47 protein-coding genes, 3 pseudogenes and 1 other annotated feature (1 of these 51 running past the window's edge) are annotated in these 57,671 nt (G+C 42.3%); of the genes and pseudogenes, 40 read left to right on the top strand and 10 right to left on the bottom strand.

Annotated elements, in window-relative coordinates:
• The 6 genes from CLHUN_RS06655 to ilvB all read left to right on the top strand — a co-directional run.
• On the top strand, positions 1-1,136 hold the 3' portion of the coding sequence (locus CLHUN_RS06655) for a DUF4340 domain-containing protein (protein WP_080063801.1). The gene continues 280 nt to the left of window position 1, outside the view; only the last 1,136 of its 1,416 coding nucleotides appear in the window; the start codon falls outside the window, past its left edge; it ends in the stop codon at positions 1,134-1,136.
• Between the two features lie 118 nt (positions 1,137-1,254).
• Positions 1,255-2,316, top strand: coding sequence for a YkvI family membrane protein (locus CLHUN_RS06650; protein WP_080063800.1), 1,062 nt, complete (start codon positions 1,255-1,257; stop codon positions 2,314-2,316).
• A 117-nt stretch (positions 2,317-2,433) separates the two neighbouring features.
• Positions 2,434-3,630: a DUF5711 family protein gene (locus CLHUN_RS06645; protein WP_242656457.1), complete on the top strand. Its 1,197-nt coding sequence runs from the start codon at positions 2,434-2,436 to the stop codon at positions 3,628-3,630.
• A 16-nt stretch (positions 3,631-3,646) separates the two neighbouring features.
• Positions 3,647-4,378, top strand: a complete 732-nt coding sequence (locus CLHUN_RS06640; protein ID WP_080063798.1) for a CvpA family protein — start codon at positions 3,647-3,649, stop codon at positions 4,376-4,378.
• 371 nt (positions 4,379-4,749) lie between these two features.
• Positions 4,750-6,408 (top strand): dihydroxy-acid dehydratase, encoded by a 1,659-nt coding sequence (ilvD, locus tag CLHUN_RS06635; protein WP_080063797.1) that lies wholly within the window; start codon positions 4,750-4,752, stop codon positions 6,406-6,408.
• Positions 6,409-6,433: 25 nt separating this feature from the next.
• Positions 6,434-8,113: a biosynthetic-type acetolactate synthase large subunit gene (gene ilvB / locus CLHUN_RS06630; RefSeq protein ID WP_080063796.1), complete on the top strand. Its 1,680-nt coding sequence runs from the start codon at positions 6,434-6,436 to the stop codon at positions 8,111-8,113.
• A 259-nt stretch (positions 8,114-8,372) separates the two neighbouring features.
• Here ilvB and CLHUN_RS06625 read toward each other — a convergent pair whose 3' ends face one another.
• Positions 8,373-10,595: a WG repeat-containing protein gene (locus CLHUN_RS06625; RefSeq protein WP_080063795.1), complete on the bottom strand. Its 2,223-nt coding sequence runs from the start codon at positions 10,593-10,595 to the stop codon at positions 8,373-8,375.
• Between the two features lie 341 nt (positions 10,596-10,936).
• On the opposite strand from CLHUN_RS06625, the gene rpmG reads away from it, so the two are divergent.
• From rpmG to proB, 21 genes are all read left to right on the top strand, one after another.
• Positions 10,937-11,086 (top strand): 50S ribosomal protein L33, encoded by a 150-nt coding sequence (gene rpmG / locus CLHUN_RS06620; RefSeq protein WP_004623026.1) that lies wholly within the window; start codon positions 10,937-10,939, stop codon positions 11,084-11,086.
• A 290-nt stretch (positions 11,087-11,376) separates the two neighbouring features.
• Entirely contained in the window at positions 11,377-11,607 is a 231-nt protein-coding gene (gene secE / locus CLHUN_RS06615; RefSeq protein WP_080063794.1) for a preprotein translocase subunit SecE, read from the top strand.
• A 126-nt stretch (positions 11,608-11,733) separates the two neighbouring features.
• Entirely contained in the window at positions 11,734-12,252 is a 519-nt protein-coding gene (gene nusG / locus CLHUN_RS06610) for a transcription termination/antitermination protein NusG (RefSeq protein ID WP_080063793.1), read from the top strand.
• Between the two features lie 117 nt (positions 12,253-12,369).
• Positions 12,370-12,795, top strand: coding sequence for a 50S ribosomal protein L11 (gene rplK, locus CLHUN_RS06605; protein WP_080063792.1), 426 nt, complete (start codon positions 12,370-12,372; stop codon positions 12,793-12,795).
• 95 nt (positions 12,796-12,890) lie between these two features.
• Positions 12,891-13,586 carry a 50S ribosomal protein L1 gene (gene rplA, locus CLHUN_RS06600; protein WP_080063791.1) on the top strand — a complete coding sequence of 232 codons (696 nt, stop codon included), beginning with the start codon at positions 12,891-12,893 and terminating at the stop codon, positions 13,584-13,586.
• A gap of 122 nt (positions 13,587-13,708) precedes the next feature.
• Positions 13,709-13,908, top strand: a sequence feature (ribosomal protein L10 leader region).
• Positions 13,909-14,001: 93 nt separating this feature from the next.
• Positions 14,002-14,535: a 50S ribosomal protein L10 gene (gene rplJ / locus CLHUN_RS06595; RefSeq protein ID WP_080063790.1), complete on the top strand. Its 534-nt coding sequence runs from the start codon at positions 14,002-14,004 to the stop codon at positions 14,533-14,535.
• 103 nt (positions 14,536-14,638) lie between these two features.
• Positions 14,639-15,022, top strand: coding sequence for a 50S ribosomal protein L7/L12 (gene rplL, locus CLHUN_RS06590; RefSeq protein WP_080063789.1), 384 nt, complete (start codon positions 14,639-14,641; stop codon positions 15,020-15,022).
• Between the two features lie 822 nt (positions 15,023-15,844).
• Positions 15,845-19,585, top strand: a complete 3,741-nt coding sequence (rpoB, locus tag CLHUN_RS06585) for a DNA-directed RNA polymerase subunit beta (RefSeq protein ID WP_080063788.1) — start codon at positions 15,845-15,847, stop codon at positions 19,583-19,585.
• A gap of 16 nt (positions 19,586-19,601) precedes the next feature.
• Entirely contained in the window at positions 19,602-23,099 is a 3,498-nt protein-coding gene (rpoC, locus tag CLHUN_RS06580) for a DNA-directed RNA polymerase subunit beta' (protein WP_080063787.1), read from the top strand.
• Between the two features lie 322 nt (positions 23,100-23,421).
• A complete protein-coding gene (locus CLHUN_RS06575) occupies positions 23,422-23,664 on the top strand; it encodes a ribosomal L7Ae/L30e/S12e/Gadd45 family protein (protein WP_080063900.1) in 243 nt (80 codons plus the stop codon).
• A gap of 269 nt (positions 23,665-23,933) precedes the next feature.
• Positions 23,934-24,362 carry a 30S ribosomal protein S12 gene (gene rpsL / locus CLHUN_RS06570; RefSeq protein WP_080063786.1) on the top strand — a complete coding sequence of 143 codons (429 nt, stop codon included), beginning with the start codon at positions 23,934-23,936 and terminating at the stop codon, positions 24,360-24,362.
• A gap of 357 nt (positions 24,363-24,719) precedes the next feature.
• On the top strand, positions 24,720-25,190 hold the full coding sequence (gene rpsG, locus CLHUN_RS06565; protein WP_080063785.1) for a 30S ribosomal protein S7: 471 nt from the start codon (positions 24,720-24,722) through the stop codon (positions 25,188-25,190).
• A gap of 261 nt (positions 25,191-25,451) precedes the next feature.
• Complete coding sequence (gene fusA / locus CLHUN_RS06560; protein ID WP_080063784.1) at positions 25,452-27,533, top strand: elongation factor G; 2,082 nt, start codon at positions 25,452-25,454, stop codon at positions 27,531-27,533.
• A 98-nt stretch (positions 27,534-27,631) separates the two neighbouring features.
• Positions 27,632-28,834, top strand: a complete 1,203-nt coding sequence (tuf, locus tag CLHUN_RS06555; RefSeq protein ID WP_080063783.1) for an elongation factor Tu — start codon at positions 27,632-27,634, stop codon at positions 28,832-28,834.
• 182 nt (positions 28,835-29,016) lie between these two features.
• Positions 29,017-30,213, top strand: a complete 1,197-nt coding sequence (locus CLHUN_RS06550; RefSeq protein ID WP_080063782.1) for an oxygen-binding di-iron domain-containing protein — start codon at positions 29,017-29,019, stop codon at positions 30,211-30,213.
• Between the two features lie 307 nt (positions 30,214-30,520).
• Positions 30,521-31,213 (top strand): iron-sulfur cluster assembly scaffold protein, encoded by a 693-nt coding sequence (locus CLHUN_RS06545; RefSeq protein WP_080063781.1) that lies wholly within the window; start codon positions 30,521-30,523, stop codon positions 31,211-31,213.
• Positions 31,214-31,234: 21 nt separating this feature from the next.
• Positions 31,235-32,233, top strand: a complete 999-nt coding sequence (locus CLHUN_RS06540) for a GGGtGRT protein (RefSeq protein WP_080063780.1) — start codon at positions 31,235-31,237, stop codon at positions 32,231-32,233.
• 256 nt (positions 32,234-32,489) lie between these two features.
• Positions 32,490-32,795 (top strand): type II toxin-antitoxin system RelB/DinJ family antitoxin, encoded by a 306-nt coding sequence (locus CLHUN_RS06535; protein WP_080063779.1) that lies wholly within the window; start codon positions 32,490-32,492, stop codon positions 32,793-32,795.
• 112 nt (positions 32,796-32,907) lie between these two features.
• Positions 32,908-33,117, top strand: coding sequence for a type II toxin-antitoxin system RelE/ParE family toxin (locus CLHUN_RS22775; protein WP_340148326.1), 210 nt, complete (start codon positions 32,908-32,910; stop codon positions 33,115-33,117).
• Positions 33,118-33,547: 430 nt separating this feature from the next.
• Entirely contained in the window at positions 33,548-34,234 is a 687-nt protein-coding gene (locus tag CLHUN_RS06525; protein ID WP_080063778.1) for a phosphatase PAP2 family protein, read from the top strand.
• 179 nt (positions 34,235-34,413) lie between these two features.
• Complete coding sequence (gene proB, locus CLHUN_RS06520; protein WP_080063777.1) at positions 34,414-35,232, top strand: glutamate 5-kinase; 819 nt, start codon at positions 34,414-34,416, stop codon at positions 35,230-35,232.
• 110 nt (positions 35,233-35,342) lie between these two features.
• Here proB and CLHUN_RS06515 read toward each other — a convergent pair whose 3' ends face one another.
• The 3 genes from CLHUN_RS06515 to CLHUN_RS22670 all read right to left on the bottom strand — a co-directional run bounded on the left by CLHUN_RS06515 (position 35,343) and on the right by CLHUN_RS22670 (position 39,572).
• Entirely contained in the window at positions 35,343-37,853 is a 2,511-nt protein-coding gene (locus CLHUN_RS06515) for a transglycosylase domain-containing protein (RefSeq protein WP_080063776.1), read from the bottom strand.
• 232 nt (positions 37,854-38,085) lie between these two features.
• On the bottom strand, positions 38,086-38,511 hold the full coding sequence (locus CLHUN_RS06510; protein WP_080063775.1) for a bactofilin family protein: 426 nt from the start codon (positions 38,509-38,511) through the stop codon (positions 38,086-38,088).
• 92 nt (positions 38,512-38,603) lie between these two features.
• Positions 38,604-39,572, bottom strand: coding sequence for a M23 family metallopeptidase (locus CLHUN_RS22670; RefSeq protein WP_278247525.1), 969 nt, complete (start codon positions 39,570-39,572; stop codon positions 38,604-38,606).
• Positions 39,573-40,058: 486 nt separating this feature from the next.
• On the opposite strand from CLHUN_RS22670, the gene CLHUN_RS06500 reads away from it, so the two are divergent.
• The gene (locus CLHUN_RS06500; RefSeq protein WP_080063774.1) at positions 40,059-42,371 is read left to right on the top strand and encodes a methyl-accepting chemotaxis protein; all 2,313 of its coding nucleotides are present in this window, start codon (positions 40,059-40,061) and stop codon (positions 42,369-42,371) included.
• Positions 42,372-42,684: 313 nt separating this feature from the next.
• On the opposite strand, the gene CLHUN_RS06490 is transcribed toward CLHUN_RS06500, so the two are convergent.
• The 3 genes from CLHUN_RS06490 to CLHUN_RS06480 all read right to left on the bottom strand — a co-directional run bounded on the left by CLHUN_RS06490 (position 42,685) and on the right by CLHUN_RS06480 (position 44,152).
• Positions 42,685-43,044 carry a phage holin family protein gene (locus tag CLHUN_RS06490; RefSeq protein ID WP_080063772.1) on the bottom strand — a complete coding sequence of 120 codons (360 nt, stop codon included), beginning with the start codon at positions 43,042-43,044 and terminating at the stop codon, positions 42,685-42,687.
• Between the two features lie 119 nt (positions 43,045-43,163).
• On the bottom strand, positions 43,164-43,634 hold the full coding sequence (locus CLHUN_RS06485; protein WP_080063771.1) for a GerW family sporulation protein: 471 nt from the start codon (positions 43,632-43,634) through the stop codon (positions 43,164-43,166).
• Positions 43,613-44,152, bottom strand: coding sequence for a hypothetical protein (locus tag CLHUN_RS06480; RefSeq protein ID WP_080063770.1), 540 nt, complete (start codon positions 44,150-44,152; stop codon positions 43,613-43,615). Before CLHUN_RS06480 ends, CLHUN_RS06485 begins: the two co-directional genes overlap by 22 nt.
• 235 nt (positions 44,153-44,387) lie before the next feature.
• On the opposite strand from CLHUN_RS06480, the gene CLHUN_RS06475 reads away from it, so the two are divergent.
• Both CLHUN_RS06475 and rlmD read left to right on the top strand, forming a co-directional pair.
• A complete protein-coding gene (locus CLHUN_RS06475) occupies positions 44,388-44,603 on the top strand; it encodes a ferritin family protein (protein ID WP_080063769.1) in 216 nt (71 codons plus the stop codon).
• A 341-nt stretch (positions 44,604-44,944) separates the two neighbouring features.
• Positions 44,945-46,336 (top strand): 23S rRNA (uracil(1939)-C(5))-methyltransferase RlmD, encoded by a 1,392-nt coding sequence (gene rlmD / locus CLHUN_RS06470; protein ID WP_080063898.1) that lies wholly within the window; start codon positions 44,945-44,947, stop codon positions 46,334-46,336.
• A 379-nt stretch (positions 46,337-46,715) separates the two neighbouring features.
• On the opposite strand, the gene CLHUN_RS06465 is transcribed toward rlmD, so the two are convergent.
• Positions 46,716-47,648, bottom strand: coding sequence for a ketopantoate reductase family protein (locus tag CLHUN_RS06465; RefSeq protein ID WP_080063768.1), 933 nt, complete (start codon positions 47,646-47,648; stop codon positions 46,716-46,718).
• 158 nt (positions 47,649-47,806) lie between these two features.
• Here CLHUN_RS06465 and CLHUN_RS06460 point away from each other — a divergent pair, with 158 nt between their 5' ends.
• From CLHUN_RS06460 to CLHUN_RS06445, 4 genes are all read left to right on the top strand, one after another.
• Complete coding sequence (locus CLHUN_RS06460) at positions 47,807-48,358, top strand: TetR/AcrR family transcriptional regulator (protein ID WP_242656456.1); 552 nt, start codon at positions 47,807-47,809, stop codon at positions 48,356-48,358.
• Between the two features lie 210 nt (positions 48,359-48,568).
• The gene (locus tag CLHUN_RS06455; protein ID WP_080063767.1) at positions 48,569-49,633 is read left to right on the top strand and encodes a Fic family protein; all 1,065 of its coding nucleotides are present in this window, start codon (positions 48,569-48,571) and stop codon (positions 49,631-49,633) included.
• A gap of 42 nt (positions 49,634-49,675) precedes the next feature.
• Complete coding sequence (locus tag CLHUN_RS06450; RefSeq protein WP_080063766.1) at positions 49,676-50,011, top strand: hypothetical protein; 336 nt, start codon at positions 49,676-49,678, stop codon at positions 50,009-50,011.
• A gap of 112 nt (positions 50,012-50,123) precedes the next feature.
• Positions 50,124-50,387, top strand: coding sequence for a hypothetical protein (locus CLHUN_RS06445; protein WP_479692024.1), 264 nt, complete (start codon positions 50,124-50,126; stop codon positions 50,385-50,387).
• A 348-nt stretch (positions 50,388-50,735) separates the two neighbouring features.
• On the opposite strand, the pseudogene CLHUN_RS22855 reads toward CLHUN_RS06445, so the two are convergent.
• Positions 50,736-50,780: pseudogene (locus CLHUN_RS22855) on the bottom strand (hypothetical protein); the annotation flags it as partial.
• Between the two features lie 197 nt (positions 50,781-50,977).
• On the opposite strand from CLHUN_RS22855, the gene CLHUN_RS06435 reads away from it, so the two are divergent.
• On the top strand, positions 50,978-51,361 hold the full coding sequence (locus CLHUN_RS06435) for a hypothetical protein (protein WP_133051095.1): 384 nt from the start codon (positions 50,978-50,980) through the stop codon (positions 51,359-51,361).
• A 274-nt stretch (positions 51,362-51,635) separates the two neighbouring features.
• On the opposite strand, the pseudogene CLHUN_RS06430 reads toward CLHUN_RS06435, so the two are convergent.
• A pseudogene (locus tag CLHUN_RS06430) lies at positions 51,636-51,886 on the bottom strand (transposase); the annotation flags it as partial.
• 368 nt (positions 51,887-52,254) lie between these two features.
• Here CLHUN_RS06430 and CLHUN_RS06425 point away from each other — a divergent pair.
• From CLHUN_RS06425 to CLHUN_RS06405, 5 genes and pseudogenes are all read left to right on the top strand, one after another.
• Positions 52,255-53,505, top strand: coding sequence for an MFS transporter (locus CLHUN_RS06425; protein WP_080063763.1), 1,251 nt, complete (start codon positions 52,255-52,257; stop codon positions 53,503-53,505).
• 6 nt (positions 53,506-53,511) lie between these two features.
• Positions 53,512-54,822 carry an alkaline phosphatase family protein gene (locus CLHUN_RS06420; protein WP_080063762.1) on the top strand — a complete coding sequence of 437 codons (1,311 nt, stop codon included), beginning with the start codon at positions 53,512-53,514 and terminating at the stop codon, positions 54,820-54,822.
• Positions 54,823-55,064: 242 nt separating this feature from the next.
• Positions 55,065-55,166: pseudogene (locus CLHUN_RS21765) on the top strand (DUF2200 family protein); the annotation flags it as partial.
• A gap of 14 nt (positions 55,167-55,180) precedes the next feature.
• Complete coding sequence (locus CLHUN_RS06410) at positions 55,181-56,149, top strand: alpha/beta fold hydrolase (protein WP_165755685.1); 969 nt, start codon at positions 55,181-55,183, stop codon at positions 56,147-56,149.
• A 580-nt stretch (positions 56,150-56,729) separates the two neighbouring features.
• The coding region (locus CLHUN_RS06405) for an eCIS core domain-containing protein (RefSeq protein WP_117387026.1) at positions 56,730-57,671 on the top strand (942 nt) is incomplete at its 3' end.

Raw genomic sequence — 57,671 nt, 5'->3', positions numbered from 1 at the left:
CCAGCGATTTTGCAGATGTCAATGCAAACAAGATTGTGGAAGAAAACGCGGCGGATATGGGGAAGTATGGCCTGGACAAGCCAACGGCTTCAGTAAAGGTTGGTTTCAGCGACGGGACCTTCAAGGAAGTTGAAGCTGGATCCCTGACACCCACAGACGATGGAGCATATGTGAGAGTCAAGGGCGAGAACAAGGTATATGTGGTAGGTCTGTACTATCAGACAAAGTTCAATTATACCAGAGGTTATTTCGCTGTTAAGGATATACTGCCCATTGAAGCTACTTCGGTAAGTGCCATTACATTTGAGAAAAACGGTGAAGTACAGTTTGCCCTGGATATACTTTCGGAAAACAAGGTAAATATTACTGCACCCATAAAAGATGTGGCAGAGCCTGCCGAGGTATCTCAGATATCAAGTGCTGTTGTGCAGCTGAAGATAAAGGACGTTGTGGACGAAACCCCTGATCTGGCCAAGTACGGCCTGGATAAGCCTGCATTTTCCATACAGTATGGCGACGGCAGAAGTTCAAAAACCATATTGTTCGGTAAGCAGCTTGAAAAAGGTGTGACGGCCTATGCCAGATATCCTGATGGAAAAAGTGTGTTTACTGTTGATATATCCGGGCTCAATTTCCTGGATAAAAAGTTCAGCAGTCTTGTAAACTCCTTTGTATTCCTTCCAAATATCAGTGAAGTCAACAAGGTTGAACTGAAAATCGACGGTAAAACCATTGTGTCGGATATAACTACCGATAAGGAGGATTCCGACAAGGACACCTTCAAGGTTGACGGGAAAGATGCAAATATTGAGGATGCAAATGGAAAGTCCCTGTTCAGAAACTTTTACTCGGCAATGATAGGCATCACCATGTACAAGTATGAGCCCGGACTCAATCCTTCGGGAACTCCCGAGGTAACCATCAAGTACTATATGAAGCCTGACTCCAAGCCTGTTACCATAGAGTATATCTCCAAGGATGAGAATTACTACTATGCAATGAAGGATGGGGCTTATACAAACAGAATAGTGCTGAAAACTGTTCTGGACGAGCCTGACGGAATAAGAGCCACTTATAAGGCTCTCACGGAAGCCATTGACAAGGGGACGGCGGACAAAGGTACGGACAAGAAGTAATGCGGTGGATTGATTAATAAAATGTAATGTACAAGGCAACTCCCTCATAGAATTATAAAGAGGATCAAACCCTCTGGAACCACCGGTTCCAAATATTCTACGTTGGGAGTTGCTTTTTTTGGTTAAAGGTGAAATCAGTAATATTTTTAAAGTGGCGTTCCTGTATATGGCAACCATTATTGGAGCCGGCTTTGCATCAGGACAGGAGATTATCCGGTTTTTCTCCATGTATTACGCAGGAGGCTTTTTTGGTATAATACTTGCGGGAATGCTGTTCTCCATTATAGGTTATATAGTTCTGAACAAGGTGTTTTCAGAGAGAATCAGCAGCTATGATGAATTTTTGTTTCCCATGACAGGCTATTTTCTTGGCAGACTGATGGAATTTATAGTCATGCTTTTCATGTCCTGTATAATGTGTGTAATGATAGCGGGACTGGGAAATGTGCTGGGGGAACTGACGGGACTGGATTACAAATATTGCATTGTCATAAGTGCGGCAGCAACACTTCTGGCGATTATGACAAATATTAAGGGTATTGTGGCAATAAGCTCGGTTGTTTCACCTGTGCTCATTGCAGGAATAATATTTGTGGGTTTTTACATACTTGCGTCAAAGGATACGTCTGTTTTCAGCATATCAGGCAAAGTAAAGCTGTTGACCGACAATTGGGTGTTCTCAGCCATACTTTATGTAAGCTATAATACTATAATTTCTACGGTGCTGATGTCAAGGATGCTCCCCTATCTGAAATCGGGCAAGGTCAGCAAATGGGGAGGGGTGCTTGGGGGAGGCATGCTGTGTGTTACGGCATTAATAATAAATTCGGCCCTGTATTCCTTTTACCCCCATTCCATAATATCGGAAATTCCTGTCCTTGGAATAATACAAAACAACAGTAAACTGCTTTCCCACATCTACAGCATCATACTTATACTGGCAATGTACACCTCGGCGGTCACTTCAGGCTATTGTCTGACAGAGAGAATAAGCTCCAAGATGAAAATCAACTATAAGCTGGTGGGTGCGGTACTTTGTGCGGTGGCCATGCCCATGTCCACACTTGGCTTTTCCAGCTTGATTACCACACTTTATCCGGTATTTGGCTATCTTGGACTATTTCTGATGTTCATAATACTGTTCCAGTTTGTAAGAGGATATATTACAAGGCCGCGGTGATGTGCTGCATTTTTTATTCCGGGAATATAGTGGATATATTATGCCTCATATGCTAAACTTTTACTATAGCAAGTATAAGCGCAACATGCGTGAGACAAAAGAAAAAATTGAGGTGAAGTGACATTGCCGGCCCAGTTGAACCATGAACCCGACTCAGGCAGTAAAAAAAAGCCAAACACACTTACAGGTGTAATAATGTTTTTGCTGCTGGCTGCTGCAATCATAATTATGGCATTTGCAGTTTATCTGAAGTCCATAGGCTATGACTTTAAAGACTTCAGCATCGAGAGAGCGCTGGATTATGCCCGGAGCAACAGCAGGACTTCAACAGGCCCAGATGCTGCCGACATATCTTTTTCCCAGGATGGAAGCGTTGACTTCAAGGTATACAGGGAAAATATAATCCTGCTGTCCCAAGACGGAGTCAAGTGGTATGATAAAAAAGGCAAGCTTTTGCAGGAAGTTTCGCTGACTATGACAAGGCCTGTTATACGCATTTCAAAAAAGTATATGGCTGTGGTTGATATTTCGGGAAGAGATATCTATATGTTCAAGGAAAAAACGCAGCTTTGGACAAGAAAGCTGGACAATCAGATAATCAATGCCGAGGTAAGCGAGGACGGTAATTGCACCGTTGTAACACAATCCAGGGAATTCAAATCGGCAGTGCTTGTAATCGATGCAAACGGAGCTGACAAATACACAAAGCTCTGTGCCGAGGATATGGTGCTGGGTACAAAAACTCTTAATGACGGCGAAAATATAATAATAAACAAGGTTAATACAAAAGGGATAAAGGCAGGAACACAGTTTGAATTTAATAATTTCTATGAAGAGAAGCCATATGCGGCTATAGATATAGCAGACAACGTCTTCCCGGTATTACAGTCTGTTGGCGGGAATACTGCTGCAATCGGGCAGAACATAATTCTCTTTATGGACAAGCAGGGAAAGGAATTGTGGCGCAAAAATGCCCAGTCGGTTTTCTGCACTGCTCCTGGCAGTAGTAAATACGTTATAGTGGCTGGAAAATTCAATGACACCTCCGGCGCCTCCAGTCAGAGGGTGCTGGTTCTGAATCAAAAGGGTGAAGAGGTTTACAGCTTTGAGCAGCCGGAAAATATCAGCGGCATGAGTGCATACGGGGACAGGCTTGCCCTGAGGACACAGAGGAGCATATACCTGTACACCATCAAAGGCCAGAAACTCGGGCACTATATTGCGAAAAACGAGATAAAGGATGCATATTTGACCGGAGCTAATGAAGCTGTTGTCATAACCGGCGGAAATATATCGCTGGTAGAAATAAAATGAGCTGGAGAGGTTTGGGATGAATTGGACAGATATTGCTGTACTGGTCATTATTGCCGTATTTACGGCCATAGGCCTGAAAAACGGTTTCTTGTACTCTGTTTTCAGGCTGCTCTCATATATACTGTCGGTGATATTTGCCATAAAGTTTTATCCGGTTTTATCGGCAATGCTGCAAAAAACAATTATTTATACAAATATCAAGGAATCGGTTATTAACGGAATAATGCGGCAGCAGTCTGCGGATGGTGTATCCCTGCAGGAGCGGACAGCTCAAACAATAGTGGACGGCCTGAAGCTGCCGGCCTTTTTAAAGGAAACCATAATTGACAGCGTAGGGAAAAAAGATATTTTAGGTGTTCAGAAGCTGACCGAAGCAATCGGGGCGGAAATAGCAACCCTGGTCATAAATGTCCTCAGTATGGTTCTGATTTATCTGATAATAAGATTCGGACTCATATTTGCCAGGGTCATAATCAAGGCAATAGCAAGACTTCCGGTATTCCGGCAGTTGGACAAGGCAGGAGGCCTGGTATTAGGTGCTATAGAAGGAATCTTCATGGTGTATATAATGTGTGCGCTTCTGGTATTCTTCAGTGCATTTCCCAGATTTTCGCCTGCAATAGATTCAGTGCAGAAATCCCAGATTGCAAGCTTTTTTTACCAGAATAATTTCATTGTAGGCTTTCTGCTGCCGGAACAGCCGGAGGAACAATCCTCGGAAAATTTTCCGGAGCAGGCGGAAACTTGAAAGCAAATTAATGTTTTCTCCCCTGGGGTCAATTTGTTTTAATGTTTTTTATCCTATTGCCGTTTGTGTCTAGACACCTTTTCAACATAAGAGTAAAATAAGGTTAAATCAAGCTGGGAAGTAGTTATCCCGGCTCTTGTTTTAATAGGCGATGTTATACTGTTGACTTACTACTCTACCATGTTTATTATATGCAGATATATTGTGCAGATTTTCATTTCATTTATTAATTTTACAGGCTAAGTCAGGCTGCCAGCCATATACCGGTAAAAACCGGGTTTTACCTGAGACGGCAGGGGCCGCGGAAATAACAGGGTATTTGTTTTTTTGACCAAATACCGGGTGACAGACAAGCCGAACAGGAGGTTTACATGAAAAGTGATATTGTAAAAAAAGGTATTGAGAGGGCTCCGCACAGAGCGCTGTTCAAAGCGATGGGTTATACCGATGAAGAGTTGGAGAGGCCCTTGATAGGAGTCGTTAATTCACAAAATGAGATAGTTCCGGGGCATATTCATCTGGATAAGATTGCCGAGGCGGTCAAGGCGGGTATAAGAATGGCCGGAGGTACTCCCATAGAGTTTGGTGCAATTGGAGTTTGTGACGGTATAGCAATGGGACATACGGGCATGAAATATTCACTGGCTACCAGAGAACTTATAGCCGACTCCTGTGAGGCTATGGGCAAGGCACACAGCTTCGACGGAATGGTGTTCATACCTAATTGTGATAAAATTGTGCCCGGTATGCTTATGGCTGCTGCAAGAATCAATGTGCCGTCCATAGTTGTGAGCGGAGGGCCCATGCTGTCCTTGAACAAGGACGGAAAGCAGCTTGACCTGAATACCATGTTTGAGGCTGTGGGAGCTTTTAAGGCCGGAAAAATAACCCAGGAAGAGGTAGATGATTTTGAGAACAGTGCATGTCCTGGCTGCGGCTCATGCAGCGGCATGTTTACTGCCAACTCCATGAACTGCCTTACTGAAGTCCTGGGTTTGGGCCTTACGGGAAACGGTACCATACCTGCGGTATATGCGGAGAGGATAAGACTGGCAAAACATGCGGGCATGAGGATTATGGAGCTGGTGGAAAAAGATATAAAACCCTCTGACATATTAACTGAAAAGGCCTTTGAAAATGCGCTGACCGTAGACATGGCCCTGGGCTGCTCAACCAATTCGGTTCTGCACTTGCCCGCAATTGCAAACGAAACAGGCCTGCAGATTAACCTGGACATAATAAACAAAATCAGTGCCAGCACACCGAACCTTTGCAAGCTTGCACCTGCAGGTAGCTATCATATTCAGGACCTCTATGCGGCAGGCGGGGTACAGGCCGTAATGAAGGAGCTTTCAAAAAAAGGACTTCTGCATCTTGATCTGATAACAGCCACAGGCAAAACCGTGGGAGAAAATATACAAAATGCCAGGGTCAAGGATTATGACGTTATAAAAAATATCGAGACTCCTTATAGTGCAACCGGGGGAATAGCCGTGCTCAGGGGAAATATAGCACCTGACGGAGCGGTAGTAAAGAAATCTGCAGTTGCCGATTCAATGCTGGTGCACAAAGGACCTGCAAGAGTATTTGACAGTGAGGATGAGGCCATAAAATCCATATATGAAGGTAAAATAGTCGAAGGTGATGTTGTCATCATCAGGTACGAAGGCCCCAAGGGAGGTCCGGGTATGAGAGAAATGCTGGGCCCCACCTCTGCAATAGCAGGTATGGGTCTGGACAGTTGTGTGGCGCTTATTACCGACGGAAGATTTTCAGGTGCTTCAAGAGGAGCCTCCATAGGGCATGTATCCCCGGAAGCCATGGAGGGCGGTCCGATTGCCCTCATCAAGGAAGGCGACCTGGTGGACATAAACATACCCGAAGGGCGCCTGAATATCCAATGCACCCAGGAGGAGCTTGACAGGCGCAAAGCCTTGTGGAGCGCGCCCCAGCCCAAGATAACCAGCGGATATCTGGGGAGGTATGCAAGGCTTGTCACCTCTGCAAGTACCGGAGCGGTATTGAAGTAATGAAAAGGATATAAGGAGTGAGTGAATGAAATTATTAGGTGCCGACGTTATTATAGAATGCCTTAAGGAGCAGGGTGTGGACACTGTTTTCGGATATCCGGGCGGGCAGGCCATAATCATATATGATGCCTTGTACAGGGCAAGAAATGAAATAAAACATATACTTACCTCTCATGAGCAGGGGGCGTCTCATGCCGCGGACGGCTATGCCCGTGCCACCGGCAGGGTGGGGGTGTGCATAGCAACCTCCGGCCCCGGAGCTACAAACCTGGTAACAGGTATTGCCACTGCCTATATGGATTCTGTGCCCATGGTTGCCATAACGGGTCAGGTGCCAACCGGCCTGCTGGGAAAGGATTCCTTCCAGGAAGTGGATATAACAGGAATAACCATGCCTATAACCAAGCATAATTTCATAGTAAAGGATGTCAGAAGGCTGGCGGACACCATAAGGAAGGCCTTTGCCATTGCAAGGGAAGGCAGGCCGGGGCCTGTGCTGGTGGATATCTGCAAGGACGTGACCGCCACCGAGGTGGAATACACTCCCCGTATTCCGGACAAAAACGACTATATATCAAATAAATATAACGAAATAAGCAGTGCAGAGCTGGAGGAGGCAATTAAGGCCATAAACCGTGCAGAAAGGCCGGTTATCCTGTCCGGAGCAGGTGTGGGCATTGCCGGTGCCGAGGAGGAAGTCAGGCTGCTGTCCGAGCTTGCAGGTATTCCTGTAAGTACATCTCTCATGGGGATGGGTACCTTCCCGGGAACCCATGAACTCTTTATGGGAATGGTGGGTATGCATGGCACCAAGACATCAAACTATGCCGTGCATAATTGTGACCTGTTTATTGCAATAGGAAACCGCTTCAGTGACAGGATTGTCAGCAAGGTCAGCAGCTTTGCGCCCAATGCCGGAATAATGCATATAGACGTGGATTCGGCAGAGGTTGGCAAGAACATTACCGTAAGCTATCCCCTGGTGGGAAACATAAAAGATATACTTCAGACGTTGATAAAAGGCGTCAGTCCCCGAAAAAACACCCAATGGCTGGATAAAATATTCAAATGGAAAGAGGAGTATCCGCTGAAGTACGATAAGTCTCAGGAAATTCTCCGGCCCCAGTACATAGTAGAGCGCCTGTATGAGCTCACCGGAGGAGATGCCATAATAACTACCGAGGTGGGGCAGCATCAGATGTGGGCGGCTCAATACTACAAGTACACCAGGTTCAGACAGTTTGTTTCCTCAGGAGGGCTGGGAACCATGGGGTATGGTCTTGGAGCCTGTATCGGAGCGCAGCTTGGCAGGCCGGATAAAAAAGTTATAAACATTGCAGGTGACGGCAGCTTCAGGATGAACCTGAATGAGCTGGCTACAGCCGTGGAATATAAACTGCCCATTATAATCGCACTCTTCAACAACAGGGCGCTTGGCATGGTCAGGCAGTGGCAGGAGCTGTTCTATGACAGCAGGTTCAGCCAGACCTCCATAGACAGGGGTACAAACTTTAAAGCTCTGGCGGAAGCCTTTGGAGCAAAGGGAATAGATGTGTCACAGCCGGAGCAGGTTGATGCTGCCATCAAGGCTGCGCTTGCAGAGACTCATACACCTGTTCTGATCAATTTTGAGATAGACAAGGACGACAAGGTATTCCCCATAGTGCCGCCGGGTGCAGGGATAAATGAGGTCGTAGACAGTTAATAATAAAAATAGGCTTTTCAAACATAAGTGTTGATATATCTGCTCTGTTGCACGCAAGTATAACTTACGTAAATGGGACGCTTGGTTAAAGATATTTGTTTTGGATTTGTTGGTGAAGGCATGAGTGCTGAATGTTGGCGGCGGTAAAATAACCTATGGGCGAACCATCGCAAATTCAGCCAATATCTTGTGAGCGATTCATTTACGTAAGTTTGTACGGGAGTGCAATAGGTGATATCAAACATTTGTTATTACAATATCACCACTTTGCAATACTGTCCAGCTTCAAACTTCCGTCCTTTTGGGGAACGGCAGTGTAACACCAACTGTATTTCCTGTTCACATAGTTTTTGCCTGAGTATTTAACTGCAATTTCCTCATTGACGAAAATTCTATAGATTCCTGAAACATAATCCCTTTCAATAGAATAAATTTCATAATTTATCAGCTTTTCTCCTGTATTTTTATTATAAAGGTCGGACACCAGATTCTTTTGGGAATTGTAGAGGCTGCTCCCCTTTAAGAGGCAGGCTTCAACGATTTTAAAGCTGTTTTGGTTAATGGCGTCCACAATGCCGGTCTCATATGACGCTATAAGCCCTTCAAGGGTTTTAACGTCGCTCTTTTCAATGTCCTGCTGTACCTTGACCTTGTGCCGGACTATTACCTTGTCAAAGGAATTCCAGAGTGCTCCCCCTGTATTTATGATATCCGAAAGTCTGCCGTAGGGAATTTCAAATTCAGGGAAGCCAAAGGCATAGGAAGCAATCTCATAAGGCTGATAGTATATTTTTATGGCATCACTGCCAAGAAGGAAATCCGGCTCCTCCAATACCTCCGCATCAGTAGTAAAATACCCTGATTCGCCAGATAAGGCAGAGCACCTGTTGTCCAGCACAAGCTGTTCCCTTACCATGGAGGTGAGTTTGGAGGCGTATTTGCCGCGTGGAAGGAATAAATCCTTTAGCTGGTAGAAGACCCCTGTTCCGGAATCGATGTGGAAATATTCTCTGGAGGGTGTGCCGTGCGCCGCTCCCAGCGGGTAAAAGTAGCCGTATTTTTCTATTATGAGCAGATTTTTATTAATGGCAGCAGAGAAATCAATGGATATATCCTGAGCAAAATCTTCAGCTTCAGGCTTCCGGTTTAGGTAATCGCTTGTGAACTCATCCCGCAGCTTTTGGTTTATCTTGTTCTCAGCAGCCATATCGGCCAGTCCTGAAAGCTGAGGGTAGTGTATCAAGGTCAGATGGTCTTTTCTGCAGGTCACGCGCTTAACGGTTATGCCATTGCCAAGAGGCGTGGAGTCATCCTTTTTCCAGACTGACTCACCGTCTGGTTTAAGATATTGCAGGCCTCCATCCAAACTGACCTGCAAAAGGTTCCCCATACGCTTTATATTCCCGATGCCCCGGAGCTCAGGGAGGCTTTTATCCGTATTTCCCTCTCGGTCAATAAAGAAGGTGCTTGCATTATCATTTGCCACAGCGTGACCGTCCTCAAAAAGGGTAATATTATAAAACCTGTAGTCTGTCAACTGCTCTCCCTTGGAGTTAAATAAAGCTTTGAGGGAATAGGCTAAGGGGAAATAGGGATACTCCTGTTTTGCGGCTGCATACATACCCTGCTCCAGATAGACAATTCCGGAAAACTCCGGCTTCATTACATACTTTCCATACCTGTCGATCAAGCCGAAGCTGACCCCGTCCTTGCCTGCCAGGCCAACAATGGCGCAGCCGCTTGAAAAGGGCTGGGCAGAGATGTAGGCGGGCCTAAGGGAGATTGTTCCGTCAGTGCGTTTGTAACCGTAAAGCCCGGTTTGAGGTTCATAAAAAGAGGTAAGGCCTTCTGATGAATTATATCTGTCGTAATATTTGAGGTTTTTAACCACCTTTCCTCTCCTGTCTATGACGGAATAGACACCACTGTCTGTTTCAACTATGGCAGTACCGGCGTCAAAATTTCCCACACTTGTATAATCGGCAGATACAGCTACTTTTCCGGCAATATCAACAAACCCGTACTTTTCGGTTTTACTGTCATAGAAGCTGAACATTCCGTCGCTATATTCGCAGAGGCGATAATTGCTCTGCAAAACCTCCTCCCCATTTTCATTCACTGCCACAGAACCGTTTTGGTCAGTAGTCAGAATTGCCATGCCGTTTCTGAATTCAGGCATATAGGCTGAAAATGGGCCTGACACCGTCTCCCCGGATTTGTTTATTAAAAAAACCTTGCAAAGCCCATACTCCTGTTCACCATATGCAGCAATTGCAATTCCCCTTTGGTTGAATTCCCTTATAAAATCATATTTGGGCTCTATGGAAAAAGTCCCGCCGTCATTTATATAACCCCATTTATCTCCGTGGACGGTTGAAACCACGGCAGGATAAAGAAAGGGCTCACCTGCGGAAAGGTTAAATTTGCTGCTGGTCAGCAGAAGTATGGAAATTATAAGCAGTGCAATGGTTTTTTTTCTCATGTGGGACTCCTTCCATTTTTAGCGGATAAATAAAGAATAATCAAATGAGGAATATGTAATATTGACATCATAATACATAAATTATACAATAGAGCCTGGCATAAAAAGTGACAGTCTTGTAACATTCAGGCAGAGGAGGCATTCGATTTGCCTGCCCGAACTTTTATTTCATATTGATTTCAGGTTGTACCACTGGAAAAACATATGCTTGACTTTTTACTGTATATATGTTAAATTAGTTATTGCTCGTTGTGTAAGTCTTTTTTTTTTATGTCTAAAATGAAAATTCAATAAATGACTTATATGGTGAAATACACATTAGGCGGCTGGAGGTGTTACTGATGAGAGTTAAGATTACACTCGCATGTACTGATTGCAAGCAGAGAAATTATTCAAACATGAAAAATAAGAAGAATGACCCGGATAGACTTGAATTGAAGAAATTCTGTAAATTCTGTCACAAGCACACAGTTCACAAGGAAACGAAATAGGTTTGGTGAAATATCCGATGCTGAACTTATTGTTTTCTTTGGAAACAAAGTAAGTTTGTTATATTTAAGATGCTCCTGGGAAACTGGACGGTTTATTTTGGGTTAACCGGTAGGCTTTAAGGTTTCCTTTGGGAAATGAATACTTCCGTGGAAATCGGGTGGCAATGTTTAATGAGTCCCGTGTTTGGATATACTTCAGCATGAGATTCAAATTTATGGGAATTGTGTCAACAATTACTGTATAACTGCCAATTGATATTTAAAAATATTATTATTGGGATGTGATTATAATGGCTGAAAACGAGGTTAAAAAGGTGAATCGCTTCAAGCGAACCGGCCAGGGCATGGCAAAGCTATTTAGAGAAATCAGAGCCGAATTGAAGAAAGTTATATGGCCTAACAGGACTCAGCTAATAAACAATACTATTACAGTACTTATTTTCTGCCTGGTTGTTGGCGCAATAATTTGGGCTGCAGATTTCGGTTTGACAGCATTAGCTGATGTTGTATTTGCAAAATAGCATATATTGCCTTGATAAGTGCTGAAAGATTGATTGGTTTGGTACATATCATCCGATTGATGGTTTCAAGGCCAAATGAATTAGAGGGAGGACATGAGGCTCTGAATTGGTGGGCCTGTTTTTGATATGTCTGAAGATACTAAGTGGTATGTGGTTCATACTTATTCCGGGTATGAAAACAAAGTTAAGGCTAATTTGGAAAAAATAGTAGAAAACAGAGGCATGCAGGACTATATTGTGGATATTGTTGTTCCTATGGAAGAACAGATCGAGATTAAGGACGGCAAAAAAAAGGCAACGCTCAAGAAGGTTTTCCCCGGATATGTGCTTGTCAAAATGATTATGTCGGACGAGTCCTGGTACATTGTCAGAAACACCAGGGGTGTTACAGGATTTGTAGGACCCGGGTCAAAGCCGGTTCCATTGTCGGAAGATGAAGTCAAGGCAATGGGCGTTGAGGAATTTGCCCCTGAAGTAGATTATGAGGTCAACGACAATGTAAGAGTTACTTCAGGTCCTCTGGAGAACTTTATCGGAATTGTTGAAGAAATCAATCTTGAAAAGAAGAAGGTCCGTGTTTCCGTATCAATGTTCGGCAGAGAAACTCCTGTTGAGCTTGAATTGACACAAATAATGAAAATATAGGCCATAAGGCAGATAGAAAACATTTTGTTTTCTGTCCTTTTAATAAATAATTACAAGTATTACCGGCGGATACAAACTAATATCATTGTGTTCGCAAAAAATTGGGAGGTGGAATTAATGGCAAAGAAAATTGCAGGGTACGTTAAACTTCAGATTCCTGCGGGGAAAGCAACTCCGGCTCCACCGGTTGGACCAGCTTTAGGACAGCATGGCGTTAACATTATGGGTTTTTGTAAGGAATTCAACGAAAGAACAGCAAAGGACGCGGGACTTATAATCCCTGTTGTAATAACCGTTTATGCTGACAGATCTTTCTCCTTCATCACAAAGACTCCTCCAGCGGCTGTTCTTCTGAAAAAAGCATGCAAAATTGAGAGCGGCTCTGGTAAGCCAAACAAGGACAAAGTTGCAAAGATCACAAAAGCAGAAGTTCGTAAAATTGCAGAGTTGAAGATGCCTGACCTGAATGCGGCAAGTGTTGACGCGGCAGCAAGTATGATTGCCGGTACAGCGCGCAGCATGGGTATCGTAGTAATAGACTAGCTGATATCTTCAAGTAATTCTTGGATTGCTAGTTTGAGTTTGTGGGAGGAAACGAAGGTTTCCGACAATAATTAACCACTTAAGGAGTGTGACGTATGTTTAGAGGAAAGAAGTATCAAGAAAGCTCAAAACTTATTGATAGACAAAAGCTTCATGATCCGGCAGAGGCTCTCGACCTTGCTCAGAAAACCGCTAAAGCAAAGTTTGATGAGACTGTTGAAGTTCATATAAAGCTCGGTGTTGACTCCAGACATGCAGACCAACAGGTTAGAGGTGCAGTAGTACTTCCTCATGGAACCGGTAAAAAGGTTAGAGTGTTGGTATTTGCAAAGGGAGACAAAGCAAAGGAAGCTGAACAGGCTGGTGCTGAATTTGTTGGTGCTGAAGAACTGGTAACAAAAATTCAGAACGAAAACTGGTTTGAGTATGATGTAGTAGTAGCAACTCCTGATATGATGGGTGTTGTAGGTAGATTAGGTAAGGTTCTGGGTCCCAAGGGACTTATGCCAAACCCCAAAGCAGGTACTGTATCAATGGATGTGGCAAGAGCTATAGCTGATATTAAAGCCGGTAAGATTGAATACAGACTTGATAAGACAAACATTATTCACTGCCCCATAGGAAAGGTTTCCTTTGGAACAGAGAAGCTTATGGATAATTTCCATACACTTCTTGGAGCAGTAGTAAAGGCTAAGCCTGCAGCCGCTAAAGGACAGTATTTAAGGAGTGTTGTAGTTTCTTCAACTATGGGCCCCGGCGTCAAGATTAATCCTGTCAAGGTTGCTGAATAATAAATTTCAGGGTTTATTGAAAAAAGTACTTTACAAAATACTTGTTTAGTATTATCATGTAACCTATGTGTTATGAAAAATCATGCGAATAAACAACTTATCTGTCAAAGGAGGCGGTTGGTGTTCGCAGTTATAGTAAGCCATAGACAGTGGGAGCCAAGGTAGAAATACTGAAGCCTAACAGATGTTTACATCATCCCGCCGAGGTTGATAATCAATTGCAGTGCAATTGATTTAGTTGACAAAGTTGACCAAGTAAACTTTGAAACGGTTAATCACCCTTTGTGTGTCTGTGTGCATACAAAGGGTTTTTTATATATCAGCAGTGGAATGGCAAATATATGTCAGAGGCAGTAACATGAAAATTATATTTACTATATTTTTCTTGCAAAAACCGTAAAAGGAGGTGGATGTTTTGCCTAGTAACAAAATACTTGAACAAAAAAAGCAAGTAGTAGTGGAATTAACTGAAAAGGTTAAAGCTGCACAATCAATCGTATTGGCTGACTACAGAGGTTTGACCGTAGAGCAGGATACTGAATTGAGAAATGCTTTAAGAGCAGCCGGCGTAGAATATAGAGTTGTTAAGAATACCTTGACCAGCTTCGCTATGAAGGAAAATGGACTTGAAGGTCTGGATACTTTCCTGAATGGCCCGACTGCAATGGCTCTCAGCTCTACTGATGCTGTGGCGCCTGCAAAGGTTCTTTCCGAATTTGCCAAGAAGTTTGAAAAGCTCGAACTCAAGGCTGGTGTAGTTGAAGGTAAGGTTATTGATGTTGAAGGTATCAAGGCTCTTGCCGACTTGCCATCACGTGAAGTCCTCATTGCAAGGGTATTGGGAGGCTTCAATGCTCCTATTTCCGGCTTCGTAAATGTATTGAACGGAAATATGAGAGGTTTGGTTGTGGCATTGAATGCTATAGCTGAACAAAAAGCAAACGCTTAAAGCAAAAAATTAATAAACAGGTTTTATTAATTATAAAGTAATTTTATAATGTATTTCAAAAACAAAAAAATTTAATTTAAAAATTATTTGGAGGTATTATACAATGGCTAGCGAAAAAGTAACAAAATTAATTGAAGATGTGAAGGCTTTAACAGTATTGGAATTATCAGAACTCGTAAAGGCTCTTGAAGAAGAGTTTGGAGTATCAGCAGCAGCTCCGGTAGCAGTAGCAGCAGCTCCTGCAGCAGGCGCAGCAGCAGCTCCGGCTGAAGAAAAGACAGAATTCGATGTAATATTGAAGGATGTTGGAGCAGATAAGATCAAGGTTATAAAGGTTGTTAGAGAAGCAACCGGTCTTGGTTTGAAGGAAGCTAAGGATCTCGTTGACGGAGCTCCTAAGACTGTCAAGGAAAATGTATCAAAGGACGAAGCTGCTTCAATCGAAGCTAAGTTCAAGGAAGTTGGAGCAACTGTTGAAATCAAATAATTTTGATTTTGAACCGGATGCCGCCGTATAAAGCAGGTTATCCGGTATTGAAAAAGAGGCTACTCGAGATATTTTGAGAGTGGCCTCTTTTTTTAGAATATATGAACTTATATGTTTCGGAATAGGAATGAGGCACTTGTATTAATGGGATAATAAAAACCCGGACATGAGAAATGTAAAAATTTGAAATAAAAAAACGTATTTATTAATACGTTTTGATAATTGACAAGCAGTATGAACTATGATATCATTATACACTGCATTAAAAATGTGTTATTATACCCAAATGGGAAATTTCTTGTTTTGCATACATAATTATAGCATAGTCGCTTATATGACGCAAGGCGTCTGAAATGTGACACCATTATACTCCGCTCATTATTTTCAAAAAGTTTGGCAGATTTCCCAAACTTTTTTCAAAACTTAGTTGTAATGGTAAAATATACGAATAAACAAGACAATAATTGTTAATAATATTTTAATGTCTGCGAATCTGTCGATTACTGAATAGCTGATACTATTGCCACAGGTTCAGTATGCGTATTTTTGAAAATTATATACAACCCTTGGTTCCACAGTTTTTGTTGCAGCAATAAGGAATTTTAGAATCAGCCGAAGGCTTGATATTTGTACCGGCAGCTTAATGTTTTGATTTATGATTTCCCATAATACAATTCTAATTATGTGAAATTTTAAAATATTCCCAAAGAAGCTGATTATGAAATTAGATTTGAAGTCATTATGACATTCTATCATAATATGGTCAAATTAATTTAGGTATCAGATTCTTGTAAAGTCATAAGTTTATGAGGTGATATAAATATGGTACAACCCGTAAAATTGGGTAGAAACACCAGGATGAGTTACTCCAGAATTCAAGAAGTCGTTGAAATGCCGAATCTGATTGAGGTTCAGAAGAATTCCTATCAGTGGTTTTTGGACGAAGGTCTCAGAGAAGTTTTCAGAGATATTTCCCCGATAATGGATTATACAGGAAATTTGATTTTGGATTTTGTTGATTATTCGCTTGATGATACACCTAAGTATAGTGTCGAAGAGTGTAAGGAGAGAGACACTACATACTCGGCTCCCCTCAAAGCGAAGGTAAGATTAATTAACAAGGAATCCGGAGAAGTTAAGGAACAGGAAATTTTTATGGGAGATTTCCCCTTAATGACAGACAACGGTACCTTTATAATTAATGGTGCAGAGCGTGTAATTGTAAGTCAGCTTGTCAGATCGCCTGGTATATACTACTCAATGAAGTTTGACCGTGTAGGTAAAAAGTTGTACTCCAATACAGTGATCCCTAACAGGGGCGCATGGCTTGAATATGAGACGGATTCCAATGACATACTGTCGGTAAGGATAGACAGGACCAGGAAGCTGCCCCTTACAGTGTTGCTTAGAGCTTTGGGCTATGGCACTGATTATGAGATTACTCAACTGCTTGGGGAAGACGAAAGAATCCTTGCTACTATTCAGAAGGACAATGCAAAGACAAGCGAGGAGGGTCTTCTTGAGATATACAAAAGGCTGAGACCGGGAGAGCCCCCTACGGTTGACAGTGCGAAAACACTTTTAAACAGCTTGTTTTTTGATGCAAAAAGATATGACCTTGCTAAATTCGGAAGATTCAAGTTCAACAAGAAACTTGCCATATCAAATATGATAAGCGGTCAGATAGCTGCTGAAAACATAGTATCTGCTGAAACAGGTGAAATACTTGTTGAAGCTGGTGAGTCCATCAGCAGAGAAAAGGCTGAGCTGGTTCAAAACTCCGGAGTAAATGTTGTATTTGTATCTGTAGAAGGAAAATCCATAAAGGTTATCGGAAACAACACAGTTGACATACGTTCCTTTGTTGAATTTGATGTTGCAGATATAGGTATTACCGAAAAGGTTCAATACAATGTCCTGAAGGAAATACTTGATAACAACAGCGGAGTGGAGCAGACCAAGAAGGCGCTTTCCGAGAAGATAAATGATCTTATACCAAAGCATATTACAGTACAGGATATCATCTCATCAATAAACTATATAATCAATCTTGATTATGGAATAGGAACAATTGATGATATCGACCATCTTGGAAACAGAAGACTGCGTTCAGTGGGTGAACTGCTCCAGAACCAGTTCAGAATAGGACTTTCCAGAATGGAAAGAGTTGTAAGGGAAAGAATGACCATTCAGGATATTGACATAGTTACGCCACAGGCCCTTATCAATATCAGACCTGTTGCCGCATCCATCAAGGAGTTTTTTGGAAGCAGCCAGTTGTCACAGTTTATGGATCAGACAAACCCACTTGCAGAGCTGACACACAAGAGAAGGCTCAGTGCGCTGGGACCTGGTGGTTTGAGCAGGGAAAGGGCAGGCTTTGAAGTCCGTGACGTTCACCACTCCCACTATGGCCGTATGTGTCCTATAGAAACACCGGAAGGACCAAACATAGGTTTGATAGGTTCTTTAAGTACCTATGCCCGTGTAAATGAATATGGGTTTATCGAGTCGCCGTACAGAGTGGTTGACAAGGAAAACAGACAGGTTACAGACAAGATTGTATACCTTACCGCGGATGTTGAAGATCCTTTCATAGTTGCCCAGGCTACAGAGCCTCTTGATGCGGAAGGAAAATTCAAGTCACGTAAGGTAATTGCACGATATAAGCATGAAATATTGGAAGTGGAGAGCAACAAGGTTGACTTCATGGACGTTTCACCAAAGCAGATGGTTTCAGTTGCCACAGCCATGATTCCGTTCCTTGAAAACGATGATGCCAACCGCGCCCTCATGGGATCAAACATGCAGCGTCAGGCAGTGCCGCTTATAAAAGCTGATTCACCGATAGTTGGTACAGGAATTGAGTACACAGCAGCAAGGGATTCGGGCGTTTGTGTTATTGCGAGAAATGCCGGTATTGTTGACAAAGTATCTGCAAATGAAATTACAATTAAAACAAAGAATGGGCAGAAGGATGTCTATAAGCTTCTCAAATACATGCGTTCTAACCAGGGTACCTGCTTGAACCAGAGACCTATCGTGAGAAAAGGCGAAGTAATTGAGAAGGGCAATATAATAGCCGACGGTCCTTCAACCGATAATGGTGAAATAGCTCTTGGAAGAAATATTCTCATAGGCTTTATGACCTGGGAGGGTTATAACTACGAGGATGCTATCCTTATAAATGAAAAACTGGTTAAAGAAGACGTTTATACATCAATCCATATTGAAGAATATGAAGCTGAATCCAGAGATACAAAGCTTGGACCGGAAGAAATAACCAGAGATATTCCAAATGTGGGCGAGGAAGCCTTAAAGGATCTTGACGACAGAGGAATTATCAGAATTGGTGCAGAGGTTCGCGCAGGTGATATCCTGGTAGGTAAGGTTACTCCAAAGGGAGAAACCGAGCTGACAGCCGAAGAAAGGCTCTTGAGAGCCATATTCGGTGAAAAGGCCCGTGAAGTCCGTGATACCTCCTTGAGAGTGCCTCACGGTGAGTCGGGTATAATCGTCGATGTAAAGGTATTTACCCGTGAGAACGGCGATGAATTGCCGCCTGGGGTAAATCAGCTTGTAAGATGTTATATAGCCCAGAAGAGAAAGATATCCGTTGGAGACAAAATGGCCGGAAGACACGGTAACAAGGGTGTTATTTCAAGAATACTTCCTGAAGAAGATATGCCTTTCCTTCCGGATGGCACTCCTTTGGAAATCGTGCTCAATCCTCTCGGCGTTCCTTCACGTATGAATATCGGTCAGGTGCTGGAAGTGCATTTAGGTTTTGCTGCCAAGGCATTGGGCTGGAAGATTGCCACTCCGGTATTTGACGGGGCAACAGAAGAAGATATCAGAGAGACTTTGGTTCAGGCCGGAAAAGATTCTGACGGAAAAACCATCCTTTATGATGGAAGAACAGGGGACCCCTTTGATAACAGAGTAACGGTTGGATATATGTATTACCTGAAGCTGGCCCATTTGGTTGATGACAAGATACATGCCCGTTCCACAGGCCCGTACTCTCTTGTAACGCAGCAGCCTCTTGGAGGTAAAGCACAGTTTGGCGGACAGAGATTTGGAGAAATGGAAGTTTGGGCGTTGGAGGCATACGGTGCAGCCTACACCCTGCAGGAAATCCTGACTGTTAAATCCGATGACGTTGTGGGTAGAGTTAAGACCTATGAGTCCATAGTAAAGGGTGAAAACATACCTGAGCCAGGTATACCGGAATCCTTCAAGGTACTTATCAAGGAACTCCAGAGTCTTGCCCTTGACGTCAAGGTATACTCTGAAGAGCAGGGTGAGATTGCTATCAAGGAGTCTGTTGATGACGACCTTGAAGAGCTCAATGTAAATATTGAAGGCAGGGAAGATGAAGTAATTATTGCCAACGATTTTGATGACGAATTAAGAGATGATGTTCTTGAGGACGAACTGGATATTGATGATCTTGATATCGGAAGCATAAGCACCGGCGACAATCTCGAAGAAGAATTGACTGATGAACTGTTTGCAGATGACGAGGAACTTAGTGAAGACTTTGACGACGAGGATTTTTAAGGAAGGGAGATAAGCTATGTTTGAACTGAACAATTTTGATTCTATTAAAATAGGATTAGCTTCTCCGGAAAAGGTCAGAGAATGGTCAAAAGGTGAAGTAAAAAAGCCAGAAACAATTAATTATAGAACTTTGAAACCTGAAAGAGACGGTTTGTTCTGCGAAAGGATTTTCGGACCTCAGAAGGACTGGGAGTGCCATTGCGGAAAGTATAAAAGGATAAGATACAAGGGAATTGTTTGCGACAGATGTGGCGTTGAGGTTACCCGTTCAAAGGTAAGAAGAGAAAGAATGGGACATATCGAGCTGGCTGCACCTGTTTCACACATATGGTATTTCAAGGGTATACCAAGCAGAATGGGCCTTATTCTTGATATGTCACCCAGATCGCTTGAAAAGATACTGTACTTTGCATCGTATGTTGTTATCGATCCCGGACAGACACCGTTGTCAAAAAAGCAGGTGCTGACCGAGAAGGAATACAGGGACAGTGTGGAAAAATTCGGACTCAGCTTTAAGGCTGCAATGGGTGCGGAAGCCATAAAAGAGCTTCTTATGGAGATAGACCTTGAAGGCCTTTCAAAAGAGCTGAGAAACGACCTGGTGGATTCCACAGGCCAGAAGAGAATCAGAGCGGTAAAGAGACTGGAAGTTGTTGAAGCCTTCAGACTATCAGGAAACCGTCCTGAGTGGATGATTCTTGACGTGGTTCCCGTTATACCTCCGGAACTCCGTCCTATGGTACAGTTGGATGGCGGAAGATTTGCAACTTCCGACTTAAATGACCTTTACAGAAGAGTTATCAACAGAAATAACAGATTAAAGAGGCTTCTTGATTTGGGAGCTCCTGATATAATCGTAAGAAATGAAAAGCGTATGCTCCAGGAAGCTGTAGATGCGTTGATAGACAACGGAAGAAGAGGACGTCCCGTTACCGGCCCCGGCAACAGACCATTAAAATCCCTGTCGGATATGCTTAAGGGAAAGCAGGGACGTTTCCGTCAGAACCTGCTGGGTAAGCGTGTTGACTACTCAGGCCGTTCGGTTATAGTTGTAGGCCCGGACCTTAAGATATTCCAGTGCGGATTGCCTAAGGAAATGGCCCTTGAGCTCTTTAAGCCCTTCGTTATGAAAAAGCTTGTTAACGACGGTCTGGCACACAACATAAAGAGTGCAAAGAGAATGGTTGAAAGAGTAAGGAATGAAGTATGGGACGTTCTTGAAGAAGTTATCAAGGAACATCCTGTATTGCTGAACCGTGCGCCAACACTTCACAGACTCGGTATACAGGCTTTTGAACCCGTACTGGTGGAAGGTAGAGCCTTAAAGCTTCATCCGCTGGTTTGCTCGGCATATAACGCAGACTTTGACGGTGACCAGATGGCGGTTCACGTACCGTTGTCTGCTGAAGCACAGTCTGAGGCCAGATTCCTCATGCTCTCTGCAAACAACCTGCTGGCACCGAAGGATGGAAAGCCAATCACCGTTCCTACCCAGGATATGGTTTTGGGCAGTTACTATCTGACTATAGAAAAACCCAATGAGCCGGGTGACGGCAAGATATTCGGCGGCATGGACGAAGTACTGATGGCTTATCAGGAAGGTGCCCTGGGCCTCCATGCTCAGATAAAGGTTCGTATAGAAAAGGTAATCGACGGAGTTAAAAAGAGAAAGCTTATCTCCTGCACTCCGGGCAGACTTATCTTTAATGAAGCAATTCCTCAGGATCTGGGTTTTGTTGACAGAACCGACCTTGAGAAGGAATTTGACCTTGAAGTTAACTTCCTGGTTGGCAAGAAGGAACTTGGAAAGATTATTGACAAATGCATCAGAGTTCACGGAACTACCAAGACAGCCGTTATTCTTGACAAGATAAAGGCGCTGGGCTTCAAGTATTCAACCAGGGGAGCCATAACCATCAGTGTATCGGATATGGTTATACCTGAAATAAAGAAGCAGTATCTGGAGGAAACTGAAAATACTATAGACAATATAGTAAAGCAGTATAAGAGAGGTCTTATCTCCAATGAAGAAAGATATAATTCGGTAATCAGCGCCTGGACAGAGACCGGTGAAAATATTACCAAGGCCCTTATCGACAACCTTGACAGGTTCAATCCTGTTTACATGATGTCCCAGTCAGGAGCCAGAGGTAATATCAACCAGATCAAGCAGTTGGCAGGTATGAGAGGTTTGATGGCAGATACCTCCGGTAAAACCATTGAGATACCTATCAAATCAAACTTCCGTGAAGGGCTTAATGTTCTGGAATTCTTCATTTCCACTCACGGAGCCAGAAAAGGTCTGGCTGATACAGCCTTAAGAACAGCCGACTCAGGTTACCTTACAAGACGTCTTGTTGACGTATCACAGGATGTGATAGTAAGAGAGCTGGATTGCGGAACTGATAAGGGTATTGAAATAGGCGATGTAAAGGATGGCACCGAAGTAATTGAACCATTGTCCGAAAGACTTGTGGGAAGATATACCATTGAGGATGTAACCGATCCGAATACCGGTGAGGTTATACACCTTAAGGACGATGTGATAACTGAAAAAATTGCAGACAAAATTACCGGTTCAGGTATTAAGAAAATCAAAATCAGGTCAGTCCTCACCTGCCATTCCGAGGTGGGAATATGCGCTAAATGCTATGGTGCAAACCTGGCTACCGGCGATGCCGTCAATGTTGGTGAAGCTGTTGGTATTATTGCAGCACAGTCAATCGGCGAACCTGGTACGCAGCTTACAATGAGAACCTTCCACACCGGTGGTGTTGCGGGTGATGATATCACTCAGGGTCTCCCCCGTGTTGAGGAATTGTTTGAGGCCAGACGGCCAAAGGGTCTTGCAATAATTTCAGAAATTGCCGGAAGCGTCAAGCTGGCCGACTCCAAGAAGAAGAGAGAGGTTATCATTACGGCAGAAGATGGTGAAACCAGATCCTATCAGATACCTTATGGTTCCAGAATCAAGGTATATGACGGAGATATTGTTGAAGCCGGCGATGAATTGACCGAGGGTTCGGTAAATCCTCATGATATCTTGAAGATTAAAGGCATCAGAGGAGTTCAGGCATACCTGCTGCAGGAAGTTCAGAGAGTTTACAGGATGCAGGGTGTTGACATAAACGATAAGCACATTGAAGTCATAGTAAGACAGATGATGAGAAAAGTTAAGATTGAGGATGCCGGAGATACAAACCTGCTTCCTGGCGGACTGGTTGACATATTTGAATTTGAGCGTGAGAATGCCACTGCTCTTGAAGCGGGATTAGCTCCTGCAACAGGAGAACGTACTCTGCTGGGTATTACAAAGGCATCACTTGCAACGGAATCCTTCCTGTCGGCGGCATCCTTCCAGGAAACCACCAGGGTTCTTACCGAGGCAGCTATAAAGGGTAAGGTTGACCCGCTTGTGGGCCTTAAGGAAAATGTTATAATCGGTAAGCTGATTCCTGCCGGAACAGGTATGAGCCGTTATAAGGACATAAGCATCAGTAATGTTATAGAGTAATCGGCTCATGGCGGAGCGGCTCTGTGCAGGAATTGCATAAAGGGGCTTCCCGGGGAGCAAAGAAGAGTATTTTATAAGGCGGAGACAGGATACTGTTCTCCGCTTTTGAAATTTTTATTTTATGATTTTTCCATTGCATGGTATTTCTGCATGCTTGACAAAAGCCGTATATGAGTGATAGAATAATTCAGTGCATTATTTTGTGCCTTTTTTTGTGTGTGTAAAAAAGTACTTTAAAGTACGGCGGCATAAAGGGCATGGTGCAAGACGGTAATAGTAACTTGGCTGGCATGAATGAACAGCAAGTGGAGGAGTTAAATTGTTGTTAGAGGATCTTAGACACTGTAAAAAGACAGTGGGCGTAAAGCAGTCCACAAAAGCTGTAGAAAACGGTGTGGCAGCAAGCGTCATAATAGCCAGGGACTGTGAACAGAGAGTCGTAAGAGCTATTATAGAACTCTGTGAAAAGACATCCGTTCCTGTAACATACGCAGACTCTATGAAGCAGCTTGGAAAAGCCTGCGGTATTGAAGTTGATGCGGCAGTTGCATGTATTTTAAAATAACGAGGCAATAACTGTCCTCTTCCTCTATGGATGGAGGGTGCTGTTTCTGGGGATGAGCATTTTTCCAGCCTCGTTGAAACGCCTGGAGGTAAGAAGATTTTTCTACAGCCGAAAAATTTTCCAAGCCAATGAGTTGGCTTTTGAACAGATGCGTTATAACATTGCTTATCTATTTATCGCCTTGATTAGTTTTGAGGTGGATATATATATAATATAAAATAAGTGTAGAATACATTTTACACTTTATTACCTTGAAAGGAGGTGTACTAATGCCAACATTTAATCAGCTGGTTAGAAAGGGCAGAGAAGTTATGGAAAAGAAATCAACTGCTCCTGCTCTCCAGAAAGGATTTAACTCAAAAAAGAAGAAACCTACGGATATCAGCAGCCCTCAAAAGAGAGGTGTTTGCACTGTTGTTAAGACTTCAACTCCAAAGAAGCCTAACTCAGCACTTCGTAAAGTTGCCAGAGTTCGTCTGACAAATGGTATCGAAGTAACTGCGTATATTCCGGGTATAGGCCATAACCTGCAGGAACACAGCGTTGTTCTTATCAGGGGTGGAAGAGTTAAGGACCTGCCTGGTGTAAGGTACCACATTGTAAGAGGTACTCTTGACACAGCCGGAGTTGCCAAAAGAATGCAGGGCCGTTCAAAATACGGTGCCAAGCGTCCTAAGGCAGGTGCTGCTAAGAAGTAATACCACAGCGTGCTGACAATTTAAAATGTTAGGTGCTTAGTACGTGATTATATATATATTTGATGTGCCCAGGCACATATGCTTTAAGAGAAAATAGGTTTTATCATAATTAATCTATAATCTGTTAAAATATTAAGGTATATAAAGTCGATTGCTATCTTTGGGCAGCAGTTGGCTTGGTGAATCTCCATTAAAGGAGATGTCCCCTCGGTTTTGGCGGTTGCCGCATCTGGCGGTATTTGCTGCGACGGGATTCACTGTACTTGCGCTGACGACGGTTTAAACCACGAGTACCTGTGATACGTTCCTATGGGTTTTGACCCATACTAAATGTTATCATAAAAGGAGGGAAGTAAGGTGCCAAGAAAAGGTCATATTTCTAAAAGAGACGTTTTACCAGATCCTATATATGGAAGTAAAATCGTTACCAAATTAATCAACAATGTAATGTATGATGGTAAGAAGGGTGTAGCTCAGCAAATCTGCTATGATGCCTTCGATATCATCAAGGAAAAGACCGGTAGAGATCCCCTGGAAGTTTTTGAAGAAGCTATGGCAAACATCATGCCTGTTCTTGAAGTAAAAGCAAGAAGAGTGGGTGGTGCTACCTACCAGGTTCCTATGGAAGTCAGACCTGACAGAAGACAAGCTTTAGGCTTAAGATGGCTTGTTGATTACTCTCGTAAAAGAGGCGAGCGTACTATGAGAGAAAGACTTTCAGGTGAATTATTGGATGCTATAAACAATATGGGTGGAGCATACAAGAAGAAAGAAGATACTCATAAGATGGCTGAAGCTAACAGAGCATTTGCCCACTATAGATGGTAGGATTGGAAATACCATTTATCATGTAATATCGTTGGTGATCCGATACCTGGGTTATTGGCGGATGGCGGACTCTGATAGGGCTATGTTGTGCATTTTTGCCCTTGTGCATGTTAAGAATGTGTAAAAAAACATATTTTCTTATACTGCATCTTAAGAAATAGGGTATTATAAGAATGAATTAAAAAAATGATGAAGAATTGGTGATAAATCAGCTTAAGACTGAAAATTATCAATTTGGACTATCGTGAAAGGAGGGTAATCATGCCCAGGCAATTTGACTTGCAACACACAAGAAATATCGGTATAATGGCTCACATTGATGCAGGTAAAACTACAACAACAGAGCGTATACTGTTTTATACAGGAAAAACTCATAAGATCGGCGAAGTTCATGAAGGTGCTGCTACTATGGACTGGATGGAGCAGGAGCAGGAGAGAGGAATAACCATCACTTCTGCGGCTACTACAGCACAGTGGAAAGGTAACAGAATCAACATTATTGACACGCCGGGGCACGTTGACTTCACTGTTGAAGTTGAAAGATCTCTTCGTGTACTCGATGGTTCAGTAACGGTTTTCTGTGCCAAAGGCGGTGTTGAACCCCAGTCTGAAACAGTTTGGAGACAAGCTGACAAGTACGGAGTTCCCCGTATGGCATATGTAAACAAAATGGATATTATGGGAGCCGATTTTTACAATGTAATCTCTATGATGAAAGACAGATTACAGTGTAATGCGGTGCCAATACAATTACCAATAGGCAGTGAAGACACATTCCAAGGTATTGTTGATTTGATTACTATGAAGGCGCAGATCTTTAAAGATGATTTGGGTCAGGTAATCGAGGAGGCTCCTATCCCTGACGACATGGCAGATGTCGTAAAAAAATATCGTGATCTATTAGTAGAATCAGTTGCTGAACAAGATGAAGAGACAATGATGAAATACCTTGAAGGTGAAGAACTCACTATCGAGGAAATCAAGAAGGGTATCAGATTGGCAACCATTGCTTTAAAAATGATACCGGTTGTATGTGGTTCATCTTACAAGAACAAAGGTGTACAGCAGATGCTGGATGCTGTTGTTGATTACATGCCATCACCTCTTGATATTCCGGCTATAAAAGGTATGTCAGCAGATGGTGAAGAAGAAATTGAAAGACCGGCAGATGACAATGGTCCGTTCTCAGCTCTTGCCTTCAAAATCATGACTGATCCTTATGTTGGTAAACTCTGCTTTTTCAGAGTATATTCAGGAACTTTGAACTCCGGTTCATATGTTCTTAATTCAACAAAAGGCAAGAGAGAAAGAATCGGTAGAATACTGCAAATGCATGCCAACCACAGAGAAGAAATTCAGGTTGTTTATTCCGGTGATATAGCTGCCGCTGTTGGTCTTAAAGATACAACAACAGGTGACACTCTCTGCGAAGAAGGCAAAGCTGTTATTTTGGAATCCATGGTATTCCCTGAACCAGTTATAGAGGTTGCTATTGAACCTAAGACAAAGGCGGATCAGGAAAAAATGGGTATCGCATTGCAGAAGCTGGCGGAAGAGGATCCCACATTTAAAGTTCATACAGATTCAGAGACAGGTCAAACTATTATCGGTGGTATGGGTGAGCTTCACCTGGATATTATCGTTGACAGAATGAAGAGAGAATTCAAGGTTGAAGCAAATGTCGGTAATCCTCAGGTTTCTTATAAAGAAACCATCAGGAAGGCTGTCAAGTCGGAAATGAAGTACGCCAGACAGTCAGGCGGTAAGGGTCAGTACGGACACTGTGTAATCGAAATCGAACCAAGAGAACCGGGAGAAGGTTACGAATTTGTAAACAAGATCACCGGTGGTGCTATTCCTAAGGAATACATCGGACCAATCGATGCGGGAATACAGGAAGCTATGCAGGCCGGTGTACTTGGTGGATACAACGTAGTTGACGTAAGAATTACTCTTATTGATGGTTCATATCACGAAGTTGACTCCTCTGAAATGGCGTTTAAGATTGCCGGTTCAATGGCATTCAAGGATGGCTGCAGAAAAGCAAGTCCTGTTCTCTTAGAGCCGATAATGAAGGTTGACGTTACTGTTCCCGAGGAATACATGGGAGATGTAATGGGTGGCATTAACTCAAGAAGAGGACGTATTGAAGGTATGGAAGCTCGTACAGGTGCTCAGAACATAAGAGCAATGGTTCCATTGTCCGAAATGTTCGGATATGCCACAGCGCTTCGTTCTTCAACACAGGGAAGAGGAACCTTCTCCATGGAGATCAGTCACTTTGAAGAAGTGCCTAAGAGTATTCAGGAAAAGGTTGTTGCAAGCAGAGTGAAAAACGATTAATTTGTTGTTAATTGCAAGAGGTTAAGGCTTCTTGTTAAATAAACCAAAATCTAAAAAGTAGCGCCAATGCGCTTTAATGAAAGGATGGAGATTTTAAAATGGCTAAGGCTAAATTTGAAAGAACTAAACCCCACGTTAATATCGGAACAATAGGTCACGTTGACCATGGTAAGACTTCTTTGACGGCTGCTATCACCAAGGTTCTTGGATTCCTTGGAAATGCAGAATACAAAGCCTATGATCAGATCGATGCTGCTCCAGAAGAAAGAGAAAGAGGTATCACTATCAACACTGCTCACGTTGAGTATCAGACTGAAACAAGACACTATGCTCACGTTGACTGCCCAGGCCACGCCGACTATGTTAAGAACATGATTACCGGTGCTGCTCAGATGGATGGAGCTATCCTTGTTGTTTCTGCTGCTGATGGCCCAATGCCACAGACCAGAGAACATATCCTCCTTGCAGGACAGGTTGGTGTTCCTTATATAGTAGTATTCTTGAACAAGTGCGATATGGTTGATGATGAAGAACTTATCGAATTGGTTGAAATGGAAGTAAGAGAACTGTTAAGCTCATACGACTTCCCAGGCGATGATACTCCAATCGTAAGAGGTTCAGCTCTTGTAGCTCTCGAGTGTACTTCAAAGGACGTTAACGCTCCTGAATATGCTCCAATAACAGCTCTTATGGCTGAAGTTGACAGATATATCCCAACTCCTGAAAGAGCTACTGACAAGCCATTTATCATGCCTGTAGAAGATGTTTTCTCAATCACAGGCCGTGGTACTGTTGCTACCGGTAGAGTTGAAAGAGGTATTGTTAAGGTTGGAGACGAAGTTGAAATCGTTGGTTTGATGGAAGCTCCCAAGAAGACTACCGTTACAGGTGTTGAAATGTTCAGAAAGCTTCTTGACCAGGCTGTTGCCGGTGACAACATCGGTGCCCTCTTAAGAGGTGTTCAGAGAACTGATATCGAAAGAGGTCAGGTTCTTGCAAAGCCAGGTTCAATCAAGCCTCACACTTACTATGAAGGTCAGGTATACGTTCTGACTGCTGCAGAAGGTGGAAGACATAAGCCATTCTTCAATGGTTACAGACCACAGTTCTACTTCAGAACAACTGATGTTACAGGCGTTATCGAAATTCCGGAAGGAACAGAAATGGTTATGCCTGGTGACCATATCACTATGAAGATCAAATTGATCACTCCTATCGCTATGGAAGAAGGACTTAAGTTCGCTATCCGTGAAGGTGGAAGAACAGTTGGTGCTGGTAACGTTTCAAAGATTATAGAATAATCTGCTGCTGATAAAAAAGAACCGATGCAAATCGGTTCTTTTTTTTAATTCCAACAAATATAAAATTGCGTGTTTAGATAAGCCTGAATAGTGGTATAATGCAAAATGTCGGACATAAACAGACCACTAGTTTATAATTAATATAAAATTGCAAATCAAAGTTTGAAAGGATGGGTAATAAAATGCTGGAGATAAAAAAGAATATTTATTGGTGCGGTATAAGAGACTGGGGACTGGATGTATTTCATGGACATGAGCTTTCCACACACAGGGGCTCCTCTTACAATTCATATTTAATTAAAGATAAAAAGACGGTTCTGGTGGACACTGTCTGGGACCCATATAAAGAGAAATTTGTTGAAGACCTGGAGAGGGAAGTAGGTCTTGAGAACATAGACGCAATAGTAATAAACCACTCGGAGCCTGACCATGGAGGCAGTCTGGGTCTTATAATGGAGAAGATTCCGAACACTCCCATTTATTGCACAAAGAGCGGCGCGGAAATAATCAAGAAGTATTTCGGAAAGGACTGGAACTTTCAGATTGTTAAGACGGGAGACTCGCTGGATTGCGGCGAGTATAAGCTGAAATTCGTTGAGATGCAGATGATACACTGGCCCGACAGCATGCTGGAATATGTGGAAGGGGCAAAGCTTGTAATTTCTAATGATGCGTTCGGACAGCATTATGCGGGTGTTTCACTGTTTAACGACGAGGTGGATGAATGCGAACTGTATGAAGAGGCTGTCAAATATTACGCAAACATATTATGGCCCTTTAAGCCGCTGATAAAGAAAAAGGTAGAGCAGATACTTGCCTTGAACCTTGATATAGATATGATTGCTCCCAGCCACGGTGTCATATGGAGAACAAACCCGGTCCAGATAGTGGAAAAATATTTGCAGTGGTCTGAGGCTGACTACAATGAAGGATATGCAACCATAATCTACGATACCATGTATCATTCCACAAAGGCCATGGCAGAAGCCCTGGGACAGGGCCTGGCCCAGGAGGGTATAAATTACAGGATATTTAACATTGCTACAAAGGACAAGAGCGACCTTAATGTTGAGATATTTAAAGCAAACGCTGTGCTCATAGGAAGCTGTACAGTCAATAATACTGTGCTCAGGCCTACCGCAGCCCTGCTGGAGGAATTAAAGGGTTTAAAAGCCAAAGGAAGGCTTGCTATGGGCTTCGGCTCTTACGGCTGGAGCGGGGAGGCTCATAAAGTCATCAGTGACAGGCTTGCGGAAGCTGGCATGACAATAGCTGTGGAACCCATAGGAGCAAAATACAAGCCCAATGGGGAAGAACTCCAAAAATGTGTTGATGCAGGCAGGGAGATGGGAAGACAGTTAAAGGCAAAGCAGGCATAAACTGAAATATAGTGTAATTTAATGGATTTTGCTGTAATTTTTTCGTGTATTTTTTAACAAAATGCTACTTACAATTAAGATAATTATGGTATAATATATGCTGGTATTAAAGATTGATTTTCTACAGAATTTCTTTAATGCCAGCTTTTGTTTTGCTTGGAATGTTATACCCTTCAAGCAGAATATACTGGCAGCAAATAACACGATTAAAAAGGCCAACAAAAGGATGATTAAAAAAATAGAATCCGATTTTTAATTAATCATCCATACAAAAATTTTAAAATAGTTACGCGAAGGGGGAACTCAAATGAATTACTCACATGAAGTAGAAAATATGTGTGTTGTAAAAAAAGGTCCGGATCACGGTCCTGCTCCAATACCTGAAGAGGGTAAGTGGGTAAAAGCGAAAGAAATTAAAGATATTTCCGGCTTGTCACACGGTATAGGCTGGTGTGCACCACAGCAGGGTACCTGCAAGCTTACTCTGAATGTTAAAGACGGTATTATTGAAGAATCTCTGGTTGAAACAATCGGATGTTCAGGTATGACACACTCAGCAGCAATGGCGGCTGAAATACTGCAAGGCAAGACTATTCTTGAAGCCTTGAATACTGACCTTGTCTGTGACGCTATAAACGTTGCCATGAGAGAAATATTCAAGCAGCTAGCTTACGGCAGAACACAGTCTGCTTTCTCAGAAGGCGGCCTTCCAATAGGTGCAGGTCTTGAGGACTTAGGTAAAGGCTTACGTTCACAGGTTGGCACAATGTTTGCAACCAGAGCTAAAGGTGTCAGATACCTTGAAATGGCTGAGGGTTACATATTGAATATCGGGCTTGATGAGGACAACGAAATTATCGGATACAAGTTTGTACACCTTGGAAAAATGATGGACATGATCAAAAAGGGTGTAGATCCTAAAGAAGCTTATGAAAAGAACATAAGCACCTACGGAAGATTCGCAGAAGCAGTTAAAGTAATTGACCCCAGACATGAATAATTAAAGAGAGAGGTGAATACTGTGATTAGATTTGAAGGTTATGAAAGAAGGATAGCTCAAATAGAAAAATGTTTAGCTGAGTACGGTTTTAAGAGTCTTGAAGAAGTTAAGGAGGTCTGTACTGCCAGAGGTGTAGATGTAGACTCCATCGTCAGAGGTATACAGCCAATCGCATTTGAAAATGCAGTATGGGCTTACACTCTTGGTTGCGGTATAGCAATTAAAAAAGGTGTAAAGAATGCCGCGGAAGCTGCAGAAGCAATCGGCCTGGGCTTACAGGCTTTCTGTATCCCCGGCTCAGTTGCCGACTCAAGAAAGGTTGGTATAGGCCACGGAAATCTTGCTGCAATGCTTTTAAAAGAAGAAACCAAATGCTTCTGCTTCCTGGCAGGACATGAATCCTTTGCGGCTGCCGAGGGTGCTATCGGTATAGCAAAAACAGCCAACAAGGTTAGAAAAGAACCACTTCAGGTTATACTGAACGGGCTTGGAAAAGATGCAGCTTACATAATTTCAAGAGTAAACGGCTTTACATATGTTGAAACTGATTATGATTTTGCAACCGATACCTTAAACGTTGTAAGAACTAAAGCATACTCAAACGGAGACAAATCAAAGGTTAGAGTATACGGTGCAAATGATGTTCTTGAAGGTGTTGCTATAATGAAAAGAGAAAATGTTGACGTTTCCATCACAGGTAACTCAACCAACCCAACAAGATTCCAGCACCTGGTTGCAGGTACTTACAAGAAGTGGTCACATGAAAATGGCAAAAACTACTTCTCAGTTGCTTCAGGCGGAGGAACCGGCAGAACACTGCATCCTGACAACATGGCCGCAGGTCCTGCTTCCTACGGTTTGACCGACTCAATGGGCAGAATGCACGGTGATGCTCAGTTTGCCGGTTCATCCTCAGTTCCTGCCCACGTTGAAATGATGGGTCTCATCGGAGCAGGTAACAATCCGATGGTCGGTATGACAGTTGCAGTAGCAGTTTCCATTGAGGAATCCATGAAATAATTGAAATTCTGGTAAATAGCGTATTTAAGCGGTTTTAAAGGTGGTTAGGAGTGGTTAATTGCATGAAAATGCGCGCCACTCCTATACTATTTTTACACTACTCCTATACGCAATTTTTATATGGATTTCTTTTGTAAAGGCTCTTACACAAGTTTTTGGTCACTGCATACTAAAAATACTTTAGTATAGCGATTGCGAATCGCTTGCATTTTGCAAAATAAATGGGGTATACTAATACTTAAAGGAGGCGATTTGTATGGGCAGAACAGCAAATATTTTTGCACGCGTAGAACCAGAGGTGAAAGAGCAGGCAGAAGAGGTACTTAACCGTTTGGGAATTCCTATGTCAAATGCAGTAGGAATGTTTTTAAGACAGGTTGCATTACAGCGTGGCATTCCATTTGAAATGAAACTGCCGCAGGAACTGCCGCTTGCATATGGCGCTCTTACAAAAGAACAGTTTGATTTGGAAATGAAAAAGGGCATGGAGGATATACGAGAAGGCAGAGTATATTCTGCGGACGCTATAGAAAATGAGATGAAAAAAGAATTTGATATATGAGCTGGAATGTGGTTTATTCTGTAAAGGCACGACAAGATTTGCGAAATATTTATGATATATTGCATATGAATTGCTTGTACCTAAAACAGCAGCAGGACAAACACAGCGAATCATGAAGGCAATCCGAACTCTTGATGAAATGCCAATGCGCCATCAGTTGTGTACGGATGAACCTTGGATTAGTCAAGGAGTAAGATATGTGCCTGTGGATAATTATTTAGTATTTTATCTGCCGGACGAATCCAAAAACACAGTAAATGTTGTCCGAATTATGTATGGCGGCAGAGATGTCCGTGAACAGCTAAGTGAGACAAACATATAATAAGTTATAATTGGATTTAGTTAAAAATAGTTTACTGCTATATCATTCCTACATTTTGGCATTCAAAATGCCAGATTTTCAAGGTTTCACGTTTCCATTGAGGAAACTGCTAAATAAGAGACTTTAAAAGGCTTTGCAAATCAAATGAAAGTACTGTAATCATGCACGTCATTTTGAAGGTATTCATTATGGTGTGCATTTATTCATTTCACTTTATTTTAGTATACAAAATCGTATTCCAATGCATATATAACAGTAGAAACCGGTTGAGCAGCAAGCACAGGAAATAATTGACCATTCCGGTTTTCGTATTTGCAGGATATAATTAGCTGGTACAGGAGTTAAAAATAAAAGGACAAAAAACCAAACTTTTTTATGCCTGCACCGTATTATATGTTGGACAAACAAACTACAAGCCGGGAGTTATAATATGAACACTGATTTATTGATGCAAAACGGGAAAAAAGGCTATTTGTATAGAATATTATTCATGCTGCTTGTACCCATGGCTCAGGGAATATATTTCTTTCTCAATCTCACAACCACCCAGGCCTATGATATTACAATCTTTCTGGATAAGTTCATACCCTTTAATGAATGGTTTATCATACCGTACGTATTCTGGTATGTGTACACCTTCGGAGCCCTGCTGGTGCTGGCCCTGACGGATTATAAGACCTACTACAGGCTTTTGTTCAGCATAGTCACGGGAATGCTGGTGTGCTTTGTTATTTATTATATCTTCCCCACGACTGTACCAAGGCCGCATGTGCCCGGAACAAATCCGCTTCAGAAGATGGTACTTTCCATTTACGGCAACGATAAGCCATATAACTGTTTTCCCAGCATCCACATGCTGGATACCCTGCTTATTACCCTTTTTGTATTCAAGCATAACAAGCACCTTTGGATAAAAGCGGCATCTGCTGTTATATGCGTGTCAATATATCTGTCTACATGGTTTGTAAAGCAGCACAGCATATTGGATGCCGTTGCTTCCACCATATTGGCTGTGATACTGTTTTTTGTATTTGAGAATCAACATGTTATCAAAAAGCTTGTAAGTCTTAGAGAATTGCTGTTTTTCCAGAAGAGAGTCAAGGAACTGTCCGAGTAGGATAATAACATATGGCTGCCAGCTTTACCAAAGCTTAAAAATATTATATAATCTTTTCTGTTGTATAAATATTAATTATTTGTATAATTAGAGATTATATAATATTTTTTTGTCCGGAATATTCCTGATGCGAAAGCTGTTCTGATTCATATGAGGGAGTGACGGGCATGGAGGTTATAATGGGCTTTAAGAGGGAAGAGTTAAAGAATGCACACCGCATTGTAATTAAAGTTGGAACGTCTACCTTGACATATGAGACAGGAAAAATTAATTTTACCAGAGTAGACAAATTGGCCAGAATAATATCAGATCTTTCAAATCAGGGAAAAGAAGTGGTGCTTGTCACATCCGGGGCCATAGGTGTGGGTGTTGACAAGCTCAAGCTGCCCGAGAGGCCAAAAAGTATACGTGAAAAGCAGGCGGTAGCTGCAGTAGGACAGTGCGAGCTTATGCACATGTACAGCAAGTTTTTTTCGGAATATGGCCATATAGTCGCACAAATCCTTTTAACCAGGGATATTGTGGGCGATGAAACCTGCAGCAGAAATGTTGTCAACACCTTTGAAACACTGCTGGCAAAGGGAATAGTGCCTATTGTAAACGAGAATGACTCGGTTTCCATTGTAGAGCTCAAGGTGGGGCAAAAAGATACCTTCAGCGAAAATGATACCCTTTCGGCAATAGTTTCAAAACTTATCAGAGCCGATATGCTGATAATACTTTCGGATATAGACGGCTTCTTTGACGGAGATCCCCGCAAGAACCCCGACTCAAAATTACTGTCCATAATCGAGGAGATTACTCCCGAAATCGAATGTTTTGCCGATGGAGCAGGAACCAAGCGGGGAACGGGAGGAATGGTAACCAAGCTCAAGGCGGCAAAAATAGCCACAAAAGCAGGTGTCAATGTTGTCCTGACCAACGGAAGCCATCCTGAGTCTGTTATGGATATTATAAATGGTAAGGAAATAGGAACCATTTTTGTAGGAAAAGAGTAATTGATACCGTAAAAAAAGTAAGGCGCTTGTTACGCCTTACTTTTTTTACGGTATAATGTTTTTCAGAGTTTAAAGCTTTATATATGCCACTGCTTCTGATTCCTGATTCATTACGGGATTACATCCATGCCGCCGTCAGGCAGCTCTTCGGATATCTGCTCAGGAGGCAGTGTGCCTTGATTGCCTGTGGAGCCTGAAGGCTTGTTGTTCGTGTTTGAGGGCGTGGAGGGCTGCCAGGTTGATGCATTGTGAATAGTACAGTATTCTCCCTGTGAAATCTCATACATCCAATCCAGTATCTGGGTTGACAGAGACTTGTTACTTGGGTCCTTGGGCAGGTATGGAACCGGCCTTTTTATAAACACTCTTTCTTCAACAAGATTTGGAGGACAGTACGGTCCCGCCAATAAAGGCCTTCCGTAAATATCCTTGCTGGATTTATCCACCTTGGCTAAAATATGAACGTCGCAGATATCTGTGGGCTCGGTGCCCTTGGCAAAATACTCGGTTTTGATCCGGTTTCCCCGGGGGTCGCTGGAGCAATAGGGGCCCGGAAGCTTTCCTGAATCTATGCATATGGCTTTGGATACTATTCCTTCAGGTGCAGGGTTGAATTCCTTGACCTCGAGATTTGTGTGTATCCGGTTCATTACCTTGTTCCACAAAAGGAGAGCTTCGCTCCACTCGGCTTTCTTTAAGGATTTAGGAGTATTATACCCGTACCAGGTGGCTCCCACGTAATAGGGGGAGTAGCCGACAAACCACTTGTCCTTGTAATCCTCGGTAGTACCGGTTTTACCTGCTGTAGGAATCACCTTTCCGGACTTGTTCTTAACTGTTCCATAGCCCGAGGCGGTACCGCCGGTAACAACATCCCGCATCATGCTTGTCATCAGAAAGGCAGTGGTCTCCTTATAGGCTACATTGCTTTTCTGCTCCTGCTTTCGGTCAAGGAGGACATTTCCCTTGTCATCGGTCACCTTTGTATAGGATATGGGTTCTATATACATGCCCTGATTGACGAAGGGCACAAAAGCTGCTGCCATAATCAGAGGGTTGACACCGTCCTTAAGCCCTCCAAGAGCCATAGAAATATAACCTTCGTTAGGTCTGTCTATGTTCACCTTCTTAAGATACTTTATTGAGTTCTCAGGCTTCAGGTAGTCTCTGAAAACCTGAGCTGCCACAACATTCTGAGACTTTGTTATAGCCTTCCTTATGGTTATAAGCCCCTGGTAGGTTCCGGACTCGGCATTAGTCGGATAAGGTGTTGTGGGCTTCGTATTGTCCATATAGACAGGCACGTCATCCACTACGGTTCCCGGTGTTATCAGCCCCATATCTATGGCCGGTGCATACACGGCGATGGGCTTGAAGCTGGAGCCTGCCTGGCGCTGCATATCGGTGGCCCTGTTGAGGGCAAAGCTTACTTCCTTGTTCCCATACTGGCCATACATACCCCTTATCTGGCCGTTGGCAGGGTCAATGACAATCATGGCACCCTGGGCCTGCATGGTAGGATTGCTGATTTTTTCGTTTACAGGGAAGTTCTTTATGTTTGTAAACTCCTCAGTCATAATCTTCTGAATGTTGGAATCCTGAGTTGTATATATTTTTAAACCGCTGTTATAAATCTTAATACTTGCAGCATCGCTTGACAGATTGTATTTTTTCATCAGGTCTTTTTTTACCTGGGTGAGAACATAGTCTACAAAATAGCTCTGTACATTCTTGGATACTTTTGTTTCTTCCTCCACCGGCTGATAGAATTTAAGCTGTTCGGCTACAGCTTCCTCATACTCATTCTGGGAAATATAGTTCTGTTTGAGCATTTCACTTAAGATGATTTCCTGACGGACCTTGTTTCTTTCCAGATTCTTTTCACCAAGTGTAGGATCAAATAAACCGGGAGATTTGGTTACTCCGGCAATACAGGCACATTCTGCCAGTGACAGGTCCTGTACGTCCTTGTTGAAAAACTTTTTTGCCGCCGCCTGAACACCATAGACACCGGAGCCGGTTGTTATGCGGTTCATGTAATTGTCCAGTATCTGATCCTTTGATAAGACCTTTTCCAAGGCTATTGCCTGCCAGGCTTCCTGAACTTTTCTCTTAATGGTGGATTCTTCATTCCCGGTGATGTTCTTGACCAACTGCTGTGTAATGGTGCTTCCACCGTAGGAGGCATTGCCAAAAGTAATAATATACTCCACGGCAGCACCTATAAAACGCTTGATATCCATTCCGTTATGAGTTCTGAATCTGGCATCTTCAATTGCTATAAATGCATTTCTCATATTGTCGGGTATTTCCGAGTGTTCAACCAGTACTCTGTTTTCACTGCCCTTAATCTGAGCTATTTCATTTTCATCCTTGTCATATATGAAAGAGGTAAGCTTAGTTATATCCAATTGATCAGGCGTAATAGGCGGAGCATTTTTAACATATCCGAAAACCGCGCCTCCTAAAATTCCGGCAAAAACGCACCCTAAAGATATGAGGATAACCAATACTGTCTTTACAACTGCAAAGGTAAACTGGGCATATGGCGAAGAGAATTTCTTTTTCTTTTTCTTCGGCTGCTCTTCATTTCCTTTTGCAGCTTTTTTACTAGGTTTCATAAATCCTCCTTGACTTGTCTAAATACATTTATTCACAATATTATACCACAGCCCGCAATGAGCCGCAACAAATTGCCTTGCCGCGGTTTTCTTAAGTTTTTCTTAATATGAATTTGCCTTATTTATGGCAGGAAATGCCGTGTTCGTAAAATGGAAAACCCGATCCAAGCTAATGGACCGGGCAGTCTATAGTCATGCTCATATGCTGGCCGGAGGCCTCTGCTTTTACCGGTCAGGCTTCTTCCTCACCAACTGCAGAGCTCTTTTTGAAATCTTTCTTTTTACCCAGCAGGATTGGTTTTGCTGCGGACACTTCAAGCATTTTGCAATTTCCGTCAAACAGGCTGCCTTCCTCACACACAAAGGATTTCACCTGAATGTCACCAATGACCCTGGCGGTTGTCAAAAGCTTCAACAGGCCGGAGCAATATATATTTCCCTCAACAGTGCCTGCAATATGTATGGTTGCGGCGGTCACATCCCCCTTTATTGCGGACGCCTCGCCAATAAAAAGGTCTCCCTGCACCGAAACATTTCCCGTGACTTTACCGTCTATCCTGACAATGCCTTTAGAGATCACATCGCCTTTAAGTTCTGTATTGCTTCCTACCAGTGTATCAAAGGTAGTCTTTGCAAAATCTGTTTGCTTATTAAACAATTTTATTTCCTCCTTCTTAAAGTAAGATAAGATTGGTATTCATCTGATTTCATAATATATTGCCTTAATTTGCCTTCAGGTCTTATATAAGGCTACTTGACTGAAGTAAAGTCCAAATACCCTGTGGGGTCAACCGGAGTATTTCCTATTCTTATTTCAAAATGCAGGTGGGGTCCGGTACTGTTTCCAGTACTGCCAACCAGTGCGATTTTCTGGCCTTTTTCCACCTTTTCACCTTTTTTTACCAGAAGCCTGGAGGAATGGGCATAAATTGTTCTTATACCGTTCTGATGGTCAATTTTCACATTATAGCCATAACCTGAGGAGTAGCCTGCAAACTCTACAACCCCGGAGGCTGCGGCATATATCGGGTCACCTTTTGAGGAAGTGATATCCACACCCTCATGTATCTTATATACCTTTTGAATCGGGTGGGTCCTCATGCCGAAAGGTGAGGAAATGCTTCCGGTGGCAGGCAGGAAAGTAGGTATTGCCCCAATATACTTTTCCAGTTTCCTGTCGGTTATCCGCAACTGGGCAGCCAGCTCCCCATCCTCGGTAAAGCCTTTGTTGAGCTCCTTTACCAGGGTGCTCAGCTTTGAAAGGTCAAGAACCGCGCTTGTGCTGTTCTTGGCAGCCGAAGCTCCCCGGCTGGTTTTGCTGATATAATCCTCTGCGATATTTTCGTACAGCTTTGTAAATTCTTCCACATTTGACTTCACTTTGGCGTTTTCTTTTTTAGCCTGCTCAAGCTGGCTTTTGCTCATGGAAAGAGCTTCATTCTGTGCACTTATTATATCGTTTAATGACTTGATTTGCTTCTCCAGTTCGCCGCTGTTCTGTTCGGCCTGGTGTTTTTGGGCGCTTCCTCTGTACTCGTGGATAAAGAGGAAGGCAGAGAATACAGAAAGAATTAAAACCATAAGGAGCAATTTGACAAGGGGTGCCTTTACAGCTAATCTTCTCACACTATCGTTAGTGTGGGGAACGATTACTACCGAGTAATTTTTATTCAATTTCTTTAAACTGCTTAAAACATTCATTTTAATAATTACCACCATTATATTTTCTCACGCGGGCAGCTTGTAAAAAGGCTTGCAGCACAGGACAGACCAAGATTATCCCTGCAGGGCCTATCTTAATTATTTCCATATTTCCGCCGCTGATAACAATTGTCCCGGTTAAAAGTGATCGATTTACGAAAAAATCGTATTTATCTTTTGTAGAAGTAAAAAGAGATACCCGTAGAAGCGAATTTGCAAATTATAATATTCTACAATTAATCTCAATATCCTCTTTTTTTGTGAATATTTTTAATAAATTAACTGTAGTGCTGCTTAAATTGACATCCCGGTCTGTTTAAAGTAAAACACATGCACATGCTGTAAGCCTGAAATTTCAACGAGTTAAATTAGATTTGCAGGAGCTTTAAAAAATAAACAAATATTTTGACGAATTATAACCTATCAGCAAAGGATTTTTAAAAGTTTTATCGAATTTATTATTTATCTGTGTCTAAATAACTGATATTTAATTTGGAGGTTACCATGAAAAACGTCAAGAGCACTGTGATAGGAGCTTTTAGCATAGTAATTCTAGTATCGCTGCTGTCAACAGCTATTTCATTTTTTGGTTATAATAAGGTGATAGATTCAGTTAAGGACATACAGGTAAATAAAACTAAACAGGATATGCTTCAGGAACTTCTGGAACTTTCGGCCAAACGCCAGCAGCTTGCCTCCGACAGTGTAACGTCGGTTCAGGCTGCGGATAATAAGGAATTTGAAGCATATACAAAGAACATTGAGGATATTGCAGACAAGCTGATGAATTCAGGGATAAGCCAGAAGGATAAGGAAGCGGCGCAGCAGCTTGTCTCTATTAATAAAAAATATTCGGATTTGTACCAAAATACAATGTCTGATGCTCTTAAGGCCTTTGATAATAAAAGTATTGCTGAGCTTTCCAAAGGCGTTCAGAAAAGCTATGACAGCATTCAAAAAGACCAGTCGGAACAAAAGGCGGCAGTGGCGGAAGCACTTGAGAAAAGCCTGGCAAACGCGTTATATGATACTACCGAAATAAACAGAAAGCTGAAGCTTATAAACTCCGACGCAAAAGAAATAGACAGCAGCTTTGTGGAGATAAAGAATCTTCTGGCGGATGTTTTAAGCCTCATGAGATCGTCAGGTGCGGAGGAAGAAGCTCCGGCTGAAGAAATGAACGGAAAGATTGAAGCCCTGAAGCAGGGTATTACAAATGCAGCTTCGGACAGCAGGCTGGTGCTTGACAACTCGGAAGTATTCGGCTTTGACAGGGTTTTGAATATGAAACAGTTGAAAACGCAGCTTGAGCAGTATCAGAAGCTTGCAGAAATCATAAATCTTACGGCCCAGAGCAATTCTGAGCTGATGTATTCCGCGGCAGCCTTTGAGGATGTGTCTGCCGTTCTCGTCAAAAACAGGGCTGCAATAGAAAAACTGCTGGAAGAGCTGGCAGGTTCCGGCTTGGACAAGGAAGTACTGGCTTCACTAAAAGTCAGGCATTCAGAATATAATACTGCCTCGGCTGAAATAACCAAAAGAAGTGCCATAATCCGGAAGGGGGCCATAGCAAACGGTTATAAAAGCCTGACGGGTATGAATAAGGAATTTAACGACAACATCAATAAGCTCAGGATTTCATTTAACAGCTATCTTGCAGAGGACATCAAAACCTCGGAGCATATTAAGAGTGTTATAATATGGATTTTTACCGGCATAAGCATTTTATCCATATTTACCGGCATGCTTATAGCGTTTGTGCTGTCCAGGAAAATTGCCAATCCCATTAATTCTCTTGCTGCAATTCTGTCCCGGGTGGAAAAGGGGGATCTGACCGTAAGAGCGGATATCGGGTCTGAAGGTGAAATCGGCGGCTTGAGCAGAAAAGTCAACAGCGTGCTTGACGGTCAGCAAAAGATGGTGGAACAGTTTAAAAATACCACATCTGAAATAAGTAATCTCAAGCAGCGGCTGACTTCTCTGGTTAATCAGAACCGTGAGACCGTAAGCAGGATGAACACAGGCAGAAAAGTGACCCCGGCGGGGAGCACCGCTTTTGATACAGAGAGTATCATGACTGACGTAAGAACTGTTTCCCAGCAGACCCAGAAGGCTGTGGACGACAGCAAAAAGGTGGTGGAGCTTGCCCGGTCCAGGGAAAAAACCGTGGAAGAGGCTGAGATGGTTATAAATACTGTCAATGAAACCGTAAAATCCATTGCCCAATCCATATCAAAGCTGGAGGCTTCCTCCGGAAAAATAGGTGAAATCACAAATACTATTACCCAGATAGCTTCACAGACCAACCTTCTGGCTTTGAATGCGGCTATTGAAGCCAACAGGGCGGGACAGCAGGGCAAGGGCTTTGCCATAGTTGCAGATGAAATAAGAAAGCTTTCCAATGCAAGCAATCAATCTGCCGTTGAAATAAAGAACCAGATAAAGGAGATACAGTCCTGTATCGGTACTGCAGTGGAGAAGATGAATGCAGGTGTTGTGGGTGTTGAAGACGGTGCCTCCAGGATTTATGAAGTTAAAGCGGGAATCTCGGAAATTATTCAATCGGTAAATCTGGTGGCCCAGGCCATAAAGGAATCCGCTGACAAGGCCTATGACCATTACGAATCAACGGTGCAATTCATCGAGGCTGTGGACAACATGTCCAAAGCTGCTGCGGAGAACTCCACCAACGGCGACAGCATCAACAGTATAATAGATATTCAAAACAACACGCTTAAGGACCTGGACCAGATATCAATGCTGCTGCATGAGACATCGGACGATTTAAAAAATATATGGGACAATGTTAAAATATAAAAGCAGGGCATACAGAGGATAAGGAAAATAATTGGAAATTAAAGGTATAAACCCTGTGTTATGTGGAATAATAAAAATAACGGCATACTGATTCAAATAATAACTTACTCGTCCCTTTATAAGGGACAATTTTTTTTTATGCGGGAGGAGGCCTACCGAGGGCTTCCTCCCGCAAATCCTACAAATCCAGCAGCACAGCTTACCAAAGTCAATTACGGTTCAAAGCCTTCGCCTTCCAAAAGTCAATAAGTTGGCTCTGAATTATGCTTTCAAGCTGGCTTTCAGCCGATAGCAATTGGGTTGCTGTAAATTGCTACATTGCCCTGCCCGGTATAATTGCATCGACCACACCATATATGACGGCGGCGATTAGTGCTCCGAAAAGGGTTATATTGTAACCGGGTACGATGAACTTAATTGCATATATTATTACTGCAGCCAGTATGAAGCCGGAAATGCCCCTTCCGAAGGGAGCTGCATTTATACCGGTTATTTTATTGACCAGCCAGTCCAGAACAGCTAAAGCAACGGCAGCCAGCAACAGTGAAAACCAGGACGAAATTGCAAAGCCCGGAGTCAGAAAAGCTGTTATGGCCAATATGACCGCGCCTACCACCAGACGCAATAAAAACGAGCCGAAGCCCGAACTCTCTCTTCTTTCAACTTTTTCCATAATAATTATCCTTTCATAAAGAATATTAAACGGTCAAGGTGCAATAACTGCCCATGAAGGTTATACTGTATTCTATTTTCTGCAATTATTTATAAGCTATTCAGTAAAATTGTGGAGAATCATTTACTTTGCTGGGCCTGGGGCTGGTTCTGCTGGCTCTGTTGACTCTGCTGGCTTTGTCCCTGGGCCTGGCCGCCTTGCTTGCCGGTCATGCCGGATATTATCTGAGGGATTTTGTCCATGAGCTGGCCCGCAGCAGTACCGTTAAGCTGCAGCAGGGATACATTGTCCTTGTCCACAACTATAACCGCATCTGTAGATAGTTTAGCTCCCAGGCCCAGAGCTCCTCCTGCCATATTTCCCGCACCGCTCATAGAATTCATGCCGGGAGACATGGTGGTGGAAGTCCCCTGCTGGGCTTTAGAGGCTGAGTTGCCGCTGCCATATCCCAAGGTCAGGGAGACAACGGGTAAAAAAGTCTTTTCTCCGTGAGTTACCGGTTTTCCTATAAGTCCTTCATTCTGAGTAAAACCTTCCAGGTTTGAAAAAAGTGAATCAACATTCTGTGTCAGGTTTGTGTTCTGATCCATTGAAAGTTCCTCCTGTGTTTGTAGTATTTTAGCAGGTTGGTAAGTGAGGCACCCAAATTTACACTTGCTTTTGCATCAAAATAGATATAGTCCCTGGCGGACATAAAGTCCGGCAGATTATTGAAAAAATCTATATTTATAAACTGCGAGGCTGCATTTAAAGCTCCGCAGGTGATGCCTGTAGCCGACGGATTTGAAAAGCCGTACCTTGTGTCAATTCTCAAATCCTTCGGCCTGATTATGCCTGTGAGGTCTGACAGCTTGATACCTGTCTTGCCGCTGTTTTTGCCCGGTTTAATGCTTTTCTTTAACAAATGGAGCCTGAAAAAGTACAGATTAAATACAGGGCTTGCAGCCTCCAGCGTTCCGGTGGCCTTGAACATAGGATACAGCCAGCATATTGAAAGCTGCATATGGTTGTGGTCGGTATCAAATTCCAGTCTCACTTTTGCATCAACTGCAAATAATAGAGAGGCAAACAAAGCTGCCAATATTAAAAGTATATAAATTATGCCCATGGATTGCCCTCCGTTTTTTTATTAATTGGTTACTTTTGGTTACTTTTTTCTTAATCTCGTTTTCAATATTAGATTATCCAGTGAACCTGCTTTTATGTTCTCAATTTTTACAAGGGCTGGAAGGATTGCTTTTTGCGTGGCTTAGAATAATTTTATTTTGATGGATGAGTTGGATTTTGCTGGGTGAATCAGATTTCTGAAAATGAGAATAATATTTTTATGGAGGTGGAGCCAAATGTCAACACTAGATAATGAAGTTAAAATAACAACATATGACAGACTGCTGAGAGCATGGGAAAACTCCATGGAGCTGGTCAGGGATTATGAGATGTACTCAAAGAGAATAGAGGATGACCAGGTAAAGCAGGTTTTCAGGAAATTTGCGGAGGATGAGGGAATGCATGCAACAAAGCTTCGTGAGATGCTGTTGGATTACAGAAGGGAACAGTGAGGATTAATTAAAGCTTTTTGAGGACATTACAGGCATCAGGGCATACGGGAGTTTGCCGCAGGGTTTTTGAAGCTCAGACGGCAGTTCCCCTATGCCTTTATTTTGATTGCGGCAGGCATTCAGGTTGTGTTATCATGTGTTATTATAAGGAAGCAGTGCGGAAGGTATCGGGATGTTTAAGATACGTGGAGGATTCTTGAAATATTCTTAAAATATTCTTAAAATACTATGGAAGATACTTGGAAGATATCTAAGAGATATTTATATGAAACCATATAAGGCAGATAAATTTTATAAAAATATAAGGTGGATGGATGCGGAAAGGCAGTGGTATTACAGGTATGAAGCGGGATACTCAAAAGGCTTTTTTAAAGGATAAAACGTACAGGCTCGAGATTACAGGACTTACCCAGGAGGGTCAGGGCGTAGGAAAAATAGACGGTTTTGTGGTATTTGTAGACACAGTCCTCCCAGGTGAAACAGTGACGGTAAAAATAGTCAGGCAGACCAAAAGCTATGCAGTGGGAAGGCTTATTAAGGTGGAGAAGCCTTCTCCCCACAGGGTTGAGCCTTTTTGTCCGGTTTTTGAACAATGCGGCGGGTGCGCGGTACAGCATATGACATATCCGGCGCAGCTTGAATTCAAGAAGGATATTGTCGTACAGAGCCTCAGAAGGATTGGAGGCCTGGAAAATGTAAAGGTTCTTGATACTATAGGCATGTCCAGCCCCTACAAATACAGGAATAAGGTCCAATATCCCGTGGGCAGGCAGGACAAGGAGATTAAAATAGGTTTTTATGAAAGCAGGTCCCACAACATTATAGACAGTGCCCAATGTGATATCCAGCCTTCGGAGAGCAATGAAATAAGAGGACTGGTGAGGGATTTCTGCAATAGCAACGGAATCTCCATCTATGACGAAACAACCGGCAAGGGACTTCTGAGGCATGTCATGGTCAGGAAGGGCTTCAAGACCAATGAGTTGATGGTGGTTCTTGTAATCAACGGGAGTAAGCTGCCCGGGGACGGTGCACTGGTGGAAATGCTCACAGGAAAATACCCGGATATCAAGAGCATTATGCTTAACCTTAACACTAAAAATACGAATATAATCCTGGGGGATAGGAATATATGCCTGTTCGGGCAAGCTTTTATCTCTGATTACATAGGCAAATACAGATTTGACATCTCACCTCTGTCCTTTTTTCAGGTAAATCCCGTTCAGACTGAAGTTTTGTACGGCAAGGCCCTTGAGTATGCGCAGTTGTCGGGAAGTGAAACGGTTTTTGACCTCTACTGCGGCATAGGAACAATCTCTCTCTTTCTTTCTGAAAAAGCCAAGAGGGTTATTGGGGTGGAGGTTGTGCCGGACGCCATAAGGGATGCTCAGAAAAATGCCGGGCTGAATAATGTTACTAACACGCAGTTCATGGTGGGAGAGGCGGAGAAGGTTATTCCCCAACTGTACGCCCAGGGCATAAGGGCGGATGTGGTGGTGGTGGACCCGCCGCGGAAGGGCTGCGATGAGGTGCTGCTCAACACGCTGGTTGAAATGCAGCCAAGCCGTATAGTGTACGTAAGCTGCAACCCGTCCACGCTGGCTCGGGATTTGAAGTATCTGAGCGAGAAGGGGTTTGAGGTGAAGGAAGTCCAGCCGGTGGATATGTTTCCGTGGACGGGGCACGTTGAGTGCGTGATAATGATGACGTATTGTGGTTCTGAGGATAAATGAGGCATGCCAACCGCTATATGTAGTGGTTTTGGGGCGAAAATTGAACAAAAACCGGGCCGAAAAAGTGCATTTTTTGACCCGGTTTTTTAGGGCATTTCATAGATGACATTTGAGATTTTTTAGATTACGCCCCAGAAACATAAATTTCATGGAGGAAAATCCAAAGGCATCGGGACAGCAAATCCTAATGCCTTTGTTTTTATATACAACCTAAACTAGAAAGTGTCCTTCTCTTACTGTTAGCTCAGCGAGTTCAATCTAGATTATCTCTGAGATAAAAATGGAGTTGCAAATTATTACAACAAAATAAGAAACCACATGCCATAGTTACTATTCTTCCAGGAGGTATTTTCGTCATTGCTTTTTTTCTTGGATATGTTCACTGTTCCGTAATTAAGCTTTCTACATCGTAAAGCCGTGGTGCCTTTATTCCATACTTTCTGGCATCTGTAATAACTTCCTGCACAGCATAGCCAACTTTAAAGTGGTTATGCGCCACAAGCGCATAGGACATGCTTTTCGGAGAAAAAACAACGTGACTCATAAGAAATCCAACAGCTCTCGGTGGCAGGCCGCTCAACACTTTTGTCAAAAAATCAAGTTTTGAGCCCTTTGCTTTCAAAACAGGGATCATTTCTTTCAAGTTCCGGCCTAATCCATCGAGCGCTTCGCGTGAAGAAATTACTTTTTCAAAACTGCCGCTTTTTAATACTTCAACTTCCATTGCAGCGTTAAACGCGAAGTGATTCCAGAGCCAACTTTTAACATCCTTTTGAACCATTATCTTAAAGCCTGCCTGAGCAAAAAGCTTACGAACCGCTAAATCCCTTTTGGTAGGCTCGGATTCAAATGTTCCAAACTGAACCGTCTTGTAAAGCCCGCCGTAAAGAGTGTTTCCTTCAAATCCGCCGCCGGCACCGGGGAAGCCATAAACAATTTGACTGTGCGGAATCGGCTGAACAGCTGATTGAGGGTTCTGCCAGAAGTTACAGAAAAAAAGAACCGTCGCATTTCCAACTCGCAGAGCAAGGTATTTTACCGCACTTGATACCTGCTCGGGGTTGACACTCATAAAAATGAGGTCATAGTCGTGATTTTCCTTTATCTCTTCCTGCATAACAATAGGCCATTTTTCTTTGACTATCCGGTCTTTTTTGCTTTGCCTTGCATCCCATAGTTCCAAGTTTACATAGGAGCCGTATTGTGCCTTCCTGCCTTCACGAACATAGAACTCAACGGTGTGGCCCGCGTTTTCGAAAGCCCAGGCGTACTGTGTTCCTATTACACCGCGACCAAAAAATAATATTTTCATACCGTATCCTCCTGAATAATCACGTGTTGATTTTTCAACAAGTGTTTGATATTCTTAGCATACTGATATGTGGAGAGAATTTCAATAGTTACAGTTGTTCCAACTGTTGAGAACTCAACACATTGTGCTAATCTGTTGAATATCTGGAGGGAAACTTTGTGGATAGAAGAATACAAAAAACAAGGCAGCTGATTATGAATACCTTCATCAACCTTTTGGCTGAAAAAGGATTTGAAAAAGTAACCATCAATGACATTGCCGAACGCGCGAACATAAACCGAGGGACTGTTTATCTGCATTACGTGGATAAATTCGACTTGCTTGACAAGTGCATTGAAACATATGTTGAGCTGCTGTTAAATCACTGTGCCAATAGTGCTGATACCATTCTAAACGCAAGCGCATTTCAAAGCGTATTTGAATATTTGGAGAAAAATTTTACAATATACAAGCTGCTTCTTAGCAATGAGGGCTTTGGATTTTTCCGCAGCCGATTGTACACCATAATTGCGCAAACAGTAACTGAGGTTGTCGGTATAAAGTCAGAAAATAGTGCATTTTCAAATGATGTAACCACTCATTTCTTGACTTCCGGGTTTCTTGGCGTATTGGAATGGTGGATCAATAATTCTATGCCATGCAATATTCAGGAAATTACTGAGCAACTTATGTTTTTGCTAGAACCATACACCAAGCACGTGAGAGTATAGCGGTTCAATTATGCCTGTATGTACTAAAGCTATGAAATTAAGATGAATAAATCCGTATGTTCTGCACATAGTTAGTAATAAATAGTGCAGAATCATTGAGCTTTGTGCAGAATACAGCTTTCAATTCTGCCTAATCTACTTGACTTCTGCATAAAATATATATAGAATTATGCATAAATGTGATCTGATGTGCAGAAAGAGAGTGAACATATGCGAGAATTCAACTACAATGTGATTCCAAACGAATTGTTCTGCAGTGATATCATGAATCTGGTATCAGCAATACATGAGTACAAAGGAAAACAGGAATTGTTTATAGAAGCGAAGCCGGATATTTTGAATGCGATGCTTGAGATTGCCAAAATCCAAAGCATTGGCGCATCCAACAGAATTGAAGGCATATGTGCTTCCGATGAACGCCTTGATGCCATTGTCAAGGAAAAAGCCGAACCGCGAAACCGTTCTGAATCTGAAATTGCCGGTTACCGGGAAGTTCTCCAGCTGATTCATGAAAACTATGATTATATGGCTCCCAGAGTAAATGTAATACTGCAGCTTCACAGGGATCTTTATCAATTCAGCCCGTCATTATCAGGCGGTAATTTTAAAAAATCAGATAATATCATTGCAGAAACCGACCCTGAAGGAAATAACAGAATCCGTTTTCAGCCCTTGTCTGCTTTTGAAACACCGGATGCGATGGAAAGACTGACAAATACATTTGTTGAGGCTATCAATGCGGAAAAGCATGATCCTCTGCTTTTGATTCCCATGTTTGTTCTGGATTTTCTTTGTATACATCCCTTTAATGACGGAAACGGAAGGATGAGCAGGCTGCTGACTCTTTTGCTGCTTTATCGCTCAGGATATATTGTTGGAAAATATATAAGCATGGAAATGATTATCGAGAAGACAAAGGAAACCTACTATGAGACGTTGCAGAACAGCTCGCAGCTGTGGCATGAGAATAAAAATGACAATCTGCCTTTTGTGAAGTACTGCTTAGGAATTATCCTCAATGCCTGTAAAGAATTTTCATCAAGGGTAGAGCATTTACAAAACAGGAGCTTGTCAAAACCTGAAAGAATAAGGCTGTTGTTTGATAACACGCTAAAGAGGCTGTCTAAAAGAGACATCCTTGAAAAATGCCCCGATATAAGTACTTCGACCATTGAGGTTGCACTGGCCGGATTACTGAAAGAGGGGTATATCATCAAAACTGGTGCAGGCAAGAAAACGGCATATATACGAAATACGGAACAGGCACAATCATAACGCAGAGAACCTCGCCGACAGGCGAGGTATATAGGTAATCGAATGGCAAAGCATGAGTTTGGAATCTTTGAAACGGAGCCGGAGCAAGATAAAAGGTATGATGAATATTGTCCCGAAAAATATGGCTGCATCGCAATACATGACGATTACATTGAACCCCTGCTTAGGGAATTAAGCGTACTGGAAACCTATATTCACACCCTTTCCCGTCCGGGCAGCGGGCTCGTATATTACGGCATAACATTAATACCGCCGTCATCCCTGCCCGAATTTAAGAAAATAATTGACTTAACCGGCAGGACAGGGCTGCAGTCCCTTTCTAAAAAAATAGAGGAAGCGATGCAGCGGCATAAGTTTATGATCCATTACAGAATATAAGTAACCTCTGAAATTCAGCGGGGAGTATTTTCTGACGAAGATACCCCGCTTTTTTTGTGCCCTTTTTTAGGGAGCTGAATGTACAATATCAAAACGAATGGAGGGAAGCACAATGGCAAGTGAAACAATGCGTATCTTTTTCCCTCTGAAGATTGTCACCTATCCGAAAGGTGAGTCTGGAATGGGGGATAACTCTGTTCAAATGACCTCCTCAGAGGCTGCGGCATATGAGGAGGCTATCCTGGCTGCCATCGCAAAAGAGAACCGCCAGTTTGAAAATGACAGAGGGCTTGCTGAGTACATCCATGATGAAGCCCTCAGCCAAAAGGTGCACAGCCTGTACCCGTCGGTTGAAATTGTCGGCGGCGAGCTGTGAGGAGTGATGACCGCGGGGCTGAAGGAATCATTATCAGGAGAAGAAACAGCAGGGCTATTGGATTTTATTTGCGGGCAAAACGCTGATGGTTATGTACCGAAAAATAATATGCGACGAAGCAGACCAAAAAGCTGGTTAATACCTGCACTTATGGCACTTTTATCGTCGCATATCATTTTGCTTTTACACCAGTCTTGAGAGCTTTTGAATCAAATCCTCATCGTCATTCCAATCGGCGAGTGTGGAACCAGTGATTTCAGGGTATGCGTTTTCCAAAGCGTCACGTTTACGCTCCGTGTCAACACGCGCATACACTTCCGTAGTTGCAATATCAACATGCCCAAGGATATCTCGAATATATATAAGATCAATTCCGGCTTGGTAAAGATGCATCGCTTTTGAATGACGGAAGAGCTTGCTGAAAAGTATCAGATTGCATCGGCAACACTCTGCAACTGGCACTACAGTTGAAAACTATGCTCAAGATTCTTTCGAAATCTGAATGAAAAATTTTACAAAAATCACTGAAAGAAATTGAACAAGTTTCATCTTGCTTTACTATTAAGTGATTTGTCGATAAATTATGTAAAGTGGAGCTTGATGAGTTAAGTAAAAAAGGAAAAATGAGATATACATTTACAACATACTATTCATCACCGGCCAAGAGTATTACAGACTTTAAGCCACAGAAAGTAAAGCTATCTGCGAAAAGTAGTAATAATATGGTAACAATTATGTTGGATAAAAGTGAGGGAGCAGTTGGATATTGTATCTATATGTCAAATAGCAAGGATGGTGACTATAAACTTATACAGACAATTAAGGCTGAAGATGCGTTGAAATATACAGCAAATAAGCTATCCGCTGGTGACTATTACTATAAAGCACGCGCATATAGAATTATTAATAATAATAAGGTATGGGGTGAATACAGCAGTATTGTTAAGTGTAAAATTAGCAATGAAGCTAATTAATGAATAAAGTAAAAAAGCGACAATATTAATTATGGTTTACGTTGGACGCTCTATTGCACACATGCTCACTGAAAAATGTGAGCATGTGAAGAAAGGTCTGTAAATTAAGCTTTCTATGATAAAATAAAAAATCATAGGAGGCTTTTTTAATGGCAAAAAGACGTGAACCAATGAGTGAGGGCAAAAAGAACATTATCGCAAGTCTAGGTACTGTCAAGCATGATACTGTCAAGTACTTTGCGCAAATTTAATTTTGCCGCATGGTTTCTGGCAGTTACCCTGCCAGATTTTCAGATTCTGTTTCCTCTGTACTATAGTTTTCAAGATGTTTCATATTCATATACCGCTTTACGCCCCATTGGGTTCCCGTAACATGGCGTAAGCGGCGCAGACGAGCATTAGGGCAGAATTGCCGTCAGGAAAGGTTCCGACCACTCTGGCACTACGCTTAATTTCCCGATTGATCCTCTCAACCAGATTTGTGGTGCGGATCTTTAACCAGTGTTCGTAAGGAAAAGCGTTGTATAATCTTTTCAGACATGTTCCTAAGCCTCCTTTGGTAATTGGTTTGTGGTGAATTAATTTTACCAAACGGCTTTGGACATGTCTATTTTTACCCTTTATTCAATTTGCGCAATTTATTGTACCTTATTTATGAAGTAAATGAATGGGAGAAAAAATTTAGAAAATCAAAATATCGCGATGGAACATATGGTTTAGATACCCCCATTGAATTTATTGATAGGAGTAGGAATATGAAAGAAAATTTGAAAATGGCGGGTAATGAGAAGATTTTTCTGTGGGAGAGGATCGTATTATTCTTTACATGGTTTTAACTTGCCATTTTTAGTAATATGATATAATTCAATAATAAACCATAGGAGGATTCATTCATGAAGTTAAGTAGAGAAGAAAGATCATGGATATTAGTTGATTGTGGCAACTCGGCCTATTCTATGGCTGTTACGACTGCATTACTGCCAATTATATATGGTATGTTTGAAAATGTAAAAAGTAGCATGGATCTTGGGTATTTTAATTCAATTGCTAGTATCTTGGTAGCAATTTTAAGTCCTGTTTTAGGTGCAATTGCAGATTATAAGGATAGAAAGAAACGCTTTTTCGTGTTCTTTACGTTCCTGGGTGTATTTGCTACGGCGGCTCTTGCATTTGTGTCTCCTTCCAGCGGACAATGGCAGCTATTGATTCTTTTCTTTATTTTGTCGGTCATAGGCTTTGCCGGTTCTAACATTTTCTATGATGCATTTTTAGTGGATGTTTCCAGTGAAGAGAGGATGGATAAGGTTTCTTCCAGTGGCTTTGCTTTCGGATATATATCCAGTGTCATTCCTTTTGGTATCAGTCTGGCGTTGATATTCCTTATGGGAATGGACAAAGCAATTGGATATCAGATTGGGTTTATCATTACTGCCCTTTGGTGGGGGCTTCTTACATTACCTATGATAAAGGATGTGAAACAGAGGTACTATATTGAACCGGAACCCCGCCCGGTGATTAACAGCTTTAAACGGTTGGCTGTTACTTTCAAGAATATCAGACAGCACAAAATTGTATTTATCTTCCTGGCAGCTTACTTTTTCTATATCGATGGTGTGGATACGATTATTAAAATGGTGGTGCCCTATGCTACTTCCATTTTAGGTGATGATGCCCTCAATACTTTCACCTTGCTCGGAATCTTACTTATTATACAGATTATTGCATTTCCCTGTGCGATTCTCTATGGTAATCTGGCAAAAAGGTTCACAGCCAGAACTATGATCAGTGTCGGTATTCTTACTTATATCATTTCCTGTATAGCGGCATATTTTATATCTTCCGTATGGCATATTTTTATTTTGGGTGCGATGATTGGCTCTGCCCAGGGAGGAATTCAGGCATTGAGCAGATCCTACTATGCAAAGATAGTTCCCAAGGAAAAATCAAATGAGTTTTTTGGCTTTTACAATATATTTGGCAAATTTTCAGCTATTGTCGGCCCGGCGATAATGGCCTTGACAGCAACAATTACCGGTAAAACCAGATGGAGTATATTGGGGATCATTCCTCTGTTTATTATTGGATTTATTATTTTCATAACTCTGCCTAAGGAGCAGAAGAGAAGTTCTGAAAGCGTGGGGTGAGTAAAAATGAGAGCAGGAAAATCAAAACATTTGGTAGTTATATCATATGATGCATTTTCAGAAGACAACTGGGAAAAGGCAAGTAAACTTCCGAATCTTTCCGAATTAATAAAAAATGGAGCTTATAGCACGAAATTGAAGAGCGTCTATCCAACTCTTACATATGTAGCACACACCACCATGGTAACAGGCGTTTATCCGGATAAGCATGGGATTTACCATAACAATCCCTTCCAGCCATTTATCAGTGAAAAAGAGCAGAGCTGGTTTTGGTTTAAAAAGGATATCAAAGTACCTGCTGTTTATGATGCTTTAAAAAAGCATCGGATGAAATCAGCCGGAATTCTATGGCCTGTGACGGGAAGAGCTTCCATTCGTTATAACATCCCGGAGATAAGAGCAATTAAAAAGGAAAATCAGGCTTTGAAAATTATAAAGAATGGTAGTCCCTTTTTCAGCATGGGGATGGAGAAAAAATTCGGGCACTTCAGAAGAGGAATCGAACAGCCTTATCTGGATGACTTTACGACCAGGTGTGCTGTGGATACCATTAAAAGAAAAAGACCTAATTTGCTTCTGATGCATCTGATTGACCTGGATGATGCCAAACATGAACATGGTATAGACAGCCCGGATATTGATAAAGTACTTGTCCGTATGGATAAAAGGCTGGGTGACATCATGGAGGCAGTTCGTGAAGCGGGTATTGAGGAAGATACGGTTTTTTTGGTAATAGGTGATCATGGACAGATTAATGTCAGGTACAAGGTAAGACTGAATCAATTATTGAAAGAAGCAGGCCTTATTTATGAAGAAAAAGGTGAAATGAAATGGAGAGCTTATATACAAAATGCTGGTGGAGCGGCTTATCTGCATCTAAAAGAAAACGATAGCGAAGCGGAGCAACGGGCACTCGATATTCTTAAAAAGGCTATGACAGAGGAATGCTATGGCATAGAAAGGATATATGGCAGAAAGGAACTCCATAACTATCATGTGGCTTACTCTGTCAGGTATATGTTGGAAGCTAAGACAGGCTATTGCTTTGAGGACAGTTTGGAGGACCCGGTTGTCACTGATTTGGAAGAACTAGGCATAAAGTACGCAACTCATGGCTTTTCACCGGATAAATCTGAATATAAATGCATATTGGTTATATCAGGAGATTGTATAAAAAATGAGTATCAATTAGGAGAAATTCAGATGGTAGATATAGCTCCTACCATAGCAAATATCCTGGGAATCGACTTTTATAACTGTGACGGCAGAGCCTTGAATGAGATTTTCCGCCAGGGTCAGATTGTAAAGCAAAAGTAAGTCCCTGATTAACGCAAATTATGGCGATGAGGAGAACTGATTCTTTAAAAGGCAGACAGTCCGTACCTTAATTATCTTTTCAGAAATATATCCCTTCTCAAAGGGAGTACCAGGTTCAACGGGCATCATTTTCGTCTTTTCAGGAACAGGCAACAGCGTATGGGCCGCAACGAAAATCTCAGAAGAAACTGGAAAACTGCGAAATTGTATTCAGGAGCTCCCATAAGGAATATACCCTAACAGTATCCGACGCGCTTATGCAGAAAATTCGCTGGCTTGACAAACTGGTTGACCAATTGGCAAAAGGCAAGCCAATGGAGAAGGTTTTGAAGAGCCGGGGATGAGGGAGGAGATTTATATGGCAAAAAAAGAGTCTTACAAGGAATTAAAGAAGATTGATATTAATGGAACGGAGCAATGGATATCTATAAGGGGGAAAAGTTTAGATAATCCACTCCTGTTATTTCTTCACGGTGGTCCTGGCGGTTCTGAAATGGCCACAGCTTATACCCATTATGGGAAAAGCGAACTTGAGAAGAACTTCATTGTTGTTAACTGGGATCAAAGGGGAAGTGGAAAATCATACGATAAAAATATTGATCCAAATACAATGACAATTGAGCAGTTGGTAAATGACGGGCTGGAAGTCACAAAGATACTTTTAAGAGAGTTTGGTAAAAGTAAAATATACTTAGTAGGGCATTCTTGGGGCAGTATACTGGGGATGAAAATGATTGCGAGAGATTCGGGACTGTTTTATTCATACATAGGAATATCACAACTTGTGAATATGAGCCTTAGTGAACAAAGGAGCCTGGATATTTCCATTGACTTAGCGCATAAACTAAAAAATAAAAAGGCGATACAAGAATTACAAGCTCTAAAAGATTTTGATTCTGATAAGGAAAACTTTTTGAGATACATGGATGTGCACAGGTCCTGGTTAGCAAAACTTGGCGGACTGTATTATTCCGGGAAAAGAATACATCCAAACATGTTGTTTATAGGCGCACTGTTTTCTCCAGAATATAAAATTTCCGATGTAGTAAAGCTTAAAAATGGGTTGGTATTCTCTGTGAAAAACATGTGGGCAGAAATCATGAATATAGATTTACTGAACGAAAATTGGGAATTTGACATACCCATCTATTTTATTTGTGGAAAGGCCGACAATATATCACACCCCCAATTAATTGAAGAATATTACAACAAGATAAAGTCGCCAGGGAAGGAATTGGTTGAATTTGAGTATTCCGGACATTCGCCGCACTTTGACGAATGGGAGAAATATGAAAAAACTGTAATAAGACTGCTTTTGAAAGGTTAATGCTATGAACTTTTAATTTCACGAATCCGTGGGGATTGATCCACCGCCAAGGGGGTACCAGCGAGGTACGACATCTTTTTTGCCCACTCAAGGCATGTGGAGAGTGTAGCTCTGATGGCGGATTGTGGTTTGAAGGGTAAATAAGACGGCTTGACCACCATATATAGTGGTTGTAGGCAAAAAATGAGTGAAAATCGGGGCAAAAAAGTGCATTTTTGACCATGCTTTTTGGGGCATTTCATAGGTGTCATTTGAGATTTCTTAGATGACACCCCAGAACCCATAAATTTCATAGAGGAAAATCCAAAGGCATCGGAATACAAAATCCCGGTGTCTTGTTTTTTATAAAAGCAAAAGACAACCGGAGCATTTCGGTGACAGACAAAACTTATGGGGTTATGCTTTTCAGTTAACGAAAAGAATGGTCTTTTTTGGCACAGGTGCATAGGCAGTACGAGATAAAGCAGAAATTATCAATTATTTATGAAGCGAAGTTTTCTAAGGATTTGGCTGTTAAACCACTCCTGAAATTTACTTAATATAACAGAGGCTAGATGGATATTTTAGGAGTGAGTCAAACATGATGACAAAGATGCTGGTAAAAAAGCCAGAGCCGGCTTTAGGCAGGACAAACAAGCCTGTTCAAAATAAGCCTGCCGTAAAGAAGAAAAATGTAAGAATAACGGATCACAGGATATTGATGACGATACTGCTCAATGATCCTGATGCTATAACAACCGAAGAGTTTCTGTTTTTGCAATCTGTTGTAGGATTCAGGCAGGCATCACTAACAAGAGAAGAAGGAAGGAAACGCAAACAGCAGAGAAAGCTTCAAGGCATGAACCCTACTTTGGCAGAAAAACCAAAGCTTGAAAGTAAGTATGATGGAAATACAGAGGATATGAGCTTACAGGATAGCAATACCAAGAATCCGATACAGATGGTAAAGCAGGATGCAAGCAGTGCTGCTCCAGGCTCGGGCTTGCCGGATAAACTGCAAATAGGGCTGGAAAACCTATCTAGGGTCAGTCTTTCTGACGTACAGGTGCATTATAATTCTGATAAGCCCCAGCAGGAGGGAGCACTGGCGTATACTCAGGGAAGCGAAATTTATATTGGGCCGGGCCAGGAAAAGTATCTCCCTCATGAGGGCTGGCATGCGGTACAACAGAAGCAGGGAAGAGTAAGTGCAGCATTTCAGCTTAAATCGGGCCTTGATGTGAACGCTGACGAACATTTGGAAAAAGAAGCCGACATAATGGGTAAAAAAGCGGAGAGTGACGCTGAGGACAGTATATTAGAGATTAAACAAACAAACGGAGTAAAAGCTCCAGGTACAAAAAGAACTGTTATCCAGAGAGTTACAACACAGGAAGAAGGAAGGGCACTTAATAACACTAAAAAACAGGAGACAGCAGAAAAAGCTGAGATAATACCGGCAGCATATGGCGAAACCAGCGAAAATGTAAAGAAAATACAGCAGGTTTTAATGAGTATGAATTACTGGACAGGAAGAAGCGGT

Source organism: Ruminiclostridium hungatei (assembly GCF_002051585.1).
GTDB lineage: Bacteria > Bacillota > Clostridia > Acetivibrionales > DSM-1351 > Ruminiclostridium > Ruminiclostridium hungatei.
Note: the sequence above shows the minus strand (reverse complement) of the source record. Positions and strands in the feature narration are given on the sequence as shown.

Excerpts from the sequence above, each read along its gene's own strand:
- CLHUN_RS06485 (WP_080063771.1), bottom strand. The coding sequence starts at position 43,634 with ATGGATCAGAACACAAACCTGACACAGAATGTTGATTCACTTTTTTCA.
- CLHUN_RS22775 (WP_340148326.1), top strand. The coding sequence starts at position 32,908 with ATGAAGGCAATCCGAACTCTTGATGAAATGCCAATGCGCCATCAGTTG.
- CLHUN_RS06465 (WP_080063768.1), bottom strand. The coding sequence starts at position 47,648 with ATGAAAATATTATTTTTTGGTCGCGGTGTAATAGGAACACAGTACGCC.
- CLHUN_RS06490 (WP_080063772.1), bottom strand. The coding sequence starts at position 43,044 with ATGGAAAAAGTTGAAAGAAGAGAGAGTTCGGGCTTCGGCTCGTTTTTA.
- CLHUN_RS06445 (WP_479692024.1), top strand. The coding sequence starts at position 50,124 with ATGGCAAGTGAAACAATGCGTATCTTTTTCCCTCTGAAGATTGTCACC.
- rpoB (WP_080063788.1), top strand. The coding sequence starts at position 15,845 with ATGGTACAACCCGTAAAATTGGGTAGAAACACCAGGATGAGTTACTCC.
- rpmG (WP_004623026.1), top strand. The coding sequence starts at position 10,937 with ATGAGAGTTAAGATTACACTCGCATGTACTGATTGCAAGCAGAGAAAT.
- rplK (WP_080063792.1), top strand. The coding sequence starts at position 12,370 with ATGGCAAAGAAAATTGCAGGGTACGTTAAACTTCAGATTCCTGCGGGG.
- CLHUN_RS06625 (WP_080063795.1), bottom strand. The coding sequence starts at position 10,595 with ATGAGAAAAAAAACCATTGCACTGCTTATAATTTCCATACTTCTGCTG.
- ilvB (WP_080063796.1), top strand. The coding sequence starts at position 6,434 with ATGAAATTATTAGGTGCCGACGTTATTATAGAATGCCTTAAGGAGCAG.
- CLHUN_RS06475 (WP_080063769.1), top strand. The coding sequence starts at position 44,388 with ATGTCAACACTAGATAATGAAGTTAAAATAACAACATATGACAGACTG.
- proB (WP_080063777.1), top strand. The coding sequence starts at position 34,414 with ATGGGCTTTAAGAGGGAAGAGTTAAAGAATGCACACCGCATTGTAATT.
- CLHUN_RS06640 (WP_080063798.1), top strand. The coding sequence starts at position 3,647 with ATGAATTGGACAGATATTGCTGTACTGGTCATTATTGCCGTATTTACG.
- CLHUN_RS06410 (WP_165755685.1), top strand. The coding sequence starts at position 55,181 with ATGGCAAAAAAAGAGTCTTACAAGGAATTAAAGAAGATTGATATTAAT.
- secE (WP_080063794.1), top strand. The coding sequence starts at position 11,377 with ATGGCTGAAAACGAGGTTAAAAAGGTGAATCGCTTCAAGCGAACCGGC.
- CLHUN_RS06550 (WP_080063782.1), top strand. The coding sequence starts at position 29,017 with ATGCTGGAGATAAAAAAGAATATTTATTGGTGCGGTATAAGAGACTGG.
- CLHUN_RS06455 (WP_080063767.1), top strand. The coding sequence starts at position 48,569 with ATGCGAGAATTCAACTACAATGTGATTCCAAACGAATTGTTCTGCAGT.
- CLHUN_RS06480 (WP_080063770.1), bottom strand. The coding sequence starts at position 44,152 with ATGGGCATAATTTATATACTTTTAATATTGGCAGCTTTGTTTGCCTCT.
- rpsL (WP_080063786.1), top strand. The coding sequence starts at position 23,934 with ATGCCAACATTTAATCAGCTGGTTAGAAAGGGCAGAGAAGTTATGGAA.
- ilvD (WP_080063797.1), top strand. The coding sequence starts at position 4,750 with ATGAAAAGTGATATTGTAAAAAAAGGTATTGAGAGGGCTCCGCACAGA.
- CLHUN_RS22670 (WP_278247525.1), bottom strand. The coding sequence starts at position 39,572 with ATGGTGGTAATTATTAAAATGAATGTTTTAAGCAGTTTAAAGAAATTG.
- rpoC (WP_080063787.1), top strand. The coding sequence starts at position 19,602 with ATGTTTGAACTGAACAATTTTGATTCTATTAAAATAGGATTAGCTTCT.
- CLHUN_RS06450 (WP_080063766.1), top strand. The coding sequence starts at position 49,676 with ATGGCAAAGCATGAGTTTGGAATCTTTGAAACGGAGCCGGAGCAAGAT.
- rplL (WP_080063789.1), top strand. The coding sequence starts at position 14,639 with ATGGCTAGCGAAAAAGTAACAAAATTAATTGAAGATGTGAAGGCTTTA.
- fusA (WP_080063784.1), top strand. The coding sequence starts at position 25,452 with ATGCCCAGGCAATTTGACTTGCAACACACAAGAAATATCGGTATAATG.
- CLHUN_RS06425 (WP_080063763.1), top strand. The coding sequence starts at position 52,255 with ATGAAGTTAAGTAGAGAAGAAAGATCATGGATATTAGTTGATTGTGGC.
- CLHUN_RS06420 (WP_080063762.1), top strand. The coding sequence starts at position 53,512 with ATGAGAGCAGGAAAATCAAAACATTTGGTAGTTATATCATATGATGCA.
- CLHUN_RS06515 (WP_080063776.1), bottom strand. The coding sequence starts at position 37,853 with ATGAAACCTAGTAAAAAAGCTGCAAAAGGAAATGAAGAGCAGCCGAAG.
- rlmD (WP_080063898.1), top strand. The coding sequence starts at position 44,945 with ATGAAGCGGGATACTCAAAAGGCTTTTTTAAAGGATAAAACGTACAGG.
- CLHUN_RS06525 (WP_080063778.1), top strand. The coding sequence starts at position 33,548 with ATGAACACTGATTTATTGATGCAAAACGGGAAAAAAGGCTATTTGTAT.
- rplA (WP_080063791.1), top strand. The coding sequence starts at position 12,891 with ATGTTTAGAGGAAAGAAGTATCAAGAAAGCTCAAAACTTATTGATAGA.
- CLHUN_RS06500 (WP_080063774.1), top strand. The coding sequence starts at position 40,059 with ATGAAAAACGTCAAGAGCACTGTGATAGGAGCTTTTAGCATAGTAATT.
- tuf (WP_080063783.1), top strand. The coding sequence starts at position 27,632 with ATGGCTAAGGCTAAATTTGAAAGAACTAAACCCCACGTTAATATCGGA.
- CLHUN_RS06535 (WP_080063779.1), top strand. The coding sequence starts at position 32,490 with ATGGGCAGAACAGCAAATATTTTTGCACGCGTAGAACCAGAGGTGAAA.
- CLHUN_RS06545 (WP_080063781.1), top strand. The coding sequence starts at position 30,521 with ATGAATTACTCACATGAAGTAGAAAATATGTGTGTTGTAAAAAAAGGT.
- nusG (WP_080063793.1), top strand. The coding sequence starts at position 11,734 with ATGTCTGAAGATACTAAGTGGTATGTGGTTCATACTTATTCCGGGTAT.